General features: G+C 67.8%; 50 protein-coding genes and 2 riboswitches (2 of these 52 running past the window's edge). Of the genes, 28 read left to right on the forward strand and 22 right to left on the reverse strand.

From position 1 onward, the window contains the following. Positions 1-371: the 5' portion of a hypothetical protein gene (locus tag AC5P57_RS13145; protein ID WP_262235407.1), read on the reverse strand. It extends 163 nt beyond the left edge of the window; only the first 371 of its 534 coding nucleotides appear in the window; it begins with the start codon at positions 369-371; its stop codon lies beyond the left edge, outside the window. A gap of 126 nt (positions 372-497) precedes the next feature. On the opposite strand from AC5P57_RS13145, the gene AC5P57_RS13150 reads away from it, so the two are divergent. Both AC5P57_RS13150 and AC5P57_RS13155 read left to right on the forward strand, forming a co-directional pair. After that, complete coding sequence (locus tag AC5P57_RS13150; protein ID WP_099554439.1) at positions 498-1094, forward strand: NAD(P)H-dependent oxidoreductase; 597 nt, start codon at positions 498-500, stop codon at positions 1092-1094. A gap of 16 nt (positions 1095-1110) precedes the next feature. Continuing rightward, the gene (locus AC5P57_RS13155) at positions 1111-1704 is read left to right on the forward strand and encodes a TetR/AcrR family transcriptional regulator (protein WP_099554441.1); all 594 of its coding nucleotides are present in this window, start codon (positions 1111-1113) and stop codon (positions 1702-1704) included. A 6-nt stretch (positions 1705-1710) separates the two neighbouring features. Here AC5P57_RS13155 and AC5P57_RS13160 read toward each other — a convergent pair whose 3' ends face one another. After that, a complete protein-coding gene (locus AC5P57_RS13160) occupies positions 1711-2505 on the reverse strand; it encodes a D-alanyl-D-alanine carboxypeptidase family protein (RefSeq protein ID WP_262235406.1) in 795 nt (264 codons plus the stop codon). A gap of 121 nt (positions 2506-2626) precedes the next feature. Here AC5P57_RS13160 and AC5P57_RS13165 point away from each other — a divergent pair, with 121 nt between their 5' ends. Continuing rightward, entirely contained in the window at positions 2627-4174 is a 1548-nt protein-coding gene (locus tag AC5P57_RS13165; RefSeq protein ID WP_142806854.1) for an alkaline phosphatase, read from the forward strand. Here AC5P57_RS13165 and AC5P57_RS13170 read toward each other — a convergent pair. Then, positions 4171-4356, reverse strand: coding sequence for a hypothetical protein (locus AC5P57_RS13170; RefSeq protein ID WP_142806853.1), 186 nt, complete (start codon positions 4354-4356; stop codon positions 4171-4173). The genes AC5P57_RS13165 and AC5P57_RS13170 overlap by 4 nt on opposite strands. Before the next feature lie 98 nt (positions 4357-4454). On the opposite strand from AC5P57_RS13170, the gene AC5P57_RS13175 reads away from it, so the two are divergent. Continuing rightward, a complete protein-coding gene (locus tag AC5P57_RS13175) occupies positions 4455-5354 on the forward strand; it encodes a LysR substrate-binding domain-containing protein (protein WP_099554448.1) in 900 nt (299 codons plus the stop codon). A gap of 92 nt (positions 5355-5446) precedes the next feature. Here AC5P57_RS13175 and AC5P57_RS13180 read toward each other — a convergent pair whose 3' ends face one another. From AC5P57_RS13180 to AC5P57_RS13190, 3 genes are all read right to left on the reverse strand, one after another. Next, a complete protein-coding gene (locus tag AC5P57_RS13180; RefSeq protein ID WP_099554450.1) occupies positions 5447-6163 on the reverse strand; it encodes an ABC transporter substrate-binding protein in 717 nt (238 codons plus the stop codon). A gap of 62 nt (positions 6164-6225) precedes the next feature. Next, on the reverse strand, positions 6226-7749 hold the full coding sequence (locus AC5P57_RS13185) for a carotenoid oxygenase family protein (protein WP_099554453.1): 1524 nt from the start codon (positions 7747-7749) through the stop codon (positions 6226-6228). A 26-nt stretch (positions 7750-7775) separates the two neighbouring features. Then, entirely contained in the window at positions 7776-8198 is a 423-nt protein-coding gene (locus AC5P57_RS13190) for a DUF2141 domain-containing protein (RefSeq protein WP_099554456.1), read from the reverse strand. Between the two features lie 161 nt (positions 8199-8359). Between AC5P57_RS13190 and AC5P57_RS13195 the strand changes: the two genes are divergently transcribed. Genes AC5P57_RS13195 through AC5P57_RS13205 form a run of 3 tightly spaced genes read left to right on the forward strand, consistent with a single transcriptional unit; the run spans position 8360 to position 10489 of the window. Next, complete coding sequence (locus AC5P57_RS13195) at positions 8360-9460, forward strand: sensor histidine kinase (RefSeq protein ID WP_099554458.1); 1101 nt, start codon at positions 8360-8362, stop codon at positions 9458-9460. After that, complete coding sequence (locus AC5P57_RS13200) at positions 9457-10095, forward strand: response regulator transcription factor (protein ID WP_099554459.1); 639 nt, start codon at positions 9457-9459, stop codon at positions 10093-10095. The genes AC5P57_RS13195 and AC5P57_RS13200 overlap by 4 nt, the downstream gene beginning before the upstream one ends. 22 nt (positions 10096-10117) lie before the next feature. Further along, the gene (locus AC5P57_RS13205; protein WP_262235405.1) at positions 10118-10489 is read left to right on the forward strand and encodes a VOC family protein; all 372 of its coding nucleotides are present in this window, start codon (positions 10118-10120) and stop codon (positions 10487-10489) included. Between the two features lie 65 nt (positions 10490-10554). Here AC5P57_RS13205 and AC5P57_RS13210 read toward each other — a convergent pair whose 3' ends face one another. Next, on the reverse strand, positions 10555-11397 hold the full coding sequence (locus AC5P57_RS13210; RefSeq protein WP_262235404.1) for an arylamine N-acetyltransferase family protein: 843 nt from the start codon (positions 11395-11397) through the stop codon (positions 10555-10557). 203 nt (positions 11398-11600) lie between these two features. Here AC5P57_RS13210 and AC5P57_RS13215 point away from each other — a divergent pair, with 203 nt between their 5' ends. Then, a complete protein-coding gene (locus AC5P57_RS13215) occupies positions 11601-14138 on the forward strand; it encodes a methyl-accepting chemotaxis protein (RefSeq protein ID WP_262235403.1) in 2538 nt (845 codons plus the stop codon). Positions 14139-14215: 77 nt separating this feature from the next. Here the strand turns inward: AC5P57_RS13215 and AC5P57_RS13220 are convergent, their stop codons facing one another. From AC5P57_RS13220 to AC5P57_RS13240, 5 genes are all read right to left on the reverse strand, one after another. Further along, positions 14216-16738, reverse strand: coding sequence for a PepSY domain-containing protein (locus tag AC5P57_RS13220; protein ID WP_142806839.1), 2523 nt, complete (start codon positions 16736-16738; stop codon positions 14216-14218). A 637-nt stretch (positions 16739-17375) separates the two neighbouring features. After that, complete coding sequence (locus tag AC5P57_RS13225) at positions 17376-17939, reverse strand: TlpA family protein disulfide reductase (protein WP_099554472.1); 564 nt, start codon at positions 17937-17939, stop codon at positions 17376-17378. Next, positions 17936-20308 (reverse strand): protein-disulfide reductase DsbD domain-containing protein, encoded by a 2373-nt coding sequence (locus AC5P57_RS13230; RefSeq protein ID WP_262235402.1) that lies wholly within the window; start codon positions 20306-20308, stop codon positions 17936-17938. Before AC5P57_RS13230 ends, AC5P57_RS13225 begins: the two co-directional genes overlap by 4 nt. Beyond that, positions 20305-20643: a divalent-cation tolerance protein CutA gene (cutA, locus tag AC5P57_RS13235; protein ID WP_099554476.1), complete on the reverse strand. Its 339-nt coding sequence runs from the start codon at positions 20641-20643 to the stop codon at positions 20305-20307. The genes AC5P57_RS13230 and cutA overlap by 4 nt, the downstream gene beginning before the upstream one ends. A gap of 68 nt (positions 20644-20711) precedes the next feature. After that, complete coding sequence (locus AC5P57_RS13240) at positions 20712-22502, reverse strand: endonuclease (protein WP_262235401.1); 1791 nt, start codon at positions 22500-22502, stop codon at positions 20712-20714. 358 nt (positions 22503-22860) lie between these two features. On the opposite strand from AC5P57_RS13240, the gene AC5P57_RS13245 reads away from it, so the two are divergent. The 3 genes from AC5P57_RS13245 (at position 22861) to AC5P57_RS13255 (ending at position 25626) form a co-directional block, all read left to right on the forward strand. Next, complete coding sequence (locus AC5P57_RS13245) at positions 22861-23148, forward strand: co-chaperone GroES (protein ID WP_006396661.1); 288 nt, start codon at positions 22861-22863, stop codon at positions 23146-23148. An 83-nt stretch (positions 23149-23231) separates the two neighbouring features. Then, on the forward strand, positions 23232-24881 hold the full coding sequence (gene groL / locus AC5P57_RS13250; RefSeq protein ID WP_014038666.1) for a chaperonin GroEL: 1650 nt from the start codon (positions 23232-23234) through the stop codon (positions 24879-24881). Between the two features lie 133 nt (positions 24882-25014). Beyond that, positions 25015-25626 (forward strand): DUF6445 family protein, encoded by a 612-nt coding sequence (locus AC5P57_RS13255; protein WP_005411225.1) that lies wholly within the window; start codon positions 25015-25017, stop codon positions 25624-25626. Between the two features lie 61 nt (positions 25627-25687). Here the strand turns inward: AC5P57_RS13255 and AC5P57_RS13260 are convergent, their stop codons facing one another. Together AC5P57_RS13260 and AC5P57_RS13265 are read right to left on the reverse strand one after the other, a co-directional pair. Further along, on the reverse strand, positions 25688-26851 hold the full coding sequence (locus AC5P57_RS13260; protein WP_262235400.1) for a serine hydrolase domain-containing protein: 1164 nt from the start codon (positions 26849-26851) through the stop codon (positions 25688-25690). A 67-nt stretch (positions 26852-26918) separates the two neighbouring features. Continuing rightward, positions 26919-27848, reverse strand: coding sequence for a retropepsin-like aspartic protease (locus AC5P57_RS13265; protein ID WP_262235399.1), 930 nt, complete (start codon positions 27846-27848; stop codon positions 26919-26921). 106 nt (positions 27849-27954) lie between these two features. Here AC5P57_RS13265 and AC5P57_RS13270 point away from each other — a divergent pair, with 106 nt between their 5' ends. The 7 genes from AC5P57_RS13270 to AC5P57_RS13300 all read left to right on the forward strand — a co-directional run bounded on the left by AC5P57_RS13270 (position 27955) and on the right by AC5P57_RS13300 (position 33398). Then, positions 27955-28662, forward strand: a complete 708-nt coding sequence (locus tag AC5P57_RS13270; RefSeq protein WP_262235398.1) for a response regulator transcription factor — start codon at positions 27955-27957, stop codon at positions 28660-28662. A gap of 32 nt (positions 28663-28694) precedes the next feature. Beyond that, the gene (locus AC5P57_RS13275) at positions 28695-29993 is read left to right on the forward strand and encodes a sensor histidine kinase (RefSeq protein WP_262235397.1); all 1299 of its coding nucleotides are present in this window, start codon (positions 28695-28697) and stop codon (positions 29991-29993) included. A gap of 72 nt (positions 29994-30065) precedes the next feature. Then, on the forward strand, positions 30066-30560 hold the full coding sequence (locus AC5P57_RS13280) for a MarR family winged helix-turn-helix transcriptional regulator (protein ID WP_099554490.1): 495 nt from the start codon (positions 30066-30068) through the stop codon (positions 30558-30560). Next, the gene (locus AC5P57_RS13285; protein WP_099554492.1) at positions 30557-31297 is read left to right on the forward strand and encodes a DNA alkylation repair protein; all 741 of its coding nucleotides are present in this window, start codon (positions 30557-30559) and stop codon (positions 31295-31297) included. Before AC5P57_RS13280 ends, AC5P57_RS13285 begins: the two co-directional genes overlap by 4 nt. Positions 31298-31344: 47 nt before the next feature. Beyond that, on the forward strand, positions 31345-31683 hold the full coding sequence (locus AC5P57_RS13290; protein WP_099554494.1) for a DUF6616 family protein: 339 nt from the start codon (positions 31345-31347) through the stop codon (positions 31681-31683). An 88-nt stretch (positions 31684-31771) separates the two neighbouring features. Continuing rightward, positions 31772-32029, forward strand: coding sequence for a hypothetical protein (locus AC5P57_RS13295; RefSeq protein ID WP_005411217.1), 258 nt, complete (start codon positions 31772-31774; stop codon positions 32027-32029). A gap of 295 nt (positions 32030-32324) precedes the next feature. Continuing rightward, entirely contained in the window at positions 32325-33398 is a 1074-nt protein-coding gene (locus AC5P57_RS13300) for a 3-deoxy-7-phosphoheptulonate synthase (RefSeq protein WP_049436870.1), read from the forward strand. A 197-nt stretch (positions 33399-33595) separates the two neighbouring features. Here AC5P57_RS13300 and AC5P57_RS13305 read toward each other — a convergent pair whose 3' ends face one another. The 4 genes from AC5P57_RS13305 to AC5P57_RS13320 form a co-directional block, all read right to left on the reverse strand. Continuing rightward, entirely contained in the window at positions 33596-36655 is a 3060-nt protein-coding gene (locus AC5P57_RS13305; RefSeq protein WP_262235395.1) for an efflux RND transporter permease subunit, read from the reverse strand. Then, the gene (locus tag AC5P57_RS13310; RefSeq protein WP_262235394.1) at positions 36652-39729 is read right to left on the reverse strand and encodes a multidrug efflux RND transporter permease subunit; all 3078 of its coding nucleotides are present in this window, start codon (positions 39727-39729) and stop codon (positions 36652-36654) included. The genes AC5P57_RS13305 and AC5P57_RS13310 overlap by 4 nt, the downstream gene beginning before the upstream one ends. Further along, complete coding sequence (locus AC5P57_RS13315) at positions 39726-40892, reverse strand: MdtA/MuxA family multidrug efflux RND transporter periplasmic adaptor subunit (protein ID WP_099554502.1); 1167 nt, start codon at positions 40890-40892, stop codon at positions 39726-39728. Before AC5P57_RS13315 ends, AC5P57_RS13310 begins: the two co-directional genes overlap by 4 nt. Before the next feature lie 285 nt (positions 40893-41177). Continuing rightward, positions 41178-41795 (reverse strand): trimeric intracellular cation channel family protein, encoded by a 618-nt coding sequence (locus tag AC5P57_RS13320; RefSeq protein WP_099554504.1) that lies wholly within the window; start codon positions 41793-41795, stop codon positions 41178-41180. A gap of 84 nt (positions 41796-41879) precedes the next feature. After that, positions 41880-41983: riboswitch (glycine riboswitch) on the reverse strand. Positions 41984-41996: 13 nt separating this feature from the next. Next, positions 41997-42086: riboswitch (glycine riboswitch) on the reverse strand. A 40-nt stretch (positions 42087-42126) separates the two neighbouring features. Here AC5P57_RS13320 and AC5P57_RS13325 point away from each other — a divergent pair. From AC5P57_RS13325 to AC5P57_RS13340, 4 genes are all read left to right on the forward strand, one after another. Next, positions 42127-42402 (forward strand): GIY-YIG nuclease family protein, encoded by a 276-nt coding sequence (locus tag AC5P57_RS13325; RefSeq protein ID WP_262235393.1) that lies wholly within the window; start codon positions 42127-42129, stop codon positions 42400-42402. A gap of 142 nt (positions 42403-42544) precedes the next feature. Next, a complete protein-coding gene (locus AC5P57_RS13330) occupies positions 42545-42961 on the forward strand; it encodes a hypothetical protein (protein ID WP_495219604.1) in 417 nt (138 codons plus the stop codon). A gap of 68 nt (positions 42962-43029) precedes the next feature. After that, the gene (locus AC5P57_RS13335; protein ID WP_099554511.1) at positions 43030-43461 is read left to right on the forward strand and encodes a nuclear transport factor 2 family protein; all 432 of its coding nucleotides are present in this window, start codon (positions 43030-43032) and stop codon (positions 43459-43461) included. A 3-nt stretch (positions 43462-43464) separates the two neighbouring features. Next, the gene (locus tag AC5P57_RS13340; protein WP_142806825.1) at positions 43465-43902 is read left to right on the forward strand and encodes a hypothetical protein; all 438 of its coding nucleotides are present in this window, start codon (positions 43465-43467) and stop codon (positions 43900-43902) included. Here the strand turns inward: AC5P57_RS13340 and AC5P57_RS13345 are convergent. The 3 genes from AC5P57_RS13345 to AC5P57_RS13355 all read right to left on the reverse strand — a co-directional run bounded on the left by AC5P57_RS13345 (position 43894) and on the right by AC5P57_RS13355 (position 47669). Then, positions 43894-45534 carry an XVIPCD domain-containing protein gene (locus tag AC5P57_RS13345; RefSeq protein ID WP_262235392.1) on the reverse strand — a complete coding sequence of 547 codons (1641 nt, stop codon included), beginning with the start codon at positions 45532-45534 and terminating at the stop codon, positions 43894-43896. The two genes, AC5P57_RS13340 and AC5P57_RS13345, sit on opposite strands and share 9 nt — an antisense overlap. Further along, entirely contained in the window at positions 45531-46319 is a 789-nt protein-coding gene (locus AC5P57_RS13350) for a hypothetical protein (RefSeq protein WP_262235391.1), read from the reverse strand. Before AC5P57_RS13350 ends, AC5P57_RS13345 begins: the two co-directional genes overlap by 4 nt. 69 nt (positions 46320-46388) lie before the next feature. Beyond that, positions 46389-47669 (reverse strand): NAD(P)/FAD-dependent oxidoreductase, encoded by a 1281-nt coding sequence (locus AC5P57_RS13355; RefSeq protein ID WP_099554521.1) that lies wholly within the window; start codon positions 47667-47669, stop codon positions 46389-46391. Between the two features lie 123 nt (positions 47670-47792). Here AC5P57_RS13355 and AC5P57_RS13360 point away from each other — a divergent pair, with 123 nt between their 5' ends. Both AC5P57_RS13360 and AC5P57_RS13365 read left to right on the forward strand, forming a co-directional pair. Continuing rightward, positions 47793-48572 carry an NYN domain-containing protein gene (locus AC5P57_RS13360; RefSeq protein ID WP_099554524.1) on the forward strand — a complete coding sequence of 260 codons (780 nt, stop codon included), beginning with the start codon at positions 47793-47795 and terminating at the stop codon, positions 48570-48572. A 112-nt stretch (positions 48573-48684) separates the two neighbouring features. Beyond that, complete coding sequence (locus tag AC5P57_RS13365) at positions 48685-49305, forward strand: glutathione S-transferase family protein (RefSeq protein ID WP_099554526.1); 621 nt, start codon at positions 48685-48687, stop codon at positions 49303-49305. Between the two features lie 95 nt (positions 49306-49400). Here AC5P57_RS13365 and AC5P57_RS13370 read toward each other — a convergent pair whose 3' ends face one another. Beyond that, a complete protein-coding gene (locus tag AC5P57_RS13370) occupies positions 49401-51578 on the reverse strand; it encodes a primosomal protein N' (RefSeq protein WP_099554675.1) in 2178 nt (725 codons plus the stop codon). Between the two features lie 413 nt (positions 51579-51991). Here AC5P57_RS13370 and AC5P57_RS13375 point away from each other — a divergent pair, with 413 nt between their 5' ends. From AC5P57_RS13375 to sppA, 4 genes are all read left to right on the forward strand, one after another. Beyond that, positions 51992-52996 carry a hypothetical protein gene (locus AC5P57_RS13375; RefSeq protein WP_262235390.1) on the forward strand — a complete coding sequence of 335 codons (1005 nt, stop codon included), beginning with the start codon at positions 51992-51994 and terminating at the stop codon, positions 52994-52996. Then, on the forward strand, positions 52989-53573 hold the full coding sequence (locus AC5P57_RS13380) for a DUF3106 domain-containing protein (RefSeq protein WP_099554532.1): 585 nt from the start codon (positions 52989-52991) through the stop codon (positions 53571-53573). The genes AC5P57_RS13375 and AC5P57_RS13380 overlap by 8 nt, the downstream gene beginning before the upstream one ends. Before the next feature lie 236 nt (positions 53574-53809). Beyond that, on the forward strand, positions 53810-55174 hold the full coding sequence (locus AC5P57_RS13385; protein WP_099554534.1) for an MATE family efflux transporter: 1365 nt from the start codon (positions 53810-53812) through the stop codon (positions 55172-55174). A gap of 116 nt (positions 55175-55290) precedes the next feature. After that, positions 55291-55430, forward strand: partial view of a signal peptide peptidase SppA gene (sppA, locus tag AC5P57_RS13390; RefSeq protein ID WP_099554537.1) — the start only. 1783 nt of this gene lie beyond the right edge of the window; only the first 140 of its 1923 coding nucleotides appear in the window; the start codon lies at positions 55291-55293; the stop codon falls past the right edge of the window.

Genomic DNA, 55430 nt, shown 5'->3' on the forward strand with positions numbered 1-55430 from the left:
ATCGGCGCCTCGCGCACGCGCAGCAGCGACTGGCGGGGCACGAAGCAGACTTCTTCATCACCGGCTGCATAGGTGTGGCCCGGCACACCGGCCTCGTCGCTGATGATGGTGACCCCGGCCTTGCGCAGCTCTTTCAGGGTGTCGCGGGTCATCCGCGCATAGGCCTCATCGCCCCCGGCCAGGCGCTTCAGGCTGGGATGGGTGCGGGCGATGATCAGCTCGGCATCGCCGCGGGCGAATGCGCCCATCATCGCCTGCACGTCCTGGCGCAGGGCCGCCGACTCGTCGGCGCTGAGTACGCCGGCCAGCGCCGCCGGGGCCATCGTGGCCAGCAGCAGGAGCAACAGGGGAACAAGCAGGTATCGGCGCATCGTCGGGTATCTCACAGGCAACCTCGGCACTATACGGGGTGCGAAAACAGCGTCCCACCGGTGGTGCTGGTGTGCCGGACATTGATACTTACCATTGGTAGGTAATGAATTCTGGAGCGCCCCTGCATGCGTAGCCTCATCGTCACCGCCCATCCCGAACCCGGTTCGCTCACCCATGCCATCGCCCGGCGCATCGGCGAGGCCATCGCTGCGAGCGATGCCGGCAACACGGTGGCCCACGCCGACCTGATGGCCGAGGGTTTCGACCCGCGCTTCACCGCGCAGGACCAGGCGCTGTTCCGTGGCACCGGCGTGGTGCCGGCCGATGTGGCCGCCGAGCATGCACGGCTGGACGCCACCGACACGCTGGTGCTGGTCTATCCGCTGTACTGGTGGTCGTTCCCCGCGCTGCTGAAGGGATGGATCGATCGCGTGTTCACCCAGGGCTGGGCCTACCAGGATGGCGCCGATGGCAAGGTGCAGAAGAAGCTGCAGCGCCTGCGCGTGCACCTGGTCGGCGTCGGTGGTGCGGGCGCTGAGATGATCGAACGGCGCGGCTATGGTGCCGCAATGAAGACCCAGATCGACATGGGCATCTTCGACTACTGCGGTGCACGCATGCTGTCATCGCAACTGCTGCTCGACGCCGACAGTGGCGCTGCGCAGGCTCACCTGCAGACCGCGGTGGAAATCGGCCGTAAAATCGGTACTCCAATGGACTGATCGCCGTGTTCCGCCGATGCCTGCCAACGTCGCTCCCACGCGCCGCCGCCTGACCCGAGAGCAACGCGCCCGCCAGCTGCTGGAGGTGGCGTGGACGCTGGTCGGCGAGGAGGGCACCGATGCGTTGACGCTGGGGCGGCTGGCCGAAGCGGCGGGCGTGACCAAGCCGGTGGCCTACGACCACTTCGTGACCCGCAACGGCCTGCTGGCCGCGCTCTACGATGACTACGACGGACGGCAGACGGTGGTCTTCCACGAGCGTATCGGCCGCGCCAGGGCACAGCTGGCTGATCGTGCGGCCGCCATCGCCTCCGGTTACATCGACTGCATCCTCAGCCAGGGCAGTGAAGTGCAGGGCATCCTCGCCGCGCTGGTCGGCGCGCCGGAGCTGCATGAGGTGCGCCGGCGTTACCAGCAGGATTTCATCGACAACTGCGACGCCTGGCTGGGCACGTTCGCCGCAGACGGCTCGGTGCCGCTGGCGGGGCGTTGGGCGATTCTCGGTGCGGCCGAAGCCCTGTCCGAAGCCGTGGTTGCCGGGGCGCTGGACAAGCGCGACGCCGAAGCCGAACTGCAGCGCCTGATCGTGGCTACGGTCAAGCGCCGCTGATCGGCCTCAGGCGTCGATGGTGGTGCCGGCCAGCGCAGCGAAACCGTCAGCCAGCAACTCACGTACCCGTGCATCGCGTGCCTCGCGGCTTTCAGAACCCAGGGCCACGGTGATCAGCCGCACCGGCTGCGCACGCCCGGGTACCGGCCGGCACGCGGTCGCCGCCAGGCAGAAGCCTGCAGCCCGGGTATAGCCGGTCTTCAATCCATCCACGCCGTCATCGCCCAGCAGGGCGTTCTGGTTGTTGCGGCTGAAGCTGCCATGTTCGAACGCGCGCTGCCCGGTGATCGCCAGGATCTGCGGATGATCGTTCAACAGGCAGGCGGCCAGCACCGCCATGTCACGCGCACTGGACGCATGGTGCGGCGTGGTGATGCCGGAGACGCTGGCGAACCAGGTGCTGCGCAGGCCGAGCTGGCGTGCGTGTCGGTTCATGCGCTCCAGGAACGCAGTCTGCGATCCGTCCAGGTGGCGCGCGATCGCCAGCGCCGCGTCATTGCCGGAGACGATCATCAACCCTTCCAGCAGGCGCGCGAGCGTGACCGTTTCGCCGGGTACCAGGCCCATGCGCGTTTCATCGTCGGCGACCGCATGCACGTCGTCGCCGGCAATGGTGACTTCGTCGCCCCACGAGCGCCCGCGCTCCTCGACACATTCGTAAGCCGCGTAGGCGGTCATCAGCTTGGTCAGTGAGGCCGGTTGCCTGGTGATGTCCGCGTTGTGCTGGTGAATCACCGCAAAGGTTGCCGCATCGAGGGTGATGGACGACAGCGGTGCACGCGCAGGAGCAGGAGACGGCATGGAAGCGACGATGGCAGTGGGGACTCTGGAGGATAGTGCGCGGCGGCTGCACGAAGCTGAAATATTGCAACGATATAACGTACCGTCATTGGGGGCCGCCGATGGCCCGACGGGACATCCGATGACTGCACGCATTCCATGCCGCTGGCTCCACTCCTCGCTGCTGCTTGTGCTGGCCGGGCTTGGCGGCTGCCAGCCCGCTCTGCGCGCCGAGGCCGTTCCCTCCGGTCAAGTCCGTCCGTACAACGTGATCGTGATGATCAATGACGGCGCGGGTTGGGGTACCTGGGATGCCGCTGCCTACTGGCAGTACGGCAGCCGCGAAGGCGCCCCCTATGCGGATTTCCCGCAGCGCCTGGCGGTGACCACCTTCCCGCTGAACGCCAGCAGCCAGCCGACCGGCGACACCGCGCAGACGCTTGGCTACGACGCCGGCAAGGCATGGGATGCCGAGCCGGTGCCGGCGCAGGACCTCCCCTTCGTCGGCTACCAGTACCTGGCGGCGGTGGCGACCGACAGCGCGGCGGCAGGCACCGCGTTGTCCTCGGGCATCAAGACCTACAACAACGCCATCAACTTCAACAACGATGGCCAACCCGTGGAGTTCAACACGCTGCGCGCCAAGCGCCTGGGCATGGCCACCGGCGTGGTCACCTCGGTGCCGTTCGCGCACGCCACACCCGCCGCATTCGCGGCGCAGAACGTATCGCGCAACAACTACCACGCCATCGCCCACCAGATGCTGGCGCAGGGTCACATGGACCTGGTGATGGGCACCGGCGGCCCGGGCTACAGTGTCGACGGCCGCGCCTGCAACGAAGGCACGGACGCCGCCAAGGCAGAGGGCTGCGCGAATCCATGGGAGTGGGTGTCGCAGCAGGATTGGCAGCAGCTGGAAGCGGGCAGCACCATCGGCGGCAATCCGTCCGGGCCGTGGCGCCTGATCCGCAGCAAGGAAGCGTTCGCCGCGCTCGCGCAGGGACGGCTGCCGGCCGACAGGCCGCTGATCGGTGTACCGCGCGTGGCCAACACACTGCAGCAGGCGCGCCAGCTGCAGGTGCTGGGCAAGGATGCAGCCACGCCTTCGGGAGTGAGGAAGATCGACAGCGTGCCCGATCTGGCGACCATGACCCGCGGCGCGCTGCAGTTCCTGCAGCAGCGCTCGCCCAAGGGGCTGTTCCTGATGGTGGAAGGCGGCGCCACCGACTGGGCGGCGCATACCAGCGCCTGTGGCACCGAATGGCATTACGGCCAGTGCAGTGAGCAGCCGCAGTACGGCCGGCTGATCGAGGAAACCGTGGAGTTCAATGACGCGGTGGCGGCGGTGGTCGACTGGATCGAGCGCAACGGTGGCTGGGAGCGCAACCTGTTGATCGTCACCACCGACCACGACAACAGCATGCCGATGGGCCCGGATGCACAGAACGTCGCTTTCGCGCCGGTACGCAACAACGGCCGTGGCCACATGCCCGGGATCAGCTTCCGTCCCACCGGCAACCATTCCAATGCACTGGTGCCGTTGTGGGCCAAGGGCGCCGGCGCGGAGCTGCTTGGAAAGCGCGTGCGGGGTGTCGATGCTGGTTATCGCCAGCATGTGCGCTGGAACGACGGCAGCTACATCGACAACACCGACGTGGCTGCCGCGGTGCAGGAAGCGCTGCAGCGTTAGGGGCGCGCCGGCTGCTGGCCGGCAGCTGCAGGCTTCCCGGTCGGCGAGGTTGCCGGCCAGCGGCCGGCACTACCGGGAATGCTGCCGGGCGGCGGTGTCGGGGACGGGCTGGCCAGCTGACGTGCCAGCTCGGCGCTGGCCACGTGGCCCTGCAGGAACAACAAGCCGCCGAAGATGTTCATGAGCGTGCCTCCACTTGAGTGGATTGCACGATACGGGCAGCATGGACGGGCAAAAAGCGACATTTCCGCAAGCCTGACTTGAGAGGAATTCAAGCCTGATGTCCCGCCCACCGCTCCATGCCCTGCAGGGCTTCGTGGCCGCCGCCCGGCTCGGCAACCTGTCGCGCGCGGCGGCGTCGATGAACCTGACCGTCAGCGCGCTCAGCCACCAGATGCGGCAGCTGGAAGAACGGCTCGGGCAGCCACTGCTCATCCGCCAGCCGCGTGGTGTCACCCTCACCCTTGAGGGGCAGCGCCTGCTCGACCAGGTGGGGCCGCACCTGGATGCGATCAACGAAGCCTTCCAGCCCTATGCCGCACGCGCCGAGCACGTGCTGACGATCAGCGCGGTGCCGTCGATGGCGTCGGCGTGGCTGGTGCCGCGCCTGGGTCACTTCGTGGCTGAGCACCCACAGATCGAAATCAACCTGCAGTCGAGTGAACGCCTGATTGATTTCGAGCGGCAGCGCCAGTTCGACGCCGCGCTGCGTCTGGGCAGCGGGCAATGGCCGGGCCTGGTGGTGGAGCCGCTGTTCGACGAGTGGCTGGTGCCGATGGCGAGCCCGGCACTGATCGAACGCATGGGAGGCGTCGACCGTGTGCCGTTGACCCGGTGGCCGCTGCTGGGTGATCCGGACGGGGCATGGGGCGCCTGGTTCGCGTTGAGCGGGCAGAGCCCGCCGTCGCGCTTCGTGGCGGTGCTGGATGATTCGGAGGCGCACCATCGCGCGGCTCTGGATGGCGTGGGCGTGGCCCTCGGCCGGGTGACGCGGGCGCGGCTGCTGCTGGATTCCGGCCAGCTGGTCGCACTGTCCAGCCAGCGCCTGAAGACCGACTGGCCGCATTGGCTGGTGTACCCGCAGCGCTCGGCCCGCCATCGGGGCTTCCTCGCGTTCCGCGACTGGCTGCATGCTCAGGCCGCCGAACACGTACGGCACATGGCCGAAGCGAATCTGTAGCGTCGAGCCAAGCCCGGCCATCGCATCTGTAGAGTCGAGCCATGCTCGACTGCTCCTGCGAAAGAGCAGTCGAGCATGGCTCGACTCTACAGTTACTGCACCAGGGTGACCGCCTGCCCGGCACGCGCGAACGCTTCCTCCAGCAACGGGCCTGCCTTGATCGCTTCCACTTCCTCGAACAGCGCCTGCAGCCCCTCGGCGGGGCGTGAGGCTGGCGCCGCCACGGCCTGCTGGATCGCGGTGAAACGGTCGGCCAGCACGCGATGGCCGGGATGCGTCTGCGCCCAGGCCACCAGCGGCTGGCGTACGCCGGCGGCGGCATCCAGGCGCTGCTGATCGAACAGGGTGATGGCCGCTGCCGAGGTATCCGCCCGCTCGATCGTGGCGTTGCGCAGTTCACGGCTCAGGAACAGGTCATAGGCCGCGCCACGCCCCACCGCGATGCGCAGCCCCTCGCGGTCGAGGTCGGCCACCTGCTGCGCGGGGCTGTCCTCGCGCACCAGATAGGTGCCTTCGATCTCCACATACGGAGCACTGAAGGCGATGCGGTCGGCGCGTGCCGGATCGATGGCCAGGAAGGCCAGATCCCAGCTGTCTTCGCCTGCTGCGGCGACCACCGAGGCTGCGGCCTCGTGGCAGGTGAAGCGTGCCTGCACCCCCATCCGTTGCGCCAATGCGGTAGCCAGTTCCAGTGAGGGGCCGCGCGGTGAGCGCGCATCGCCCTGTGCCAGCACCGGGTTGCCCAGGTTGATCGCCACGCGCAGGAAACCGTGCGGTGCCAGCGTACTTCGATGGTCGGCCAGGGACATGCAGGACTCCACGGGGCAGGGGAGACCCAGCTTGCCAACAACGGTGTCCGCGTGGCGTGGAGTCAGCCGCGCGCGGCAAAGGTGCCGTGGAAGCCCAGTGGCACCGCATACGGCAGCCAGGCCTGTGCCAGCGGGCCGTCATCCACATGGCGTGCATCCAGCACGGCCAGGCCGCTGCGCTTGTTCACCGGGTCGAGCAGGGTGCCGATCAGCCAGCCGTCATCGGCGTTGCGGCTGCCAGGGCGCGGTACGAAGACGTGCTCCTCTGCCATGATGTCCGGCCCGTAGTGCCACAGCTGGCGACGCCCGCGCGCGATGTCGAACGCGGCCACGGCGTTGAAGTACGGCGCAGTGGCCGTGCCGTCGATGGTCGGCGCATACAGCCGTGCGCCACGTGTGTTCGTCGAGCGCGGGTCGAACAATGGGAACTCCACCGCGCTGATGCCCAACGTCTCCCAGCGGGCCTGTCCACGACGCAGGTCCAGATGCAGCTCGACCAGGCTGGCGCCACTGTTGGCCGCATGTGCGCCGTCACCGGCCATCGCTTCCTTCATCGGCGAGCGTGCTTCGTTGATGTCGTCATGGCGTACTGCGCGCAGCACGATGCTGCCATCGTGGGTGAACGCGTCGCCGAAGTGGTAGATCGCCGCGAACGAGGCCTCGAACCATTGCGCCTTGTCCGGCGCATCCTTGGCGACCACCGCGATGCGCGCGGGCCGCTGCGGTGCGAACTGCATGCGCTCGAAGAAGCTGCCGCCGGTACCGGTGAAATCGAATGGCATCATCACGAACACCAGGTGCTGGTCGGTCATCGCGAAGGCATGCAGGTAGCCATGCTCGGGTGTTTCGATCACATTGGCGCTGCGCAGCTGGCCGTCCGCACCGATGTGCCAGACCAGCAGGCCATGGCCCCCCATCAGGCTGATCGAGCCGAAGTTCCAGAGGCTGCCGTCGCGGTCGCGCAGCGGGTGCGCCGAGAACGGCAGCGCCGCCAGGTCCGGACGCCAGGTGACCGGGCCAAGCGTCTGCAGCGAATCGGGGTCCACTTCGAACGCCGAACCGGATTCGCACAGGGCGAACAGGCGGCCATTGATCATCGTCACCGAGGTGTTGGCCACGTTGGCATCATCGTTGTTGCGTACCGCCAGCGCACCGGGAACGCTGGTGCCGGCAGCCGGATACTGGAAGCGGCCGGCCTTCTGTTCACGGGTGAATTTCGGCGTGGCGACCATGCGCCCGTGATGGGTCAGGCTGCCATCACCATTGAAGCGCCAGCCATGCACCATGCCGTCGCCATCGAACCAGTGGTCGTAGCGGAAGCCATCGCGCTCGGCCCAGGCCGGGCCATTGCGGTACAGCGTTCCAGCGAGGCCGACCGGCAGCCGGCCCTGCAGCTGCACGGTGGCCGGGCCCAGGCTCTCGCTGGTAACGCTGCGCCAGCCGAGCAGCCACGGGTGCTCCTGCAGGCCCTGCGCGAAACGGGCCGGGTCACCGGCGAAGGCGGGCGCGCTGCGCAGTGCGGTGGCGCCCAGGGCCAGGCAGGCGCTGCTGCTGAGCAGGGTACGGAGGAAGCGGCGACGGTCCATGCTGGCCTCGGGTCTGGATGCGGGAATCAGCGCAGGGTGATGTCGATGGCGGTGCCAGCGGCCGGCACGTCGACGCGCGCCTCGTCGAAGGTCGGCTTGCGCATCACCTGTGGGTTGTTGCTGAAGCCGTAGCCTTCCACCGGCATGCCGACCAGGTTGGTGTCGAGCTTGCCGTTGTCGTTCTCGTCGTGGGTGAGCAGCACGGCGTAACTGCCGGCCGGCATGCCCTTGAACGTGAAGTGGGCGCTGTCGCCGTTAGGCGCCGCCTGCTGGGCCTGCACGGGCTTGGCCTTGCCGTCCCAGGCGGCAGCGCTGTCGACCAGCGCAACGCGCAGGGTGCCGGTCTGTACGCGGATGTCGTGCACGGTCACGGCCAGATCGGCGGCGTGGGCATTGCCGGCCAAGGCCAGGGCAGTCAGGGCGGTGCTGAGCAGGGCGGTGCGGATCATGGCGGTGGCTCCGGAAGTGGGTGGTGTGCTGCGGTGTGGAGCCAGTCTGCGCGGGGCGCGGTGCTGGGTTCAGGGCCAGTGGTCATCGATCCGACGTGCCAGAAGTCACTTTCTGCGCCGGACCCATTGCCGCCGGCGTGCGCGGCGGTCAGCATCTGGCCATGCCCAGCCTGTTCCGCCACCTGTTGCGTCCGCTCAGCCTCGCCGGGCTGGTTACCGTGCTGGTGGTGGGCCTGTCGTTCGGCGTGCACGGCGCCGGTGCCGGCCTCAGCCAGGCGTTGCTTGGCACGTTCCTGCTGCTGTTCGTGGTGCACGGATGGGCGGCAATGCCGACCCGCGTGCGTGCATTCGCTGCGGTGCTGCAGACCGTGCTGGCGATCGCGCTGGTTGCCCTGCAGCCGCGCACCGGTACTGCCCCGGTGCTGCTGGTGGTGCTGGTCGCGCAGCTGGCCGAGCATTGGCCACCGCGCTTCGTGCTGGGTATTGCACTGCTGGCCAACCTCGCCATGTATCTCGTGCTGCGCCACAGTGGTTTCACCCAGCCGTTGCTGGTGGTGCTGCTGTATGGCGGTTTCCAGGCATTTGCTGCACTGACCGCACACTACGCGCGCAGCACTGCGTTGGCCCGCGATGATCTGGCCCGCGTCAATGCCGATCTCCTGGCGACACGTGCACTGCTGGCCGACAGTGCACGCGACGCCGAGCGCCTGCGCCTGGCCCGCGAACTGCACGATGTAGCCGGGCACAAGCTCACCGCGATGCGCTTGAACCTGCGCGCCCTTGCGGCCGACCCTGTGCTGGCCGGGCGCGAAGGGTTGGTGCTGGCGGAACAGTTGTCCGGCGAGTTGCTGGCCGACATCCGCCAGGTGGTGCAATCAATGCGCGATGATCGCGGCCTCGATCTGGCTACTGCGCTGCACGCGCTGGCCGCGCCGTTCCCGCGTCCGAAGCTGCAGCTGCAGATCGGCCAGAGCGTGCGCGTGGTTGACCCGCTGATGGCAGAGACCGTGCTGCGGCTGGTGCAGGAAGCCCTGACCAACGCCGCCCGCCACGGCAATGCAGACACCGTGTGGCTGACGATCAGTGAAGAGGATTCCCAATTGCGTATCGATATCCGCGATGACGGCCAACGCGCCGAACGCATCCGTGAAGGCAATGGCATCGCCGGCATGCGCGAGCGCTTGGCGGCCGTACAGGGGCGTTTGGAGCTGGCGCGAACCGCGCAGGGCGGCATGCATCTGACCGCGCGGTTGCCGGCATGAGTGCCGCCATGATCCGGGTGGCGCTGGCCGATGACCAGGCGCTGGTCCGCGCCGGCCTGCGCGCGCTGCTGCAGGGGCTGGGCGTGGACGTGGTGCTGGAGGCCGAGGAGGGCCAGACGCTGCTGGACGCGTTGGCTGCCCAGCGCGTGGATGTGGTGCTCAGTGACATCCGCATGCCCGGAATGGACGGCATCGAGGCAGTGCGACAGCTGCGCGCACGCGGTGACGCAACGCCATGGCTGCTGCTGACCACCTTCGATGAAAGTGATCTGCTGCTGCGGGCCAGCGAGGCCGGCGCACAGGGCTTCCTGCTCAAGGATGCGGCACCCGCAGACCTGCGCGAAGCGATCGAGCGCGTCGCCGCGGGTGAAACCCTGCTGCTGCCGGTCAGCACCGAGCCGGTGCGCGCCCGCTACCGCTTCCACGATGAAGCGCCGCCCACCGATACCTTCGGGGAACGCGAGGTGGCGATCCTGCGCCTGTTGGCTGGGGGATACAGCAACAAGGAGATCGCGCGCAGCCTGTTCCTGGCCGAGGGCACGGTGAAGAACTACGTGTCCGCCATACTCGACAAGCTGGGCACCCGTGATCGCACCCGTGCGGTGCTGAAGGCGATTACCCTGCGCATCATCTGAGTGGACCGAGCAAGGAGTGCCAGTGAACCCGATCCTGCATGTGGAAATCCCGGCCAGTGACCTGGACCGTGCCATCGCGTTCTACCAGCATTGGCTGCAGGTGGTCATGGATGAGCCGATCCTGCTGCACGATTGCCGGATGGCGTACCTGCCGTTCTCCGATGAGGCCGAGGGTGCCAGCATGGCGCTGGTGCACGGCGCGGACTACCGGCCCTCCGAGCAGGGCGCGCGCATCTACATCGGCGTGGATGACCTGGATGCCAGCCTCGCGCGCGCGCTGCAGGCAGGTGCCGAACTGCGCTTCGGCCCGGCCGATGCCGGCGACTGGCGCGTGGCCGAGATCCGCGACAGCGAAGGCAACCGGATTGCGTTGCAGGCGCGCGCGTCCATGTAGAGTCGAGCCATGCTCGACTGCCGTGGATGATGCCGCCAATGCGTCAGCCGAGCATCGGCTCGACGCTACACGTGGGTCGCGGCGCGGGAGCGCTGCAGCCAGTCATTGATGGCCGGGTCCAGCCGCGGGTCGTCCGGCAGCTGCATGCCGAAGCGCTGCTGCAGCACGTCACGCACATCACCCACATCATGCAGCGGGCGCTTGTCCGGGGCCTGCCCGGGGCGGTACTCGGTGTAATTGCCGCTGCCGATGGTACGGCGCCAGTCCGGCCCGGTCAGCGATGCGCGCAGCTGGCCGGGGAAACTGGAATCGGGATGGGTGCACACGTACCAGTTGCCCACCACGTTGTCGATCGGTGCCGGCGCCTGCAGGTCGAACCGATACATCGCCCGCCAGCCATCGTTGGACTCGGCCGACAGCACGAAATCACCCTCGTCGGGCAGGCGCTGCAGCAGATAGCGTTCGTGCGGCGTGGCCTGCGGCTGCGGATCATGCAGGCGCAGCGGCACGGTCGGGGTCAGGCTGCCGAAACCGGCATCCACCAGCCAGTCATCGCCTTCCACCTGCACGCGTAGCAGCAGGTGGGTACGCGCGGTCAGTTCGCCGTCCTGTGCGGCCAGCAGCACACGTGCACTCAGTGGCTGCGCATCGAAGCCCAATGCCTGCAGCAGCGCCAGCAATCCGCCATTGAGTTCGAAGCAGTACCCGCCACGCCGGTCGTCAAGCAGCTTGCGTTGCACGCTGTCCAGGTCGATCGGCACCGCATCGCGCAGCAGGCAGCTGAGTGTCTCGAAGGGCAGCAGTGCGTTGTGGCGCTGCTGCAGCAGGGTCAGGCCGGCCAGAGTCCGCGGTGGCGGTGCTTCCAGCTGCAGGCGCTGCAGGTAGCGGGGGACATCGAGCGTCGTCATGGAGGCACCGGGCGGGGGAGGGGCGTCCACTGTGCTCCCCAAACCGGGGTTGAGGTCAAGCGCGGCGGCCGTGTCATGCCTCCGTCGCCTGCACCCGGTACAAAGGCCGCGTCCACCAGCAACGGGGGGACGCAGGCGAAGAAAGCTCTAAAGTTGTCCTGAAGCCGGCCGATACAGGTGTGTCCTTCCGCCTGGAGTCTGTCATGTCGGCCGTTGTTCCCCACCTCCGGTCCCTGCGCACGCGCCTTGCCACGTTGCGCTCGGCGTCCCCCGGCCTGCTGCTGTGGCTGCAGCCACACCGGCTCAGCGTGGCCAACAAGCTCAAGGCGACCCTGTGGGTCTGTGGCCTGGGCCTGGTGGCGATCGCCGCTGTCTACGCATGGACTGGCCATGCCAACGCCCTGGCTGCGCGCAGCCAGGCCAGCTACCAGCGCGGCAGCGATCTGGCTGCCAGCCTGTCCACGCGGGTGGCCGAAGCGCGTCGCCTGCAGACCCAGTATGCACGCAGTTTCGATGATGCCGACCGCGCGCAGCTGTTGGCCACGCAGAAGGCGTTGCAGACTGATCTGCAGGCGCTGCGCGCGACGCCGATGGATGCTGGCCGGCGCAAGGCCCTGCAGGCGCTGACCGAAGCTGCCGACGCGTTCTCGCAGGGTGTGGCCGCCCTGTTCGAACGGGTCGACGAGATGGGCCGTGGTGATGCCGGCCTCGCCGCGCAGCTGCAGCAGGCCGCTGACACCCTCCAGGCGCAGGTGGATGTGCAGCAGCGGCCCGCGCTGGCGCTGTCCCTGCAGAAGATGCGAAGGCAGGAGGCGCTGCTGCTGCTCGACGGTGATTCCACCCACGCCGACCGCGCCAGCGAGGAAAAGCTGCCGTTCGATCTCGCGCTGGCGGGCCTGCCCGCGGATGAGCAGGACACCCTGCGCACCGGTATGGAGGTGTATCAGGCCGCATTGCTGGGGTATACCGCTGCCCGCGTCGGCCTGGATGTGGAAGCGCAGTCGCTGCTGGATACCGCTGCGGGCGTAGCGCCGGCGCTGGCCGCATTCCAGCAGGCACAGGTGGCGGCGCTGGCCAGGGCGCAGGCGCGGCAGCAGGCCGGCGCGCGCACGATGAGCGTGCTGTTCGCACTGACCCTGCTGCTGGTGGCAGGCGTGCTGATCACCAGCCTGGTGCTGGTGCTGCGTGCGGTGCGCCAGCCGATCCAGGACACCCTGCGTTTCGCCAGCGATATCGCCGACGACCGCCTCGACACCACTCTGCGCGTCTACAACGCCAACGATGAGATCGGCCAGCTGGCCCAGCGCCTGGTCGACATGCAGCAGCGCCTGCGCGCGCGCATCGAGACCGAGCGTGCCGTGGCCCGCGGCAACACCCGCGTGCGCCAGGCACTGGACAGCGCGCAGACCGGGCTGATGGTGATCGATGCGGAAGGGCAGGTCGCCTACGCCAATCCGGCGCTGTTGGAGCAGCTTGAACTCCGGCTTGAAGATCTGGTGGGGAACGATGCGGTACGCCTGCATCCGGCACTGGCCAACCTGGCCGGCGTGCGCCAGCGCGAGGAGCGCGAGATCGGTCATGCCGGCGTCCGCTACCAGCTGATCGCCAATGCCATCACCGACGAAGGGCATTTCCTCGGCGTGGCAGTGGAGTGGCGCAGCCGCGCGCTGGAAACGCTGCTGGAAACCGAAGTGGCAGCACTGGTCGACGCCGCCGCACATGGCGACCTGCACGGTCGCATCGCGCTGGAGGGAAAGCAGGGCTTTGTGCGTACGTTGTCGACCAGCATCAATCGCCTGCTGGCCACGTTCGAGACCAACCTCGGCGATCTGCAGGCACTTCTGGCGGCGCTGGCCCGCGGCGACCTCAGCGTGCGCATGGAAGGTGAGCTGCAGGGCGTGTTCGCACGCATGCGCGACGATGCCAACGCCACCGTCGCGCAACTGGGCCGCATCGTCACCCGCATCCAGCAGGCGACGTCCAGCCTCGATACCGCTGTCGGTGAGATCGTTGCCGGTCACCATGATCTGTCGCAGCGCACCGAACAGCAGGCGGCCAACCTGGAAGAGACGGCAGCGTCGATGCACGAGCTGACCGACACCGTTGGCCGCAATGCCGATGCCGCGGGCCGTGCCGACGTGCTGGTCAAGGGCGCGGCAGCAGTGGCCCAGCGCGGTGGCGAGGCCGTTGGCCAGGTGGTCGCGACCATGCATGGCATCAGCGAGGCCTCGCGGCGGATCGGCGACATCACCCAGCTGATCGATGGCATCGCCTTCCAGACCAACATCCTCGCGCTGAATGCTGCGGTGGAAGCAGCGCGCGCGGGTGAGCAGGGTCGCAGCTTCGCTGTGGTGGCTGCGGAAGTGCGCCTGCTGGCACAACGCAGCGCGGAGGCGGCCAAGCAGATCAAGGGCCTGATCGAGGATTCGGTGGCGCGTGTAGGCCAGGGCAACCAGCAGGCCGAACAGGCCGGCACCACGATGGGCGAGATTGTCGGCAGCGTGCAGCAGCTTGCGGATCTGCTGACAGGTATCCGCAGCGCGTCGCAGGACCAGCATGCCGGCATCGCCCAGGTGAACCAGACCATCGTGCAGATGGAGGCCAGTACCCAGCGCAACGCCAGCCTGGTGGAAGAGGCTGGTGCCTCCACCGCGCAGATGCAGGCGCAGGTACACGCGCTGGCCGAAGCGGTGGGTGCGTTCCGGTTGCAGCCGGTGCCGCTGGCGCGCGCTGCGGCCTGATCCTGCTCCGGTAGTGCCGGCCGCTGGCCGGCACGCCCCTGGTCATGCCGGCCAGCGGCCGGCACTACCCTTGTGACTCAATACACGTCGCGGCGGTAGCGCCCGTTCTCCAGCAGCGTTTCCACAGCTTCATCGCCCAGCGCAGCGCGCAGCACGTGGTCCACGCCTTCGGCCATGCCCTGCAGCGAGCCGCAGACATGAATCACCGCGCCGCGCTGCATCCATCCGCGCAACGCGTCTGCGGCTGCATGCAGGCGATCCTGCACGTAACCACCTTCGCCATCGCGCGAGAACGCCAGGTCCACCCGCGCGAGATGGCCATCGGCCTGCCACGCTTCGATCTCATCGGCGAACAGGAAGTCGTGCGCGCGCTGGCGTTCGCCGAACAGCAGCCAGTGCCCGTGCTCACCTGCATGCGCGGCTTCGCGCAACAGGCTGCGCAGGCCCGCGATGCCGGTGCCGTTGCCGATCAATACCATGGGTGCACCGGTCACTCGATGGAAACCGGGATTGCGATGCACGCGGGAGGCGATGCTGGCGCCTATTGGCGCATGCAGTGACAGCCAGCCCGAGCCCAGGCCGGTGCGTCCGGCTTCGTCATGGACCAGCCGTACCACCAGTTCCACCACTTCATCATTCGTGGAGGAGGCGATGGAGTATTCGCGCCCGGGCAGCGTTGGCAATCCGGACAACCACAGGCAGGCATCCTGCACCGCCAGCGCGGCGTCGGCCTCGGGCAGCTCGCGTTCACTGGCCAGCGCCAGCAGGGTGCGTGGGTGACCGTCCACCAGCAGCGGCTGCAGCGGATCCAACCCCTGTGCTTTCAGCACCGCGCTGGCGTGCCGCGCGTTGTGCCGGGGCGCGATATGCAGGATGTCGCCCGCCTGCCACTGCACATCGGCCGGTGGCGCAAGACGGATGCGCCAGATGGCACCGCCCATGCTGCCCGGGTTGAGCCGGTCGCGGCCGAGCAGTCGCCATTCATGCATCCGCGTGGCCGCCGGCAGCACGCTGTCATCGGTGACGATGCCGGTCAGCGCGCCCAGCTGCAGCTGCCATTGGCGCAGGGCCGCTACCGAGGCGGCATCGACTTCGATGCGCTCGAACAGCGCACGCGCACCGTTGCTCAGCAGCCAGCCATCGAATTGGCGGCCAAAGCCGCAGTAATGCGGGTATTGGCGGTCACCGAGGGCGAGCAGGCCGAACTGCAGGCCCGACAGATCGGACGCTTGTGCCAGCAGCCGTCGCGCAGCGCCCCGCGCCGCATCCGGAGGTTCGCCATCGCCAAAGGTGCTCAGCACGAACAATGCCTGGGCAGTACGCGCGAGCTGCGTGGCATCGACCCGGGCCAATGGCAGTACCTGCACAGCATGGCCCGCGGCCTGCAGCTGCGCGGCAGCACGCCAGGCCAGCTGTTCGCCCAGCCCGCTCTGGCTGGCATGCACCACCAGCCACGGCGTGCCACCGCCATCGGCAGGCGTTGCTGGCAGCGACTGGCGCAGGCCACGCGCGGCGCGCTGACTACGGCGGCGGTCCAGGTAGAGCATCCAGCCGGTGATGAAGAACAGGCTCATGCCCAAACTGCTGAGCATCACCACGACACGCCCGGGCACGCCGAAGTAGCTGCCCGAGTGCAGCGCGAACACGCTGGTGGCCAGCTGCGCGCCGGCGCCCTGGCGCGCGTAGGGGCGGGCATCGAGCGTGGCACCCGTGCCCGGGTCGAGCTGCAGCAGATCATGCGCGCGGTCATGCTGGCCGCCGCGCTGCGACGGATCACCGGCCATCACGCGTACATTCAGTGCCTGCCCGGGCTTCTCCGGCAGGCGCAGGTCGATGTAGCCGGTGCGCACGCCGGGCAGTGCATACAGCGTGGCTTCGATGCGCTCCAGGTTCAGGGCGGTGTCGGTGGCGACCTTGTGCTTGGCGGCTGGTGCGACGCCCAACAGGGTGTTGGCGGCACTGCGATACCAGTCGAAGGACCACCACAGGCCGGTCAGTGCACTCATCAGGTAGATCAGCAGCACCCAGGTGCCGACCACCGAGTGCAGGCTCCACAGGAAGCCACGGCCGCTGCGTTTCCATTCCACCGCCAGCCAGCTGCGCCAGTGCCACCAGCGTCGCGGCCAGCGCAGATAGAGCCCGGACAGGGTGAAGAACAGCAGGGCGATGGCGCAGCTGCCGGTGATCCATTTGCCGCGCTCGCCGGCGGCGAGGTGGCGATGCAGGTCCTCGACGAAATCGAAGAACGCCTGCCCACGCAGGGCGCTGAATCGCTCGCCGCTGTACGGATCGAAGTAGACCCAGTGTTCCTTGCCGCCGGCGAAGCGTGCCACCGAGGGCCGCTGCCCGGTGGCATCCACGCGCAGGCGCTGCAGGGGGCGATCACTGCCGGCCTGCAGCAGCGGCACCAGTTCGCTGAGTTCAAGCGGAAGCTGGCCGTCGGCATGGTGCTTGGCGATCTCGGCGAAGCCGGGATTGGCCGCGCGCAGCAGTTCATCCTCGAAGGACAGCATGGCGCCGCTGAGGCCCATCACGGCCAGTACGGCACCGGCGGTGATGCCCAGCAGCCAGTGCAGTTGGAACAGGACGTTCTTGAACATCGAAGGAGGAGGGCCCGGAAGGCTGCCGCCCGCATCCTGCGCAACAGCAAATGAGAATTAGTCGCGGAATTCTCCGTGGCGCCCCGGCTGCGGTCAAGCAGGGGGTATCGGCCGGGCGGCGCCCGGCACCCGCGGTAGTGCCGGCCGCTGGCCGGCAACCTCAGAAGCAACAGCGTGCATTCCGTGGGATGGCGGGGTGGGACCGGTTGCGGGGGACGGCGCCAGTACGTCCCTGTAGCCTTGGCCGCGGCATCCATGCCGCGCACACCCCCGCAACCGGCCCCACCCCGCCTTCGACAGATTTCCGCGATCTGTAGATCCACGCCATGCGTGGATGCTCCTCGTTCAATTGCCGAAGTATTCGATTTCGATGGAGATTCATCCACGCATGGCGTGGATCTACCGTGTCGACCAAGGTCGACACCTACCAACAGCGCCTTGAACTTGTCGAAGGCGGGGCACTGTGGGCGTGCGGGGTGTGAGCCGCATGGATGCGGCGACCAAGCCCCCATGGATGGGTTCACGGCGGCCCCGCACGCCCACAGTGCCTCGCCATCTCACAGGAAGCCCGCTGTAGCTGTTGCTTCGGCTGTTGCTCTGGCCTGAAGCGGGTGCAGGGTGCAACCCTGCCGAACCCTCACTTCACCCAGCCGTCGATCTCGCCGTGGGCGAACGGCCCCAGCTTTGCCTTCACCAGCCGCCCCTGTGCATCGAACAGCACGCTGTAGGGCAGCAGGCCCTGTGTATTGCCCAGCTGCACGCTGGCATCGCGCGGTCCCGGGGTCTCGATCACGATCGGGTAATCCACCGGCACCCGTTGCAGGAAACCGCGCACGTCTTCCGGCGTATCCAGCGCCAGGCCCAGCACCTGCACGCCTGGGTCGCCCTGTGCTGCGGCAAAGCGCGCCAGTTCGGGCATTTCTTCAACGCAGGGCGCGCACCAGCTGGCCCAGACATTGATCAACAGCGGGCGACCGCCAGCGTGCTGGCGCAGGTCCAGCGGCCGGCCTTCAAGATCGGGCAGCGACAGCGCGGGCAGGCTGTCGCCGACCTGCAGGACGGGTGCCGCAGCCGCCACAGCAGGTGCCGCTGGCATGGCCTCAGGCGCAGCGGGCGCGGGAGCCAATCGATGCCCGGCCCACAGGCCAAGGCCGGCGGCCAGCACCGCTGTCCACAGCAGCGCTGGCCGTTGCCACTTCATCGTGCGGTGCGCAGCAGCGCTTCCTCCACCACTGCCTGGGTCAGCAGGGTCGGCAGCACGGTCGGCGGCGCGCCGGGGCCGTACACCACGTACAGCGGCACGCCGACGGCCTTGTGCTCTTCCAGGAACGTGGTGATCTGCGGATCGACGTTGGTGTAGTCACCGCGCATGTACACCGCGTTGGTGCGCTTGAGCAGTTCCTTGAACTCTGGCCGCGACAGCACGGCGCGCTCGTTGGCCTTGCAGCTCACGCACCAGTCGGCGGTCATGTTCACGAACACCACGCGGTTGTCGGCGCGCAGGCGGTCCAGCAGCTGCGGCGAGTACTCCACCACGTTGTCGCTGGCCGCCTGTGCGGCGCGTGCCGGCGGTGCCAGCTGGGTCACACCCCAGGCGGGAACCAGTGCACCGATTGCCAGCAGCACGCCGAGCAGGGTGACGGCGCGCGAGCCAGTCCAGCGGTTGCGTTCGAACAGCCACAGGCCGAAGGCGAACAGCAGCAGGCCACCCAGCACCAGCGCCATGCCGTCCACGCCACGCTGCTTGCCCAGCACCCACAGCAGCCACAGCGCGGTGGCATACATCGGGAAGGCCAGCACGTGCTTGAGCGTTTCCATCCATGGGCCCGGCTTGGGCAGGCGGCGCGCCAGCGCCGGCACGAAGCCGATCAGCAGGAACGGCAGCGCCAGGCCCAGGCCGAGGAACAGGAACACGGTCATCGCTTTCAGCGGCGGGGCAATGAACGCGTAGGCAATCGCGCCACCCATGAACGGGCCGACGCAGGCACTGCCGACCACGCAGGCCAGCGCACCGGTGAAGAAGTCACCGGCCGGGCCACTGCGGCTGGCCAGCGACTGGCCCAGGTTGCCGATGCCACCGCCGAGGGTGAATACGCCGGACAGGCTCAGGCCCACCGCGAACATGATGTAGGCCAGCGCCGCCACCACACCCGGGTGCTGCAGCTGGAAGCCGATGCCGACGGCGTTGCCGATCGCACGCAGGCCGACCATCAACGCACCGATCACCGCGAACGCGACCAGCACGCCCAGCGTGTACCAGAGGGCGTGGCTGCGCGCGCGCTGCGGGCTTTCGCCGCTCTGCGCCAGGCTCAGTACCTTCAGCGAGAGGATCGGCAGCACGCAGGGCATCAGGTTCAGTACCAGGCCACCGGCCAGGGCCAGCAGCAGCACCCACACGAATGACCTGTCCGGATTCGGCGTGGTCGCCGGCGGACGCGTCCGGAGCGCGTTGTCACCGCGCGCATCGGCAGCGAACTCATTACCGCTTCCGGCGCCTGCAACGGCCGGGGTGGCGGCATCCGTATTGGGCACCGTCGGCAGCAGGCGCAGGGGGGCGCCGTTGGCGCCTTCGCGTGGCGCTGCAGCCGACGGGCTGATCACCTCGTTGCGCGGCGGTGCCTGGTCGGTGCTGGCGCTGACCTTGCCGGCCGGGATCGACAGCTTCACCCGGCGGGTCATCGGCGGGTAGCAGATACCATCGGTCTGGCAGCCCTGGAAGGTCACCACCAGGGTACTGTCGACCGCGTCAGCGACGGAGCGGCGCAGCGGCAGCGGCACTTCCACCTGGTTGAAGTAGACCGAGACATCGCCGAAGTGTTCGTCGCGATGCGACTGCGCGGCAGGCCAGCGCAGCTTGTCGGCCAGCACCCCGGTACTGCCGTCCAGCTTCACCGAAGTGCGGTCGCGATACAGGTAGTAGCCCGGCGCCGGGCTGAAGCGCAGCAGCAGGGTGTTGCCGTCACTGGCGATGGCGTCGAAGCCGAACGCCTGTTCCGACGGCAGCGGCAGCGCCTGGCTGTTGCTGGCCGCACCCGGCAGGCGCAGGCCGCCGCTGTTGCCGGCACCGGCCAGCGGGTTGTTGAACGGGCTGGCGGCACCGGCACGCGGGGCCGGGGCGGTGGCCTGTGCACCGGCACCGGGCAGGGTGACCTGCACCACGCGCTTCTGCGGCGGGTAGCAGACACCGGCATCGGCGCAGCCCTGGTAGCGTACTTCCAGGCTGATGGTGCCCGCTGCATCGGTCGGCGTGCCGGGCAGGGTGGCCTGCAGGCGCTCGCGATAGGTTTCGACCTCGCCGAAGAAATCGTCGTGGTGCTTGTCGCCCTTGGGCATCTGCAGCGCGCCGGCATTGAAGGCCGGGTCGGCCTTGACGCTGGTGCGATGGCGATACAGGTAATAGCCGGGCGCGATCTTGAACTGCAGTTGCACCTGGCCACGTTCGGGGGCGGTGGCGGTCAGCGCGAACGCCTGGTCCACCGGCAGCAGGTCCTTCTCATCCAGCGCGAACGCTGGCAGCGAGAGCCACATCAGGGCGCACAAGGCGGCGCCACGCGCAAACAGAGTCTTCAATCAGTGTCCTCCCGGGTCTGTGCCCGGATCCAGTCCAGATACGCCGGCAGGCCGGCCCGGGTTTCGACCGCGATGCACTCCGGGAGTTCATACGGATGCAGTTCGACGATCCGGGCAATCGCGTGATCGACGCGGCTTGCGGTGGTCTTCACCAGCAGCTGCAGCTCGGCGTCGGTGGTCACCTCGCCCTGCCAGCGGTAGGTCGACTGCGCGCCATCGAGGCGGGTCACGCACGCGGCCAGGCGCTCTCCGACCAGCGCGTGCGCGATGCGCTCGGCACTGGCCCGGTCCGGGCAGGTGGTCAACAGCAGCAGGACGGGATCGACGGTCGACATGACCGTCGAGTATAGGGCCGCCGCCGGGTCAGGGCCCGGCGGCGGCGATGGACCGCTGCGTTGCGCGGTCAGTTGGCCAGCTGGCAGGTGGCCGGCTTGGCCGAGGTGAACAGGCCAGGGGTTGCCCACTCGGGGTGGTCGATGAACGGGTTGCGGTTGCCCTGGAAGCTGTAGATCACGTCATTGCGCGCACGCTCGGCATCATCCGGCGGATCGGACAGGTGCCAGTCGATCAGGGTCGACAGCAGGCCCATGTAGGCCGGCGAGCTGCTGGTCTTGACGATCCTGCTGCGGTCGTCGGTCAGCTCCAGGTCCGGCTCGGACTGGCCGGTGGCCGCATCCTTGCCGCCCTCGTAGCGGATGGCCATGTACATGACCGCACGCGCCATGTCGCCCTTGCGCTTGCCCCACACTTCGAACGTGCCGGTGTTGCCGTCCGGCGTGCGCACCCAGTTGGAATTGCCCGGATAGCCACCGCTGCCGCCGCCCTGGCCGTTGTTGGCCTCGGTGGCGCGCTCGCCGCAGTTGGCGTCGCACTTGGCGAACGGCTTGTTGCCACGGTCGGCGTTCCACTGTGCATCGGTCAGGTACAGCATGTGGGTGTCGGTGTACGGCGCGTACGGCAGGCCCTTGTCACCGGTGGTGCTGGCGAAGCCCAGCGAGTTCGGCCAGGTGTGTTCGCGGTTGTACTTCAGGCCACTGCCGCTGCCGGCGCGATCGGTCACCTTGGCGTAGCTGCGGTTGCGATACGCGTCGAGGATGCGGTTCGGGTTGTTCGGGTCCTCGTCGGCAATCTCCAGGATGGTCCAGGTGCTGGTGCCCGAGCCGCTGTACGGGTAGGCGGTGTGGCCCTTGATGGTGGCGTGCAGCGAGCAGCGCAGCTGGCTCGGGCTGGACGTGTTCACCTTCGAGTAGTAGCCGGCCGGCACGCCCGGATTGCCCGGGTCGGGATTGCCGCCGGTGCTGGCCACGGTGAAGGCGATGCGGCTGTCGGCGGCCGGGTGCGCGCCCTGCAGGTCGGTGATGCGCGCGGCGCGGATGTCGAAGCGGCAGGCCTCACCGGCCACCAGCGCGGTATTGGTGGACAGCTTCACGCTGCGCCCGCTGGCGGGGAAGGTCAGCGGCACGCTGCCGGAACTGCCGCAGCTCAGCGCGAAGGCGCCACTGGCCAGGTTCACCGTCTCGCTGAACACCACTTCCAGATCGGCCGCGGCCGGGAAGGTGCTGCTGCCCTGTGCCGGGGTGGTGGTGGACACCGACGGCGGCGTGTTCGGGCCCGGGGTGCCGCCACCACTGAAGGTCTGGCCGTTGTTGCAGCTGCCGAAGGTCTGCCTGGCCGACTCGGCCCAGGTGAAGTGGGCGTACTGGCTGCCGCTGCCGGTCAGCTGCAGCGAGGTGCCCGGCGCCGTGCTGTTGGTCTCGGCCACCGGAATGTTCTGGCTGGTCATGCCGGCGGCAGGGCCACCGGAGGCGGTGATGGCGCCCTCGTAGCTGAGGAACTGGACCACCTTGCCGCTGGCATCGACCAGGGCGATGCCATCGTTCGGGCCGTTCTGGAGGCCGTTGGTCGGGTAGCTGACCACGGCGATGCTGGCGCTGCCGCAGCCCGCGGCGGTACCGGCCGGGACCGGGTTGTTGGCGTAGACCGTGGCGGCCGAAGGATTGCTGCCGTTGTAGAGGTAAAGCCGATAGCCGGACAGGTCCTCTCCGGCGGTGGCGACGACCTCGATCGCTTCGCCGACGTCACCGGCGGCGGTGCTGTCGTCGTAATGCAGTTCGTTGATGAAGACCTCGGCCTGGGCCGGCGCGGCGGCCAGCGCCAGCAGGCAGGCGGCGGCAAGCGGGGACAGCAATCGCATCGACAACTCCTTGTGATTGGGAATGCGCGGCCGAGCCTAAGGCCGATCCAGTGACACTTTGTCGTAAATGAACGTCAGATATCTGACAGTGCGACGCGGATCACCAAAAGTCGAGGGCGCCGAGGACCGAATGGATGCGTTTCACCGGGCTGAACGTCTTCATGCAGGGACGCGCTGTGCGGGCCTGGCCGCACCGAAATTTTTTCCGGGGACGGCCTTGAAAGGCCCGGGGGCAGCTCCATCTCTGTCCTGCTCCCGATTCGTCGGGCTTTTTCGCGAGCGATGCTGGCAGTCACCTGGGGTGAGTGCTAACATCGCCAGACTTTTTCAGACCAATCAATAACTTAAGAGGTCTCTCATGAGCATCAAGCCGCTGCACGACCGCGTTGTGGTCAAGCCGATCGAAGCCGACGAAATCTCCGCCGGTGGCATCGTCATTCCGGATTCGGCCAAGGAAAAGTCCACCAAGGGTGAAGTCGTGGCCGTCGGCCCGGGCAAGCCGCTGGACAACGGCAGCGTGCGTGCGCCGTCGCTGAAGGTTGGCGACAAGGTCATCTACGGCCAGTACGCCGGCAGCTCGTACAAGAGCGAAGGCGTCGAGTACAAGGTCCTGCGCGAAGACGACGTGCTCGCCGTCATCGGCTGAGCCTCGGCGCGACCTGCTTCATCCCCTGATTCCAAACACCCAGCCGCCGGGCATGGCCCGGCGCTACCAATGAGGTAACTGCAATGGCTGCCAAGGATATTCGTTTCGGTGAAGACGCCCGTTCGCGCATGGTGCGCGGCGTCAACGTTCTCGCCAATGCCGTCAAGGCCACCCTGGGCCCGAAGGGCCGCAACGTCGTGCTGGAAAAGAGCTTCGGCGCCCCGACCATCACCAAGGACGGCGTCTCCGTCGCCAAGGAAATCGAACTGGCTGACAAGTTCGAGAACATGGGCGCACAGATGGTGAAGGAAGTCGCTTCGCGCACCAACGACGACGCCGGCGACGGCACCACCACCGCCACCGTGCTGGCCCAGGCCCTGATCCGCGAAGGCGCCAAGGCTGTTGCCGCCGGCATGAACCCGATGGATCTGAAGCGCGGTATCGACAAGGCCGTCGTGGCCGCCGTTGCCGAGCTGAAGACCATCTCCAAGCCGACCGCTGACGACAAGGCGATTGCCCAGGTCGGTACCATCTCGGCCAACTCGGACGAGTCGATCGGCCAGATCATCGCCGACGCGATGAAGGAAGTCGGCAAGGAAGGCGTGATCACCGTTGAAGAAGGCTCGGGCCTGGACAACGAGCTGGACGTGGTCAAGGGCATGCAGTTCGACCGCGGCTACCTGTCCCCGTACTTCATCAACAACCAGCAGTCGCAGACCGCTGACCTGGATGACCCGTTCATCCTGCTGCACGACAAGAAGATCTCCAACGTCCGTGACCTGCTGCCGGTGCTGGAAGGCGTCGCCAAGGCCGGCAAGCCGCTGCTGATCGTTGCCGAAGAAGTCGAAGGCGAAGCGCTGGCCACCCTGGTGGTCAACACCATCCGTGGCATCGTCAAGGTCGTGGCCGTCAAGGCTCCGGGCTTCGGCGACCGTCGCAAGGCGATGCTGGAAGACATGGCCGTGCTGACCGGTGGCACCGTGATCTCCGAAGAAGTTGGCCTGTCGCTGGAAAAGGCCACCATCAAGGACCTGGGCCGCGCCAAGAAGGTGCAGGTTTCCAAGGAAAACACCACCATCATCGATGGCGTGGGTGACAAGGCTGCCGTCGACGCACGCGTCGGCCAGATCAAGACCCAGATCCAGGACACCTCCTCCGATTACGACCGCGAGAAGCTGCAGGAACGCGTGGCCAAGCTGGCCGGCGGCGTTGCCGTGATCAAGGTCGGTGCTTCGACCGAAATCGAAATGAAGGAAAAGAAGGACCGCGTCGACGACGCCCTGCACGCGACCCGTGCAGCCGTTGAAGAAGGCGTGGTCCCGGGCGGCGGCGTTGCCCTGGTCCGTGCGGTCACCGCACTGGCCGGCCTGAAGGGTGCCAACGAAGACCAGAACCACGGCATCCAGATCGCCCTGCGCGCGATGGAAGCCCCGCTGCGCGAAATCGTTGCCAACGCCGGTGAAGAGCCGTCGGTCATCATCAACAAGGTCAAGGAAGGCACCGGCAGCTTCGGCTACAACGCCGCCACCGGCGAGTTCGGCGACATGCTGCAGTTCGGCATCCTGGACCCGACCAAGGTGACCCGTTCGGCCCTGCAGAACGCGGCCTCGATCGCTGGCCTGATGATCACCACCGAAGCCATGGTTGCCGAAGCTCCGAAGAAGGACGAGCCGGCCATGGGCGGCGCCGGTGGCATGGGCGGCATGGGTGGCATGGGCGGCATGGACTTCTAAGGTCCACGCCCGCGTCGGACGTTGCCGGCCCTGGTCGGCGCGTCTTCCCGATGCAAAGAAGAACCCCGCCGCGAGGCGGGGTTTTTTGTTGCCCGGTTGCCGCCATGGCGCCGCGTCGCTACGCTCGGCGACCATGCCTACCTCGTTCATCGTCGTCGACGACTTCCTCTCTCCGGCCGATGCGCACGGCCTGCGCCAGGCCGGCCTGGGCCTGACCTACCCGGCGCAGGAGGGCGCGTTCCCCGGCCGCAATTCGCTCGAACGGCTGGAGCTGGACGGCCTGTCCGAGGCCGCATCGCGGCTGGTCAACGAACCCCTGCGGCCGGTCAATCCGCTGCAGTCGCACGGCAAGTTCCGGCTGACCCTGGCCAGCGATGTCGGTCGCGCCAAGGTGCACACCGATCATTCGCACTGGTCCGGCATCCTCTACCTCAGCGCTCCGGAGCACTGCGAAGGCGGTACCGAGTTCTTCCGCCACCGCCGCACCAATACCGAGCGCATGGCGTTGAACGCCCACGAGCTGGCTGCGCTGGGCTACGCCAATGGCGGCGACATGCATCGCGACATCATCGAGCGCGACAGCGTCGACGACAGCCAGTGGGAGATGACCATGCGCATCCCGATGCGCTTCAACCGCCTGGTGCTGCTGCGCCCGTGGTTCTGGCATACCGCTGGCCCGGCCTTCGGCGACCGGCCGGAGAATGGGCGGCTGGTCTACCTGATGTTCTTCGAGCAGGCGCGTTGAGGAATGCCATCCACGCATGGCGTGGATCTACCGAGGTAGCCGCGCAGGCGCCATTGCCCCCTCAATCGACGAATGCCTTCGCCGCGCCGTACTCCCACTGCCACGGCACGCCGGTGTCGCCCAGCACGAAGGCCACCAGCGCCGGGAAGGTCGCTTCGGCGCGCACATCGTTGCCCAGGATCACCACGCAGCGCTGCTGCCGCTCCACGCACACCAGCGTGTTGCCCACCGCATCATCGTGGCCGCCCTTGTAGAAGCCCGCGCCTTGCGGGCCACGGAACGTCACCACGCCCAGGCCCGCCGCCAGGTCCTTGCGCTGCTGCGCCTTCGGCAGCTCCGGCTGCAGGGTAGGGAACTGGCTGGCGGTGGTGATCGCCAGCTGCGGCCGCACCAGCTCCTTGCGCATCGCCGCTGACAGCCCATCGCCGCGCACGTAGCCAGCGGCGAAACGGGCCATGTCGGCGATGGTGGTATCCATCGAACCGGCCGCACGCACGCGGCTGCGCTCATCGTGCGGCTCGGCGGTGCCCTCCACGGTCCAGCCGTCTGCCAGGTTGGTGGCGAAGTCCTCGCGCCACATCATGCTGGTGCGGGTCATGCCGAAGCGGTCGAACACCCGCTGCTGCATCAACGTGCCCACATCCTCGCCCAGCCGCCCGCGTTCGATCACGAACTGCAGCAGGATCAACCCTTCGCCGGAATAGCCGTAGCGGCTGCCCGGATCGAAGTGGAACTTCAGCCGGCCGTCCGGTTCGAGGAACCCGAAGTTGGCAAAGCCACTGGCGTGGTTGAGCAGCAGGCGAGGGGTGAGCTGGCGCCAGCGTGCATCATCGGCCAGCACGCTGTAGTCGGCGTACTTCTTCGTTTCGGGCGGATAGTCCGGCAGCGGCTTGTCCAGGGCGGTAGCGATGCTGGCATCGAGATCGATACGCGCGTCCTGCGCCAGCTGTGCGACCAGGTGGCCGAAGGCCATCTTGGTCAGTGACGCAGCGTACATCACGGTGTCGGTGCGCAGCGGCTCGCCTGCGGCGTTGCGTTCACCGTAGGCGGCCACATGCACCACCTTGCCGTCATCGATCACCGCCAGCGCCATCCCGCGCGCATGGGCCGCCTGCATCAGCCGCTGTGCTTCGGCATCGATGCGAGTGGGCGAGGGCACGGGTGGCGGCGCGGCCAGCACCGCCAGCGGGAGCAGCGTCAGCAACATCAGGGTGGCACGGCACATGCGTGGAACTCCTGGTGGGGCGCACGGCGATGCTACGCCAGGCTGCCGCTGGCGTCATTGCCAGATGTCAGCTGGCCTGCGGCCGGCGCAGGCAGATCCGGGCCGCGCCGGCACCGATGTCCACCTGGCCGCCGCGCATTGCATCGGCACCGAGGATCAGCGCCGGCCGGGCCTCCAGTCCGATCGCCTTGAACACCGGCAGTTCGCTGATGCGGACCTCCATCGACGGGTGCTGCCAGCCGCTGCCGGTCATGCCGGCCAGGGTGTACAGCCAGGTCGCCTGCTTTCCGCCGCCCAGGCCTTCGGTGCCCTTCTCACGCACCCGCACCCGTGCGTCGCTGCCGTCCGTGCGCAGCCCCAGTGCGCGGGCCGCTTCGGCGTTGAGGACGGTCTGTGCGGCACCGGTGTCGACCACGGCGATGGCGTCCACAGCGGGCGCGCCCAGTGCAAGCGTGATGAAGCCGAACTGCCGCAGGCCGTCAGTACGGCCGGGCAGCGCATTGGGCTGGCAACCCGGTCCTTCCAGGTTCAATCCGCCGGGTGTCCACAGCGCCAGTTGATTGCGGCCGAAGTCCCAACGGGTGTCCCAGCGCCCGGTCAGATCGTTGCCGATCAAGCCGTCAATGGCCGGATCATCGTCCTTCGGCAACGACGACAGATCGACCTTCATGGCTTGGGCCTGCAGCTGCCAACTGCCCAGCTGCCAGGACGTGCTGCGCATGCGCTGCAGCCGTGCGGAAGCTGCACTCGCCCCCTGGGCCTGTGATACCTCTGCATCCGCATCCTCCAGGCCATAGCGCCGCACGACGCGGTCATCGACCAGGGTTGCGCCTGCAGCGCTGTCGACCACGAAGCGCAGCGGTTCGGCACGCCCGTCCAGCGACACGGCCACGGCCGGATGACCGCCCTGCATCCACATCGGCAGGATGTGTTCGGGGGCATCGGACGCCAGCGCAGGCAGCGGGGCAGCAAGCAGGAGGAATGGGATGAGGCGCAAGGCAAGTCTCCGCAGTGATCATGGGTGACCATTGGCGCGCAGCGGCGTATCGCGGGAATATCGGCGTTGATACCGTCCTGATACAGACCTGCCTGATACTGCCCGCATGCCTACTCCCGCCCGTGTCATCGTTGTCGATGACGACGCCAGCATCCGTGATGCCATCGCCGATTGCCTGTTGCTGCATGGCTACCAGGTGCGGGTGGCCGCGGACGCGACGGCGCTGGACGTGCTGCTGCAGGTCGATCGCCCGGACGTGATCATCCTCGACTGGATGATGCCCGGTGAGGATGGCCTGTCGGTGTGCCGCCGGCTGCAGGCACGGGCCATTCCGATCCTGATGCTGTCGGCGATGGGCAGCGCACCGGACAGGGTGATCGGCCTGGAGATGGGCGCGGACGATTACCTGGCCAAGCCGTTCGACCCGCGCGAGCTGCTGGCGCGGGTACGCGCGCTGCTGCGCCGGCAGGACAAGCTGCGCACGCAGATAGCCAGTGAACTGCGCTTTTCTGGTTGGCGGTTGCTGCCGGAACAACGTCGCCTGCTGGCACCGGATGGGAATGAGCTGGTGCTCAGCCGTGGTGAATTCAGCCTGTTGCTGGCGCTGGCCGAACGCCCCGGGCGAGTGCTGGGGCGCGAGCAGCTGCTGCAGCTGAGCCGTGGCGAGCCCAGTGACAGCGTCGACCGCGCGGTCGACCTGGCGATCAGCCGGCTGCGCCGCAAGCTCGGGCAGGCATCACCCGGTGCGGAAGCCCTGGTGCAGACATCGCGTGGCGAAGGCTATCGCTTCGACGCTGAGGTACAGGTGTTGTGAGCAGCCGGTGGCCGACTGCGCGTTGGATCGCAATGCTGGCCCTGGCCAGCCTGCTGCTGGCGACACTGGTCAGCGTAGCCGTGGTTGGCTGGATGCCTCGGCCCGCGCCGCCGCCGATGCGCTTGGACCAGGCCGTGCAGGTGCTGCGAGGGGAGCAGGCGGCAGCGCCACTGGGCCTGCATCTGGCGATGCAGGATTCGCCGCCACAGGGCAGTGCCAGCGACTGGCTCACGCAACTGGCTGCGATGCAGATGGGCGTGCCGGCGGAAAAGGTACGCCTGGTCTGGAGCGGACAGCGCAAGGCGCCCGATGTGCAGGTCATCGAAGGCGGTGCGGTGCTCGATGCCACGGCGCGGGCCGGTGTATTGAAGGCGCAGGCTGCGGTACTGACCGCCATGCAATGGCCGCCGTTTGAACTGGGCGTACGCCAGGCCGATGGCCGCTGGCGGGTGGTCGGTAGCGACCACAGTGATCTGGCGACCTGGCGCCGCCAGGTGGTGCTCGCCCTGCTGGGCGGTGCAGTCCTGCTGGCGCCGCTGGCGGCGTGGGCCTCGATCCGCCTGGGACGCCCGCTGCGGCGCTTGGCCGAGGCCGGCGCACGGGTTGACCTGCAGGCCGATACGCCGCTGCCGGACGACGGCCCACGCGAAGTACAGATGCTGGCTTCCGCGATCAGCACCGGGCGCGAGCGCCTGCGCGAACAGGCCCAGGACATGACGCGCATGCTGGCCGCGGTAGCGCACGACCTGCGCACGCCGTTGACCGGCCTGCGCCTGCGCGCCGAATTCGCACCTGCGCCACAGGCGGCGCGGATGGTGGCGGACATCGAACGCATGGATACGATGATCGAGCAGGTGCTCGATTACGCACGCGGCGAACTGCAACCACTGCAGTTGCGACCGCTGGACCTGGCCGCGTTGCTGGAGGAATGCGTGCACAGTGCCCTGCTGCGCGGCGTCTCGATCTCCATCGAGGGCCCGGACACACTGCCGTGGCGGGGCGACGGGCTCCTGCTGCGGCGGGCAATCGACAACCTCATCGACAACGCAGACCGCTACGCCGGTGCCGTAGACCTGCACGCCGCCATGGCAGGCAATCGCATGCAGCTGGATGTGATGGACCGCGGCCCAGGCATCGCCGAGGACGACCGTGAACGCCTGCTGCAACCTTTCCAGCGCAGCGAGAGCTCGCGCAGCCGCGCCACGGGTGGGACCGGCCTGGGCCTGGCGGTGGCGGCCAACGTCGCACGACGGCATGGGGGCGAGCTTCTGCTGCTGCAGCGTGATGGCGGCGGACTGATCGCACGCCTGCTGCTGGGGCCGGTTTCCTGAAATCACCTGGACAGTGGCGTAATGCCTATTTTTTGAAATATGATTAGGCGCCTAATCATATTGGATGGAGCCATGCTGGAAGCCAAGCACAGTGCCCTGCTGGATGAGGCGCAACGACGCGGCCATACCGGTGTCGCGCAGCTGCGCCTGTGCTTCCAGCTGCTGTCGCTGTCATCGGCCATCGATCGCGACTGCGCCACGCGCCTGGCGCCGCACGGGCTCAGTGAAGGGCGTTTCATCGTGCTTTTCCTGCTGCACGGTGCCGGTGGCACGCTGCCACCGCATGAATTGGCCGAGCGTGCAGGTGTCACCCGCGCCACGGTCAGTGGCCTGATCGATGGCCTGCAGCGCGAAGGGCTGCTGCAGCGACGCAGTGACGCCGAAGACGGCAGGCGCCTTCAGATCGTGCTGACCACACAGGGGAGGCGCCTGGCCGAGACGCTGTTCAACCAGCACACGCAATGGATAGGGGGCTTGTTCAGCGGATTGGGCGCAGAAGAACAGCAGCAGTTGTCACAGCTGCTGCACAAGGTCTGGCAGCACACCGATACAGGTCGTGGGGCATGAGCAGGATCCTGACGGCTGAGCGATTGAATGCGCTCAACACTGGCAGCGTCGCCGCCAGCCATCTGGCCGAATGCCTGGCGGTGGATTTTGGTGCGCTGCTGCAGGCGGTGGTACCCGCAGTTGAACATGACGCGCTGCACCGTATGCGCGATGCTGAAGGCAAGGGCATCACCCAACGCATGGCCCTGGCTGCCCGGTTGCTGCGCGAAAGCGGGCAGGGCGATCCTGCGCAATGGCAGGATCATGCGTCCGATACCGTGCGCGGCTGGGCCTGCTATCTGATCGGCAGCAATGCCCGCGCAACGTTGGCAGGGAAGCTGCAGCAGATGCGCGCGCTGGCCGATGACCCACACTTCGGTGTGCGCGAATGGGCGTGGCTGGCGCTACGCACGGACATCGTTGCCGCGCCGATGCAGGCGCTTGAGTACCTGCAACCGTGGACACAGGAAGCATCGCCGTACCTGCGCCGCTTCGCCTGCGAGGCGCTGCGCCCGCGCGGCGTCTGGGCCACGCATATCGCGCTGTTCAAGCGGCACCCGGAACATGCATTGCCGCTGCTGGAAGCACTGGCCAACGACCCGGAGCGCTACGTGCAGGACTCCGTGGGCAACTGGCTCAACGACGCCGGCAAGACCCGGCCGCACTGGTTGCGCGATCTGTGCGCGCGCTGGCAGCGCGAACACGATGGCGGCGCCAACGCCTACATCCGCAAGCGCGCACTGCGCTCGCTCCGGTAGTGCCGGCCGCTGGCCGGCAAGCCCCGAACCCTCAAGGAAGAACCACCATGTCGCACACCTTCATCGAGCTCTATACCGCCACGCCTGCCTGGACGACACTCCCGCCCGAGCAGCGGAATGCCTTCTTTGCCCGGATCGGAGCTGGCATGCAGCAGTTCGATCCAGCCCACATCACACCGCTGGCGATGGGCCGCATTGCCACGGGCGTACAGCACGGCAGCGATGAGCAGTTCTATGCGGTCTGGCGCTGTGCAAGCCGCGCGGATGCCGATGCGCTGGTGGCCGGCATTGCCGCCACCGGTTGGCATCAGTACTTCACCACCACCAACGCCCTGGGCGTGGACGAGGGGATGGTCCAGCACCTGGCCGATCTGGCTGCCTTGTAGCGGCACCCCGGACGCGCATGGCACATGCGCCTGTCACCCAGACGCGGTAAACAGGACATTGCCATGTCCATCCGCAGGGAAGTCGATCATGCAGAGCACGCTCCAGGTCACGCTGTTCGGCCCTCTTGGCGACAGCCCGGCGTTGCAGTTGCCGGGTCTGGAGGGGCCGTCAGTGGCCATCCAGGAATCGGCCCTGCGGCGGTTGGTTTCCGACCTCTACACCGCGCGTTCCCTGCTCAACCCCGAGCAGCTGGACGAGGCCCGGCAGGAACTGGACCGCGTGCTGGAGCGCTGGGCCGACATCCACGAGGGCCTGCTGCTGGACGTGGAAGTGCATGGCAAATGAGCGATTTGGCGTGGCTGCCGCCGCGTAGACGACGCAGGCAGGCGCATCGCTGAACCGCGCCCCCAGTTGCGGATGAAACATTTTGCACTGCGCAAAAGCTGTGCTATCAATAGAACCCATGAACGCAGCCCCCACCAGCTTTTACTGGTATTACTTTCCGAAGCCACTGGCGGAGGAAGGACTGCGCTCACCCTGAAGAAAGCTTCAGACGCATTCCCGAAAGCCGCCAGCGAACCTGGCGGCTTTTTTCATGCCGCCACGCTGGGGACCCCCAACGTTCCGGAGACCTCCCCCAATGCCCCCGCACACCGACGACCTGCGTATCCGCACCATCGAACCGCTGACACCGCCTGCCCAGCTGCTGGCGATGCTGCCCTGTGACGATGAAGCGTCCGACACCGTCAGCGCCTCGCGCGCGGCCCTGCACCAGATCCTGCACGGCCGTGACGACCGCCTGGCAGTGGTGGTGGGCCCGTGCTCGATCCACGACCCGAAGGCCGCCATCGAGTACGCCCAGCGCCTGAAGCCGCTGCGCGATGCGCTGGCCGGCGAACTGGAAATCGTCATGCGCGTGTACTTCGAGAAGCCGCGCACCACGGTGGGCTGGAAGGGCCTGATCAACGATCCGGACCTGGACGGCAGCTTCAAGATCGACAAGGGCCTGCGCATCGCCCGTGGCCTGCTGCGCGACATCAACAAGCTCGGCCTGCCGGCCGGTGTCGAGTTCCTCGACGTGATCTCGCCGCAGTACATCGCCGACCTGGTGGCGTGGGGTGCGATCGGTGCACGCACCACCGAAAGCCAGGTGCATCGCGAGCTGGCCTCGGGGCTGTCGTGCCCGGTCGGCTTCAAGAACGGCACCGATGGCAACGTGAAGATTGCCGCTGACGCAGTGGGCGCTGCGTCCAATCCGCATCACTTCCTGTCGGTCACCAAGCAGGGCGGCACCGCCATCGTGTCGACCACCGGCAACCCGGATTGCCATGTGATCCTGCGCGGCGGCAAGCAGCCGAACTACGACGCAGGCAGTGTTGCCGAGGCCTGCCAGGTGCTGGCCAAGGCCAAGCTGCCAGCGCGCCTGATGATCGACGCCAGCCACGCCAACAGCCTGAAGAACCCGGAGAACCAGCCGAAGGTGATCGACGACATCGCCGTTCAGCTGGAAGACGGCGAACAGCGCATCGTTGGCGTGATGATCGAGAGCCATCTGGTCGGTGGCCGCCAGGAACTGGTGGAAGGCCAGCCGCTGGTCTACGGGCAGAGCATCACCGATGGCTGCATCGACTGGGACACCACCGTGACTGTGCTGGAGCGACTGGCCGCGGCCGTGCGCGCCCGTCGCGACGTGAAGGTGTCCGAAGCCGCTTGAGTGCGGCACGTGTGTGGATGGCGGCCAGCGCCTGCGGGGGTGCGGCCGCGATCGGGGTCGGTCGGAGTTGGAGGCCGATCCGTCCGCACCGGCGATGCGCCTGGCGCTGCGTATGTGCGACAGCGCCAGGTACATCGCCGGGGTGGTGACGCGGCTCTCCGGTAGATCCACGCCATGCGTGGATGGCGCTGACCCGTTCACCGTCTCGTGCGCAAGCTTGCCAGCGCCAGGTACATCGCCGGGGTCGTATACAGCGTCAGCCACTGGCTGACCAGCAACCCGCCCACAATGGCGATACCCAGCGGTTGCCGGAGTTCCCAGCCCTCGCCGTTGGCCAGCATCAGCGGCAGCGTGCCAAGCAGTGCCGCCAGCGAGGTCATCAGGATCGGCCGCAGGCGCAACCGCGCGGCTTCCATTACTGAATCCTGCGCGCTCAGCCCGCGCCGCTCGCCGGCCAGCGCGAAGTCCACCAGCAGGATGGTGTTCTTCATCACCACGCCCACCAGCAGGAACAAGCCGAGCAGGGCGATCAGGTTCAACTCGTTGCCAAACACCCACAACGCCAGCAGCGCGCCGACACCGGCCGAGGGCAGGGTGGACAGGATCACCAGCGGCTGCAGGAAGCTCTCGTAGAGGATGCCCAGCACCAGGTAGACCGCCAGCGTGGCGCCCAGCACCAGCCATAGCTGGCGCGCGCGCAGCTGATCCAGGCCGCCGGCCTCACCGGACAGCTTGCCCTGCACCGAACGTGGCAGCATCAGTTTCGACATCGCACCATCGATCGCCTGCGTGGCCTGTTCCAGCCCCACGCCAGGTGCCAGCGCGAACTCGATCCAGATCGAGGCGAACTGTTCGCTGTGATACACCCGGTCCGGTGCCATGCCATAGCGCCAGCTGGCGATGCTCGACAGCGGAATGCGCTGGCCGTTGCCGTCGATCACCTGCAGCTGCGCCAGCGTGCCGGGGTGCTGGGTGTGCTTCGGGTCCAGCTCCATCACCACGCGGTACTGGTTGAGGCTGTCGTACAGCGTGGCCACCTGGCGCTGGCTGAAGGAGTTGTTGAGCATGCTGGCGACGGTGCGCAGGTCCACGCCATGCCGCGCGGCCGCCTCGCGATCGATGTCCAGCACCACCTGGCGCATGCCTGCTTCGCCCTGTGCTTCCACGTCCACCAGTTCGGGCAGGCCACGCAGGGCGGCAGCCACCTTCGGTGCCCATTCGCGCAGGGGCGTGGTATCGGCTGAAAGCAACTGGAACTCGTACTTGCCGCTGCTGCCGGCGCCTTCCAGGCGGATGTCCTGGTCCACCCACAGATAGAGATTGCCGCCGGGCAGCTTGGGCAGCCGCGCGCGCAGGCGGTCGATCACCTGCTGGCTGGAGACTTTGCGCTCGGCCAGCGGCTTCATCTTGATCATGATGAAGGCGTTGTTCACGCCGTTGCTGCCGCCGATGTAGCCGATGATGTCCTCGATGGCCGGGTCGGACAGCAGCAGTTTCCTGTACGCGTCGATCTTCGGCTGCATGGCCTGGAATGACAGGCCGTCGTCACCGCGGGCGAAACCACGCAGCTGTGCAGTGTCCTGCTTGGGCACGATGCCCTTGGGCACCTGCTGGAACAGCCAGGCGTTGAGCGCGATGACCGCAACGAAGGCCAGCAACGGCCAGCGCAACCGGCGCAGGCTGGCCTGCAGGGTGCGCAGGTAAGCGCCGCGCACACGTTCGAACAGCGCATTGCTGCCGCGCTGCCAGCGTGATGGCTGCTGCCCGGCATCGATAAACAATCGCGCGCACAGCATCGGTACCAGGCTCAACGCGACCAGCACGGAGACCGCCATCGCCGCTACCAGGGTCAGCGAGAATTCGCGGAACAGGCGTTCGACGAAGTCATCCAGGAACAGGATGGAGACGAACACCACGGCCAGTGCAATGTTCATCGACAGAAGCGTGGCACCGACTTCCGACGCACCCCGTACCGCAGCCTGCCAGCGGTCCGCCCCGAGTTCGCGATGGCGGGCGATGTTCTCCAGCACCACGATGGCATCGTCCACCACCAGCACGGCGGCCACGATCAGGGCCATCAGCGAGAGCGTGTTGAGCGAGAATCCCATCAGCGCGATCAGCGCCAGCGTACCGAACAGCACCACCGGTATCGCCACGCTGGGCACCAGCGCCGCACGCCAGTGGCCGAGGAAGCCCAGCACCACCAGCACCACCAGTACGATGGCCAGAACCAGCGTCATCTCCGCTTCCTGCAGCGTGGCGCGGATCACCGGCGAGCGGTCCATCACCAGGCGCATGTCAACGCTGGAGGGCAGCAGTGCATGCAACTGTGGCAGCTGCGCCTGGATGGCATCGACGGTGGCGATGATGTTGGCATTGGGCTGGCGGCTGACGATCAGCAGCACGGCGGGGCGGTCGTTGTGGAAGCCGCTGGCGTAGCGGTCCTCCACGCCATCGGCGACGGCGGCGACATCGCCCAGTCGCAGCGTGCGGTCGTCGCTGACCTTCAACGCCAGTTCGCGGTACTGGGTGGCTTGGCGCAGCTGCAGCGGTGCCTCCAGCTGCCATTGCTGGCGCGCGTCCCCCACCGCGCCCAGCGGGCGCACCGCATTGGCACGTGCGATGGCCCGCGCCACGTCCTCCAGTGCCAATCCAGCATGGTTCAGCGCGTTTGGATCCAATGACACGCGTACCGCCGGCAGTGCGCTGCCACCGACCTGGACTTCGCCCACGCCCGGTACCTGCGACAGTTTCTGCGCCAGCACGGTGGAGGCCAGGTCGTACAGCTGCCCGGGCGACAAGGTGTCCGAGGTCAGTGCCAATGCCAGGATCGGTGCCTGCGAAGGGTTCACCTTGCGGTACTGCGGCATGCCCGGCATGCCACTGGGCAGCTGCCCACGTGCAAGGTTGATGGCGGCCTGCACTTCACGTGCGGCTTCATCGATATCGCGGCCGAGCACGAACTTCAGTTCGATCTGGGTCTGGCCCTGGGTGCTGGCCGAGTCGATGCGTGAGATGCCGGGCAGGCTGCCCAGTGCACGCTCCAGCGGCGTGGCCACGGTGGCCGCCATCGACTCGGGCGAGGCACCGGGCAGGCTGGCACTGACTTCAATGGCGGGGTAATCGACCTGCGGCAACGGCGCCACCGGCAACAACCGCAATGCCAGCAGGCCAGCCAACACCAGTGCCACGGCCAGCAGGATCGTGGCCACCGGCCGCTGCACGCAGGCCTGCGCCAGGCGCTCCACAGGGGTCACGCGCTGGCCTCTTCAGCGACGGTGGTTGCTGCCGCGTGGCCGCGCTGCAGGCGGTCGAAGGCGAGGTAGATCACCGGCGTGGTGAACAGGGTCAGTACCTGGCTGACCAGCAACCCGCCCACCATCACCCAGCCCAACGGTTGCCGCAGTTCGGCACCGGAACCACTGGCCAGCATCAGCGGCACGGCACCGAACAGCGCGGCCAGCGTGGTCATCAGGATCGGCCGGAAGCGCAGCAGTGCCGCCTGGTGGATTGCTTCGCGCGGGGTCATGCCGCGCGTGCGCTGCGCGTCCAGTGCGAAGTCGATCATCATGATCGCGTTCTTCTTCACCAGGCCGATCAGCAGCACGATGCCGATCACCGCGATCAGGTCCAGGCTGCGTCCGCTCACCCACAACGCGGCCAGCGCGCCGACCGTTGCCGAAGGCAGGGTGGAGAGGATGGTGACCGGATGGATGAAGCTCTCGTAGAGCACGCCCAGCACGATGTACATCACCACCACTGCAGCCAGGATCAGCCACAGTGTGGACGACAGCGAACTGCTGAACGCCGCCGCCGCACCCTGCAGGCGCAGTTCGATGCTGTCGGGCAGGGCGATCTGCGTGCGCGCCGCTTCCACGGCAGCGGTGGCTTCGCCCAGCGAGGCGCCCGGTGCCAGGTTGAACGACAGCGTGGCCGCCGGGAACTGGCCGACATGGTTGCGCAGCAGGGCCGCCGGCCCCAGTTCCACCCGCGCCACCGCGCCCAGCGGCACGGTCTGCCCGTCGCTGTTGCGCACGCGCAGGCCGCTGATGGCATCGGGCCCGGGTTGGAGCGACGGATCGGCTTCCAGCACCACGCGGTACTGGCTGGCCTGGGTGAAGATGGTGGAGATCTGACGCTGCCCGTAGGCGTCGTACAGCGCGTCGGCCACCGCTTCGACGCTTACGCCCAGACGCGCCGCGGCATCACGGTCGATGTTCACCCGTGCCTGCCGTCCCTGCATCTGCAGATCGCTGGCGACATCACGCAGCGCCGGTTGTTGGCGCAGCGCCTGCAGCAGCTCCGGGGTCCAGCGCTCCAGTGCTTCAAGATCCGGCGTGGTCAGGGTGAACTGGTACTGGTTGCGGCTGATGCGGTCTTCGATGCCCAGCTCCTGCACCGGCTGCAGGTACAGGGTGATGCCGGGAATCTTCGATACGCGCTGCTGCAGCCGTTCCATCACCACGGCGGCGCCATCGCGGTCGCCATGTGGCTTCAGCTCGATCAGCAGGCGTCCGGTATTGAGCGTGGCGTTGTTGCCGTCCACGCCGATGTACGAGGACACGCTGGCCACCGCCGGGTCCGCTTCGATGGTGGCGGCCAGCGCCTGCTGGCGCTCGCGCATGGCCTGGAACGAGATGGCCTGCGGCGCTTCGCTGATGCCTTGCACCAGGCCGGCATCCTGCACCGGGAAGAAGCCCTTGGGCACGGCGATGTACAGCGCCACGGTCAGTGCGAGGGTGGCAACGGTGGCCAGCAGCATCAGCGGCTGGCGCTGCAGCACCCAGCGCAGTTGTCGGTCGTAGAGGGCGATGATGCGGTCGAACACATCGGGCGCATGCGCGGTCTTCGCGTGCGGCTTCAGGAACCGCGCGCACAGCATCGGCGTCAGCGTCAGCGAGACCAGCAGCGAGATGCCGATGGCTACCGCCAGTGTCACCGCGAATTCATGGAACAGCGCGCCCACCAGGTCGGCCATGAACAGCAGCGGGATCAGCACCGCGATCAGTGAAACGGTCAGCGACACCAGGGTGAAGCCGATCTCGGCCGCCCCCTTCAGCGCGGCTTCGCGCGGGCTTTCACCTTCTTCCAGATGGCGGGCAATGTTCTCCAGCATCACGATGGCGTCGTCCACCACGAAGCCGGTAGCGATGGTCAGCGCCATCAGCGTGAGGTTGTTGAGTGAATAGCCGGCCAGCAGCATCACTGCGAAGGTACCGATCAGCGACAGCGGTACCGCGACGCTGGGAATGAGTGTGGCCGGCAGGTTGCGCAGGAATACCCACGTGACCAACACCACCAGGCCGATGGCCAGCACCAGTTCCTTCTGCACGCCGCGCACCGACGCGCGGATCGATTCGGTGCGGTCGCTCAGCACGTTCATCTGCACGCCGGCCGGCAGCGTGGCCTGCAGTTGTGGCAGCAACGCGCGCACCTGCTCGACCACGGCGATCACGTTGGCGCCGGGCTGGCGCTGGATGTTCACCAGCACTGCCGGCATGGTGCCGCTCCAGGCGGCCAACTGGCGGTTCTCGGCGCCATCGGTGATGGTGGCCACGTCGCCCAGCCGCAGCGGCGCACCGTCGCGCCAGGCCAGTACCAGGGCACGGTACTCATCCACGCTGCGCATCTGGTCGTTGGCATCGAGCATCACCGCGCGGATCGGGCCATCGAAACTGCCTTTGGGCAGATTGACGTTGGCGGCGGCGATGGCGGTGCGGATGTGGTCCATGCCCAGGCCGTTGGCGGCCAGTGCCGCCGGATTGACCTGGATACGCACGGCAGGGCGCTGGCCACCGGCCAGGCTGACCAGGCCGACACCGGGCAGCTGCGCCAGGCGCTGCGCGATGCGCGTATCCACCAGGTCATGCACCTGCGGCAGCGACAGGCCCTGCGAGGTCACCGCCAGGGTCAGGATCGGCGTATCGGCCGGATTGACCTTGCGGTAGACCGGCGGCACGGGCAGGTCGCCGGGCAGGAAGCTACCGGCGGCGTTGATCGCGGCCTGCACGTCCTGTTCGGCTACGCCCAGCGGGACGTCCAGTCCGAACTGCAGGGTGATCACCGACGCACCGCCGGAACTGGTCGACGACAACTGCTTCAGGCCGGGAATCTGCCCGAGCTGGCGCTCCAGCGGCGCAGTGATCGTGCGTGTGGTCAGTTCCGGGCTGGCACCCGGGTACAGCGTGGTGATCTGGATGATCGGGTAGTCGACCTGTGGCAGTGCAGCCACCGGCAGCAGGCGATAGGCCAGCACGCCGGACAGCAGCAGCGCCACCATCAGCAGCGTGGTGGCGACAGGCCTGAGGATGAACGGACGCGAGAGGTTCATGCGCCGGCCTTGGTCGCGGCCTCCCCGGCGATGATCTCCACCGCCGTGCCGTCTTCCAGTCCGTCGATGCCTTCGATCACCACCTGGTCACCTGCGGCCAAGCCCGAACGCACGGCCACGCGGCCGTCATCGGCCGGGCCGAGCACTACCACGCGCCGCTGCGCCGTGTTGTCCTTGCCGACGACATGCACGTAGTTGCCCTGGCTGCCGAACTGTACGGCGGCATCGGGAATCAGCAGGGCGGGCTGCTCGCCCAGCTGCAGGCGTACGTTGACGAACTGGTTGGGGAACAGCGCCAGATCGTGGTTGTCGAAGTGCGCACGCAGCTTCAGCGTGCCGGTGGTGGTATCGATGCGGTTGTCGAGGCTGGACAGCGAGCCGCGCGCCAGCTGCCGGCGTTCTTCGCGGTCCCAGGTTTCCACCGCCAGCGACGGTTGCGCCTGCACGGCATCGAGCAGTGCAGGCAGCTCGGGTTCGGGCACGGTGAACAGCACGCTGATCGGTGCAGTCTGCGCCAGCGTCACCAGGCCTTCGGCATCGCTGGCGCGTACCAGGTTGCCCACGTCCAACCGCCGCAGCCCGACGCGGCCACTGACCGGCGCGGTGATGCGGGTGTACTGCAGCTGCAGGCGTGCTTCATCAACAGACGCCTGGTCGCTGAGCCGGCGGCCCTGCAGCTGGCGCACCTTGCTCTGCTGGTCGCTCAGTTCCTGCCCGGACACGTAGTTCTGCTTCTGCAGTTCGCGGTAGCGCTGCAGCTGCCGTTCGGCGTTTTCCAGCTCGGCCAGGTTCTGCTGCTGGGTGCCCTGGGCCTGCGCCAGCTTCACTTCATACGGGCGTGGGTCGATCTGCGCCAGCAGGTCGCCGGCGTTCACCTGCTGCCCTTCCTGGAAGTGCAGGCGCAGCAGTTCGCCATCCACGCGGCTGCGCACCACCACGCTGTGCAGCGGGGTGACCGTACCCACCGCCTTCAGGCGCAGCACCAGCGGCTCGGCACTGGCGCGCGCCACGCGTACCGGCACCGTCTTGCCCGGTGCATCGTCGCGGCTGCCGGCGTCGTTCCGGGGCCACAGCCACCACGCCAGAACGGCGACGAGGGCAAGGGCCAGCACCGCCCACAACGAGCGGGCACGGCGGAAGCGGGAATTTTCGGCGACAGACATGGGGCATCCTGCGCCCTGCGCGCGCAGGGACATGCGGGCCCGTCGGCGCGTTCACGGGCACCACGGGCAGCGGGGAGGGAGTGTCTGGCGGGGCCGCGGGCGCGGCGTGGCTGGATGCCGTCGCGCGTGCGACGGGGTGCCAATGGTAGCGGTTTACGCGAACCGTCGCCGCGTGACCTTGGTCATGCAACGCAATCGGTGGTGCCGGCCGCTGGCCGGCAACCTGCTGGAATCTGCGGGCGTATGCAGTGTTGCCGGCCAGCGGCCGGCACCACCGTCAAACCATCAATGCACTTCGTCGTGATAGACGAACTTCGGCATTTCCCAGCGGTAGTGGATCGCCAGCAGGCGCAGGGCGAAGCCGCCGCCGAGGCAGCACAGGATCGCGGTGGCGTCGGCCACGCCCCAGTGCAGCAGCAACAGGTACGCCGCGCCGGTCAGCAGCGCGATGATCGCGTACAGCTCCTTCTGGAAGATCAGCGGTACTTCGTTGCAGAGGATGTCGCGGAGCACGCCACCGAACGCACCGGTCAGCATGCCGGCAATCAGTACGATGGGTGTGGCATGGCCGGCCTCGCGTGCGATCGAGCAGCCGATCAGGGTGAAGGCGATCAGGCCCAGCCCGTCCAGCACCAGGAAGGTGCGGCGGAAGTGGTGCATCCAGCGCGCCACCCAGGTAGCGATCAGCGCCGCGCACACGGTGAAGCCCAGGTACTCGGGATGCTTCACCCAGCCCAGCGGGTAGTGGCCGAGCAGGATGTCGCGCAGCGAACCACCACCAAGGGCGGTGACGCAGGCGATCATGACCACGCCGAAAAGGTCCATGCGGCGGCGGCCGGCGGACAGCGCGCCGGTCATGGCTTCAGCGGAAATGGCGATCAGGTAGATGATGGACAGCAGCATGGGGCAGGCTCCGGGCGCGGTGGGGCCGGCCATGCGCGACTACCGCCACTGCCTGCGCAATGACGGGATGACGATGACCGGTGCCGCTCCCGCTGTCCTTTTGCCTGAGAGTTCAGCGGCGTGGGCCGCGTGCCCCTTCGGCGGATCGTCCCGGGCATGCCCGGTGACCTCTCTCCAGCTCGGCGAGTCGAATGCATGGTTGGTGGGATTCCAGCCCACCGGCCTGAGCGATCATGGGAGCCTGCGCCTTCGGCGGGCGCCAGCGCGGCGCCTCTCTCCTGCATTCGGCCGCCAGTATATCCGCTGCAGTGCAGCACGGCATAATCCCGGCATGGCCCCGTCCCCCCGCCCGTGGTTCCTGTACCTGCTCGAATGCCGCGATGGCAGCTATTACGCAGGTATCAGCACCGACGTGGACGCACGCTTCGCCGCCCACCAGGCGGGCAAGGGCGCGCGCTACACACGGGCGCGGCCGCCACTGCGCGTGCTGGCCGTGCGCGAATACCCGGACCGTTCCGCCGCCTCGCGCGCCGAATGGCAACTCAAGCAGCAGCCGCGCGAACGCAAGCTGGCCTGGCTGCAGGCCCTGGACGCCGGACTTCTGTAGCCGAGCCCGCGCTCGGCTGCTGTTCCGTCTGCCCGTTGCAGGACCCGGGCATGGGCTCGGCTCTACGGTAGATCCACGCCATGCCTGGATGCGGCTTGCACGTGCCATGATCGCCACACCCATCGACACATGGATCCGTCCGATGAAGAACCGCGGGATACTGCTGTTGACTGCCTGCGTGGCCCTTCTGGCCTGCACCCAGGCACCGTCGCCACCGCCACTGCAGCATGGGCAGATCGGCACCGCCGCTGAGCTGGCCGCGTACGGCCCGAGCACACCCGAACCGATCCACCTGCGTCGTGACCGGGTCCCTCCCGATCTGGTCGATCTGATCCCGTTCGCGGAAAAGTGGGGGATCGGCGATGACATGCTTCGCAACGAAATGCAGGAGCGTGCCACTGACGCGGAAAAGCAGGCATTGGCGGATGCGCTGGCGGGGCGCCATGCGCGCATCACCGTCTGGTTGGACAGCTTCCCGCAGGGGCAGCCCATGTCTGAAGAAGCCGCTGCGTTCATGTACATGCAGCTGGGCGCCGACGAAATGCGCCTGATGCCGTAGATCCACGCCATGCCTGGATGCGGCTTGCACGTGCCATGATCGCCCAGCCCTCAGCGCCGGAGACCCGGATGTCCACGATCGCCCTGCTGTTCGCCCTTTCCGCAGCCACAAGCCCCGCCGCCGACCCGGCCACCATCGCGGCCATCGAAGCCACCTGCCATGACTACGTCGACGGCCAGCTGGAGGCGGACCCACAGCGCGTCGCCCGGTCCCTGCACCCGGACCTGGCCAAGCGCGCGGTCCTCGGTGATACACCCGATGAGCGCCTTGGACTGCGCCGGATGTCCAAGGAAGAACTGGTCTCACTGACGAAGCAGGGCGCGCTGAAGACCCCGAAGGAGCAATGGGACCGCCGCTGCACGGTACTGGATGTGACCGGCAACGCCGCCTCGGTGCGGCTGGAAACACCGTGGTTCGTCGACTACTTCCACATGGGGCGCTTCGAGCAGCGCTGGGTCATCGTCAACGCGTTGTGGTACCCGAAGCCGAAGGCGCAGTGACCGATGCGTGCGGCGGGCCGGGCGTGGATCGCGCTGTTTCTGCTGTTGACCTTCCTGGCCCTGCTGCCGGGCCTGCTGTATCTGCTGGGATTGGTCGCGGCCGAGGGCCGGCCGCAACCCGTCGATTCCGCGCGGAGCGGCGGCGCGTGTGGTGCTGCGACCTATGCCCACCACGTACCGATGGATCCATGGCGATTCACGGCGCGCCACGTGGGGGTGAATACGAAGGTGAACGTGCCGGATGTCGAGCTCGAAGCCTCCTGGATCGCACGCGTCCACCTCGGCCACCATCCACGCCACAGCATGCTGCGCTGGCACCTGAGCTCGGCAGCACTGACCATCTGGATCACCCGGCACTGGTCGTCACGGCAGATCGCCGGCACGGCGCGGGCCGAAGGGTACTGCCCGCCCCGACCGTTGCATGGGCGCGGATCAGACTGACCGGGCCTGCTGGGACAGGGTGCTCTGGTGATCCAGCTCCTCCTGCCGGGAGCGCGCATCGGACTGTCGGTGGGCGTCATTCATCGTCTGCAACTGCGCCAATGACGTGTCCACGGGGGTGGCAAATGCCTGCGCGGCCGGCATCTGTGCCCTGAGATGGGCCGGGTCGGACGGATCGCCCTGCACGACGAAGAGCGTTTCCGCCCTGCCATCCTGCGAAGGCGAGGCGCCCAGCACGACATGGTCGATGCGTGTCAGCCCGGCCTCGCGGGCCAGGCAGGTCGAGCTGGCTGCAAGGCGTTGCGCGTTTTCGCCGAAAGGCTGGGCCCGGCTGTCTTCCAGGCGCCGCACCGCCTCCTCGGCCTGTTGCAGCAGCGGGTCGGAAAGCGCGGCACGCCGTCGCTCCGGTTGTGCGGGTTCGACGTGCAGCAGCTGTTCGGGCATCCCGTTGCGCGGGGCGCGGTTGAGGTCGATGGAGCCGTCGGCATTCTGCTGGCGATGCAGTTCCGCACGCGGCACGGTGGACCACTGGCCATCGATGAAAGCGTGGCCGCGACCGTCCCGGTTCCAGATCACCAGATCATCGCCGGAGGCGTACAGGCCGGCGGTGGCCGGCGAGTTGCCGGCCGCCTGCGGGCGGCCCCAGGCATGTGAGCGCCCGTGTTGCAGGGCATCGAGGTAGGCCGGTGCCTCGGTGTTCTGCAGGAACAGGGTCTTGACCACTTCGTAGCGATGCAGGGCCTCGGGGTGTGCGCGATCGGCAGCCAGCGCCACCGGGCTGGCCAGCGGGTCGGCGGAGACACCGACGAACACATCGCGCATCGGATTGCCTGGCCCTGCGGCTCGCAACCGGTTGAAGACCTCGGTGCCCTTCAGGGCGTGCTCCACGCCGCTTTCCAGGTAGTCGGGCTGTTCCCTGCCGCGTACGACGCGGTTGGGAAGCATGCCGTCGATCCGTGTCTTGACGTCATCCACGCTGGCCAGATCGCCGCTGGCAATCGACCGCAGAACGCCAGGATAGCGGCTCAACCCTGCCTGGTTCTCCAGCTTCATCAGCATGGTGGCGAGCTTGGCCTGGTCATCCAGCGACGCATGCTGGTACAGGTCCGTGCCGCGCAGCTGCTGCATCGCGCCGCCAGGATCCCGGCGGCCATCGCCGTGGCGGAGCAGTCGGTCGACCTGGCTGACATCGTGTGCATGCACGAACGCAACGCCGTCGCTGGATGCAAGGAAGGTGTTCAGATGTCCGCGGACGGTCCCATCCAATGCGCGCCCATTCTGTGCCCTGATGCCGTCGCCATCGCGCTGCAGGTCGGAAACCGTCTGCTGCCGCTGGCGTGCATCAAGCTCCAGCGAGGGCTGCTGCGGGCGCGCCCAGCGCTGATAGGCGTCCACCAGCTGGGTCGCCACCTCCGGGTGCTGGCCCAGATCGGTCTGCAGCGTGCCGATGGAAAAACCACTGTTGCCCACCGGCGTCATGACATTGCCGCTGATGTTGCCGGCAAAGGACAGCTGGTAGGCCACGTTGCGGCCGGCGTTGCTGCCCTCGGACGCCACGCCGATGGCGAAGTAGGCCAGCGTGCGCAGCTGCGCATCGCTGAGCTGCGGACGATCCTGCGGTGCGGTGCTCATGGGCTGTTCTCCTTGCCGTTGGCGGTGCGTCCACACATCTTCAGCGCTTCGCGCACGGATGCGATGAGGCCGACGTACTCGTCCGCTGCAGCCGGTGACATCCCGTCTGCAAGTTCGTCATCGCTGCGCGCGGCGTCTTCGGCATAGGGCGACAGTGCGGCCTGGCAGGCCGCGTTGTTTCCCGCGTCATGCTGGGCCGAAGCGATCGCCAGCCTGATGTCGGCGATCGTGCTCAATGGAAGCGTATCCGCGCAGGATGCCTGGAGCGCTTCCAGCGTGCTGGCGGTGCCGGCGGCGGAATACGGCGCGGTCTTTGCAGCCGCCTGGCGCAACGCGGCGGCAACGTTGTCCGTCATGCAACGGTCGCTCACCGCAAGGTAGTGGCCCTTGAACCCACCGTTGCTGCCGCAGTAGGCGGCGCAGGCATCGGCCGTGCGCGTACCGACCTCGATGCCCTGGGCGGTAGGTTGCATCGTGAGCAGGCATTGCGCTGCGCCGGGTGCGGGATCCACCGCGACGGACTGCAGATCGTCGCCGAGCGTGCCCGCCAGGCTGCATCCGGCGCCGGAGGATTCAGTCTCCAGATGGAACTGCTGCGACGTGCTGCCAGGGCGTGCCTGCAGCAGCAGCTGTCCCCATCCTCGCTCGGTCGAGTAGGTACCGGGTGACAGGCGCGGAGAGGGCGCTGGCGAGGGGGCGGAGACTTCCGCCTGCGACTGCCCCGCAGGACAGCCCGAGAGCAGGGCGGCGGCGACTAGGGCGGGCAACCATTTCAGCAGATCCATGCGGCTTCATTCCATGAGCGACCGGCTTACGCTAGCAGCCCGTGCGTGAAGGCCACCGGGGCCCGGGACCTAGCGCCTCGGCCGCCGGTCGTCCTGGTCATCGCCGAAGATGATGCGCGCACTGCGCTGGTAGCTCCAGTACGCCACGGCCCAGTTCAGCAGTACCACGATGCGGTTGCGGAAACCGATCAGGAAGAACACGTGCGCAGCCAGCCAGAACCACCAGGCCAGGATGCCCGACAGCTGCAGTCTGCCCAGGTGCACGATGGCGGCCATGCGGCCGATGGTGGCCAGATTGCCGTAGTCGGCGTACTTGAACGGACCGGGTTCGGGCTTGCCGTGCAGGCGTGCGCGGATGACCTCGGCCACGTACTTGCCCATCTGCTTGGCCGCGGGCGCCACACCGGGTACCGGCTTGCCGTTGGCCTGATTCAGCGCGGCCAGGTCGCCGGCCACGAACAGCTCGGGATGACCGGGCAGGGTCAGGTCCGGTTGCACCTGCACGCGTCCGGCGCGGTCCAGCGGCACCTCCAGCGTGCGCGCCAGCGGTGAAGCGGCAACGCCGGCGGCCCAGACCACGGTGCGTGCCGGCACGAACTGATCGCCGAGCTTGAAACCCTGGCTGTCGATGTCGCTCACCGGGGTACCGGTCAGCACTTCCACGCCGAGCTTTTCCAGCTGCCGGCGCGCCTTCAACGAAAGTACTTCCGGGAACGAGGACAGCACGCGTGGGCCTGCTTCGACCAGCCGCACCTTGGCGCTGGCCGGGTCGATGTGGCGGAATTCATTGCGCAGCGTATGCCGCGCGATTTCGGCCAGGGTGCCGGCCAGTTCGACGCCGGTGGGTCCACCGCCAACGATGGCAAAGCTCAGCCACGCCGCTTTCTTTGCCGGGTCCGGTTCGGCCTCGGCACGTTCGAAGGCCAGCAGCAGCTTGCGGCGCAGCGCGATGGCATCGTCCAGCGTCTTCAGGCCGGGCGCATCATCGGCCCATTGGTCGTTGCCGAAGTAGGCGTGGGTGGCGCCGGTGGCCAGCAGCAGGCTGTCGTAGTCCAGCGTGCTGCCATCGGCCATGCGGATCTGCCGGGCCTGCTTGTCGATGGCCACCACTTCGCCCAGGCGGACTTCCACATTGCGCTGGTGGCCGAGGATGTGGCGCAGCGGTGCGGCGATATCCGGCGCGGACAGGCCCGCGGTGGCCACCTGGTACAACAGCGGCTGGAACAGATGATGGTTGCGGCGGTCGACCAGGGTGATGCGCATGCGCTCGCGGGCCAGGGCACGGGTGGCCCAGAGTCCGGCAAAACCGCCGCCGACAACGACCAGGTGGGGAACGCGCTCACGACTCATCGACTCACTCCAGTGGGGGCATTGGGGGAAGCGCCTGGCATCTTCTCACGGCGACCGCCTGTCACGTCAGCGCCCGCGTGGATCGGCGATACTCGGGTTCAGGCAACCGCCCGCGAGGAGTCCATGAGCGAACCGGAAAAGCGCATCGCCCTGTTGATCGACGCCGACAACGCGCCGGCCTCGAAGATCGACGAGGTCCTGGCCGAAGTCGCCCGCTACGGCGTGGCCAACGTGCGCCGCGCCTATGGCAACTGGAAAAGCCCGCGGTTGAAAGGCTGGGAAGCGGTGCTGCACGAATATGCGATCCGCCCGATCCAGCAGTTCGCCTACAGCAAGGGCAAGAATGCCTCGGACATGGCGATGGTGATCGATGCCATGGACCTGCTGTACGCGCGCAACCTCGATGGTTTCGCCATCGTGTCCAGCGATGCCGACTTCACCCCGATGGTGATGCGCCTGCTGACCGATGGCGTGAAGGTCTATGGCTTCGGCGAGAAGAAGACGCCGGAACCCTTCGTCAATGCGTGCTCGAAATTCACCTACCTGGAAGCGCTGGGCCAGACCCATGCCAGCGTGCCGGATACCGAACAGGCATCGAGCGAACAGGCATCGAGCGAGCCGGTGGCCAACGACGATGCGCGCCCGCGCAAGAGCGGTGCGGAAATGCGCAGCGACACGCGGCTGGTGAAGATGCTGCGCCGCGCGGTGTCCGCGGCCGAGGGCGAGGATGGCTGGTCGCACCTCGGCCCGGTCGGCAGCCAGATCGGCAACCAGGCGTCGTTCGACCCGCGCAACTACGGCTACGGCAAACTCAGCGATCTGCTGGCAGCGATCGGCCTGTTCGAGCTGAAGAAGGATGGCAAGTCCTCCTACGTGCGCGCGCTGCCAAAAAAGAACCGGTAGTGCCGGCCGCTGGCCGGCAGTGCCCGGGTGCCAGATCCAGCATCCGGCACGCACACACCCCACCTGATCAGGCGTATCGTTGCCGCTCGCATTGCCAGCAAGGAAAACCCGCATGTTGAAGATCTGGGGCCGTCGCAATTCCAGCAACGTCCGCAAGGTGTTGTGGTGTGCCGAGGAGATCGGCCTGCCGTACGAGTCCATCGAAGTCGGTGGCAGCCACGGCGGCACGCAGACGCCGGAATACCAGGCGATGAATCCCAACAGCCTGGTGCCGGTGATCGAAGACCACGGCCTGCCGTTGTGGGAGTCCAATGCCATCGTGCGCTACCTGAGCGCGCGCTATGCGCTGGGCACGCTGTACGCTGAAGACCCGATGGAACGCGCCCAGGCCGAGAAGTGGATGGACTGGAGCACCTCGCGGATGGCGCCGCTGTACAGCGACCTGGTCTGGGGCATCATGCGCACCGCGCCAGCCGACCGCGACGAATCGCGGATCAATGCCGCCATCGTGCGTGCCGGGGACTACCTTGCGATGGCTGATGCAACCCTGGCCAGGCAGCCGTGGCTGTCGGGCGATACGTTCGCGATGGGCGACATCCCGCTGGGCTCGCAGATCTACGCGTGGTTCGAACTGCCGATCCAGCGCCCGGAGCTGCCGCACCTGGCTGAATGGTACGCCCGCCTTCGCGAGCGCCCCGCCTACCAGCGCGGCGTGATGTCGCCTCTGACGTAGCGAAAGTGTTCGGGGTCAGAGCCCTTTTCTGCAAAAGGGATCCGACCCCGATAGCCAAAGGGTCGGATCCCACCCGACGGGTGGGCTCTGACCCCTCAGTACAGATCCGTCGGATCCACATCCAGCGACCAGCGCACCTTGCGTGCTTCCGGCAGCGCATACAGCTGCGGAACCAGCTGCGAAAGCACCCCATGCAGTGGTGGCCGCTGCACGGCAGACAGCAGCAGCTGGGTGCGTTGGTAACCGGCGCGCCGCGGCATCGGCGCCGGCATCGGCCCATAGGCTTCGACCACATTCTGTTCGCCCAGCAGTTGCCGCGCCGCCAGCAGGAACGCGTTGGCATGCTCTACCTGCTGCGCTTCGGCGCGCATCAGCGCCAGGTGTGCGAAGGGGGGGAATCCGGCAGCCTGGCGCTGGTTCAGTTCGGCCTGCGCGAACGGGTGGTAGCCGCCGCTCACCAGGGTTTCCAGCAGTGGGTGCCCCGGGTGATGGGTCTGCAGCCAGACCTCGCCGGGATCACGTGCGCGGCCCGCACGGCCCGCCACCTGGATCAGCTGCTGCGCCAGCTTCTCGCTGGCGCGGAAGTCAGCCGAGAACAGGCCCTCGTCGATGCCGACCACCACCACCAGGGTCAGCTTCGGCAGGTCGTGGCCCTTGGCCAGGATCTGCGTGCCGACCAGGATGCCGGGTTGGTCGCCCAGTTTCGCCAGTTGCTGTTCCAGCGCGTCACGTCGCGACGTGGTGCCGCGGTCGATGCGCACCACCGGGAAATCGGCGAAGGCGGCGGTGAGATGCTCTTCCAGGCGTTCGGTACCGATGCCCTGCGGTTGCAGCGCCAGGCTGCCGCAGGCCGGGCATGCCAGCGGCGCCGGTTGCCGCGCGCCGCAGTGATGGCACTGCAGGCGACGGCCGCCGCCGTGCACGGTCATGGGTGCATCGCAGCGGTTGCACGGTGCGGTCCAGCCGCAGTCGTGGCACAGCAGCACCGGCGCGTAGCCACGGCGGTTCTTGAACACCAGCACCTGCTGGCCACGCTGCAGGTGTTCGCCGATGCCGGCCAGCACATCGGCCGAGAGGCCGTCATGCAATGGCCGCTTGCGCACATCAAGGATGCGCACGCGCGGTGGCCGCGCATCACCGGCGCGCTGCTTCAGGCGCAGGTGGGTGTAGCGCCCGGCATAGGCGTTGTGCAGTGTTTCCAATGAAGGCGTAGCGCTGCCCAGCAGCACCGGGATGCCCAGCGCCTTGGCCCGCACCAGGGCGAAATCGCGGGCGTGGTAGCGGATGCCGTCCTGCTGCTTGTAGCTGCCGTCATGTTCCTCGTCGACGATCAGCAGGCCGGCCTGCGGCAACGGCGTGAACACCGCTGAGCGGGTGCCGACGATGACCCGCGCTTCGCCGCGGGAGGCCGCTGCCCAGACGCGCGCGCGCTCGTTGTCGTTCAATCCCGAATGCAGTGCATGCACGGCGATGCCGAGGCGGCCGCGGAAGCGTGCCAGGGTCTGCGGGGTCAGGCCGATTTCCGGCACCAGCACCAGCGCCTGCTTGCCTTGCGCCAGGCAGTGGATGATGGCCTGCAGGTAGACCTCGGTCTTGCCGCTGCCAGTTACGCCATCCAGCAGGAACGGCTGGAAACCTTCGGCGGCGTTGATCGACGCCACGGCCTCGGCCTGGTCCGGATTGAGGGTGGGGCCGGGCAGCGGCTGCGCGTGCTGCGGCGCCACGCTCAGCGCCACGCGCTCGGCCAGTTCCCGCTTGGCGAGGCTGCGCGCGGCGGTGCGCCAGTCGTCCATGCGTTCGCCCAGCACGTCTTCATCGACGATGGCGTCGGCCAGCAACTCGGCCAGCTGCCGGGGACGGCTGCCGGCGCGCAGTTTTTCGCGCTGGGCGCGGCCTTCGGCGGTCAGCTGCCACCCCCAGTGATGGGTGTCGGGCAGGGTGTCGCCATGGCGCAGCGGGCCCGGCAGGGCGGTGCTCAGCACCTCGCCCAGTGGTGCATGGGTGTAGCGCGCCAGCCACTGCAGGCTCTGCCAGAGCTCGCCCTGCAGCAGCGGTTGCGGGTCGCACCAGGCCAGGGCCTGGCGCAGTCCCTGGCCGTCATCGGTCTGGCCGTGGCCGACCACCACGCCGACCAGTTCGCGGTTGCCGAACGGCACCTTGAGGCGACAGCCGACCGCGACCGTGGGGCCATCGCCCTCCGGCGACAGGTAGTCGAACAGGCGTGGCAGCGGGACGGGCAGGGCGACCTGCAGGGTCGGAATGGGTGAAAGCATCGGGCCAGTGTAACGGGCCATGCGCGCGCGAATGGCAGGGGGCAGAGGCGGCCGGGGAGCCCCCGTTGAATCATAAATGTCACCTAAATATCGGTGTCCATTGGAGATTCAGTCTTATCCACATGTTCTGTGGATAACGTTGTGCGTTACCGGTCGACGGGAACGCAGGAAGCCGATGGCGACGAGCTCACGCTTGGGTTGGTCAAAAAATCGCCACACTTCAAAGTCATTCAAAATCAACAGCTTGAGTGTGAAACATTGCTGAAACAGAGTGAATTCAGCTGGATGCCGCAGTTTTCCCCGAGGCGGGCGTGGTGCTGTGCACAACCTGCAGCACGAAGTGCCTTTACGCGCAAGTCCTACGGGTGCCGATGGGCTGCCGCTATCATGCCGGCAGACCTTTGGAGTGACCGATGACGGCTGTGCCCGCCCCTGTTTCCTCGACCGCGGCCGGCGCGCTGTCGGCGTTCCTGCGCGGCGTCGAGCGCCGCGCCCTGGTGGTGGCTGAGCTGCAGTGCGGCGATGCCGCGCGTGCCGAGCAGACCCTGGTGGCGGTGATGCGCGCCTTTGCCGCAGTCGCCAGCGACCTGCCGATGGCGCAGTGGCCGACCCGCTTCTGGACCCTGCTGGGCCAGCGCCAGGCGTTGCGCGAGCCGGTGGGCGGCCAGTGGCTGCCGCCGTTGGCTGCGCTGGGCGAGATGGGGCCGCTGCCGCGCTTGGCACTCCTGCTGCGGGTGGGCGGCAGTCTGGACGAGGGCATCGCCATGCGCGTGCTCGACCAGGACGAAGCGGGCTACCAGCACCTGCTGGCTGATGCCTGCCCCCGCGATGCACACGGCCAGCCCGATGCGTCGGCCTGGCGCCAGCTGGCCGAACAGGTGCAACTGCGCATCCGCGACCTGCCGGCCAAGCGTCTGCAGCAGCTGCAGCAGCCGGCTGCACCAGCGGCCAGCAATGAAGCTCCCTCGACCAGTTGGCGCGCACCGCAGCGCGATGATCGTGCAGCCGCCCACGGCAAGCGGCGGCGCCCCAACGCCAGGCCGCGCTGGCGCGGTCCAGTGATCCTGCTGGTGACGGTGGCGGTGCTGTTGGCCGCGGCGCTGGGCTGGCGCTACTGGCAAGGGCATTCATCCGGTAGCGATGCTCCACTGCCGGAAGGTGTCGTGGGTGAAGCCGGCCTGGTCACGGTGGAAGCTCTTCCGCCGAGCAAGGTCAACGCCACGCCGGATGCGGCCCCGGCCCAGGCCTCCGACGACGCCACGATGCTGGCCGACCGCGACTATCCGCTGGTGGCCGATGCCGATCTGTATGCCTGGACCGCCGCCGGCGGCCCGTTGCCGGTGGATGAATCGCAATCAAGGCCGAGCCGGCCGGAGCCAGCCAGCGCTACGCTGGAAACGGCTGCCGCCGATGAATAAGACCCTGTTCGCCAGCCTGCTGCTGGCCCTGCCGTTGTCGCTGTCCGCCGCGCCGCAGACCTTGAACGTGCCGTTGCCGCCGGCGGTGCCGGCCACGTCATCTGCCGCGCCAGCCCCGGCCGCCGCACCTGCTGCGCCCGCATCGTTTGCCGAGCTCGATGCTCCGCAGCAGCGTCAGCGCCGTGCCGACTACGCAGCCTGGCGCGCCCTGCCGGAGAGCGAGCGGGAGCGCATCCGGCAGGCTGCGGCGCGGTTCAACGCGCTGCCGGCGGACCAGCAGCAGCGTCTGCGCCAGCAGTTCCAGGCGCAGGACCAGGCGTTCCGTGAAGGCTGGCGGCTGGGCCCGCAGCTGGGACTGGAGTTCCCCAAGCTGCACGGCCTGTTCGGCTTCGTGCCACCGGAACAGCGCGAAGCCGCGCTGGCCGTGCTGCGCCAGCTCAGCCCGGCGCAGCTGGCCCAGCTGACCCTGGTCGCGCAGCGCACGCCACCGCAGGAACGCGACAAGGTGCGTGGTGCGTTCCTCGCCGTGCCCGCCGCCGAGCGCGACACCTGGCTCAAGCGCCAGGCCGGCCAGTAAACAAAGGGGACGGAGGGGATTAAGTCGTGTTCGGCACAGTCGGGCTTGAAACGACTTAATCCCCTCCGTCCCCTTTTTCTGTTCGTAACGCGATCGCAACGCGTGATGCCGGGGCCTGCCGGAACCCAGCATTCACGCCATGTCATGGGAATGCGCGCGCTGCGCGCGTAAGATGACCGCCCGCAACCCGGTGCCTGTGCCCTTCGCGCGCAACCGTAGTTCGCGTCAAGCACCTTATGTCTACTGCAACCTCCACGCCGCGCTTCAGCAAGGAAGTCGGCGCCACCGGTCTGCTCGCCCTGCCGCTTGTGCTCGGGCATGTGTCCACCGGTCTGATCTCCTTCGTTGACAACGTGATTGCCGGCCACCATGCCACCGCGACCCTGGCCGCGGTGACCATCGGCACGGCGCTGCTGTGGCTGCCGATGCTGATCCCGATCGGTACCCTGATCTCGCTTACCGCCTCGGTGTCGCAGCTGCATGGCGCCGGCCGCGAGCGCGAGATCGGCCCGCTGTTCCGCCAGGCACTGTGGCTGGCATTGGGCCTGGGCCTGATCATGTTCACCTTCCTCACGGTGGTGCCGCCGCTGCTGCCGGCCTTCGGCATCGCGCCGGACATCGTGCCGGGTGCCACCGCGTTCCTGCATGCGGTGCGCTGGGGTGGCCCGGCGCTGACCCTGTACTTCTGCATGCGCTACCTCAGTGAAGGCATGCATTGGACGCTGCCGACCATGCTGCTCGGCTTCGGCGGCCTGCTGGTGCTGGCGCCGATGGGCTACGTGCTGGCCAACGGCAAGCTGGGCTTCCCGGAAATGGGTGCCGAGGGCCTGGGCATCGCCTCGGCGGTGATGATGTGGCTGCAGGCGATCGCCTTCGCCACCTACCTGTGGTTCACCAAGCGCTTCGCCCACCTGCAGCTGTTCTCGCACTTCGAAGGACCGCGCTGGTCGGCGATCTGGGATCTGCTGCGCACCGGCCTGCCGATCGGCATCACCGTGCTGATGGAGGGCGGCCTGTTCATCGTCACCGCGCTGCTGATCGGCCGCCTCGGTGCCAATGAAGCGGCCGCGCACCAGATCGCGATCAATGTCGCGCAGCTGTGCTTCATGATTCCGATGGGCGTGGCCGAGGCCACCACCGTGCGCGTCGGCCATGCGGTCGGCCGTGGCGATGGCTTCGGCGTACGGCGTGCGGCCTGGGCCGGCTACGCGATCATCATGGGCACGCAGACGTTGTCGGCGGCAGTACTGCTGTTCGGCCACGATGCCATCGTCGGTGTCTACACCAACGACCTGGCGGTGGCCGGCCTGGCCTCGACGCTGCTGCTGTACGCGGCCACCTTCCAGTTCCCGGATGGCATCCAGGTACTGTCGGCCGGCGCACTGCGCGGCCTGAAGGACACCCGCGTGCCGATGTTCATCGCCATGTTCGCGTACTGGGGCCTGGGCATGCCGCTCGGCGCCGGGCTCGGCCTGGGCCTGGGCATGGGCCCGCAGGGCATGTGGATCGGCCTGATCGTTGGCCTGACCGCCGCCGCCATCCTGATGGGCTGGCGCCTGCGCCGCAGCAGCCTGCGCATCGGCCAGTCCGTACTGTCCTGATCCGCCCCACCCGCCGCGATGACCCGTGGCGGGCGATCCCCTGACTTGTGTCCGATGCCGCATCACGCGGCACCGGCTATGCTGGTACCACGGCAAGAAGCCATCCGGAGCGTTCCATGAATCAACCCGTGCCCCCGCTGCCCCCGGCGCGTCGCAACCCCGTCGCCAGTTTCTTCATCGGGCTGTGGGACGTCATGAACTTCACCCGCCGGTTGATCCTCAACCTGGTGTTCTTCGGCCTGCTGTTCCTGCTGCT

This window comes from Stenotrophomonas sp. YJH_SMC_79 (assembly GCF_059367995.1).

What these genes read in the sequence shown, in the direction of transcription:
- AC5P57_RS13150 (WP_099554439.1), top strand. Translation starts at nt 498, where the DNA reads ATGCGTAGCCTCATCGTCACCGCCCATCCCGAACCCGGTTCGCTCACC.
- AC5P57_RS13155 (WP_099554441.1), top strand. Translation starts at nt 1,111, where the DNA reads ATGCCTGCCAACGTCGCTCCCACGCGCCGCCGCCTGACCCGAGAGCAA.
- AC5P57_RS13160 (WP_262235406.1), bottom strand. Translation starts at nt 2,505, where the DNA reads ATGCCGTCTCCTGCTCCTGCGCGTGCACCGCTGTCGTCCATCACCCTC.
- AC5P57_RS13165 (WP_142806854.1), top strand. Translation starts at nt 2,627, where the DNA reads ATGACTGCACGCATTCCATGCCGCTGGCTCCACTCCTCGCTGCTGCTT.
- AC5P57_RS13170 (WP_142806853.1), bottom strand. Translation starts at nt 4,356, where the DNA reads ATGAACATCTTCGGCGGCTTGTTGTTCCTGCAGGGCCACGTGGCCAGC.
- AC5P57_RS13175 (WP_099554448.1), top strand. Translation starts at nt 4,455, where the DNA reads ATGTCCCGCCCACCGCTCCATGCCCTGCAGGGCTTCGTGGCCGCCGCC.
- AC5P57_RS13180 (WP_099554450.1), bottom strand. Translation starts at nt 6,163, where the DNA reads ATGTCCCTGGCCGACCATCGAAGTACGCTGGCACCGCACGGTTTCCTG.
- AC5P57_RS13185 (WP_099554453.1), bottom strand. Translation starts at nt 7,749, where the DNA reads ATGGACCGTCGCCGCTTCCTCCGTACCCTGCTCAGCAGCAGCGCCTGC.
- AC5P57_RS13190 (WP_099554456.1), bottom strand. Translation starts at nt 8,198, where the DNA reads ATGATCCGCACCGCCCTGCTCAGCACCGCCCTGACTGCCCTGGCCTTG.
- AC5P57_RS13195 (WP_099554458.1), top strand. Translation starts at nt 8,360, where the DNA reads ATGCCCAGCCTGTTCCGCCACCTGTTGCGTCCGCTCAGCCTCGCCGGG.
- AC5P57_RS13200 (WP_099554459.1), top strand. Translation starts at nt 9,457, where the DNA reads ATGAGTGCCGCCATGATCCGGGTGGCGCTGGCCGATGACCAGGCGCTG.
- AC5P57_RS13210 (WP_262235404.1), bottom strand. Translation starts at nt 11,397, where the DNA reads ATGACGACGCTCGATGTCCCCCGCTACCTGCAGCGCCTGCAGCTGGAA.
- AC5P57_RS13215 (WP_262235403.1), top strand. Translation starts at nt 11,601, where the DNA reads ATGTCGGCCGTTGTTCCCCACCTCCGGTCCCTGCGCACGCGCCTTGCC.
- AC5P57_RS13220 (WP_142806839.1), bottom strand. Translation starts at nt 16,738, where the DNA reads ATGTTCAAGAACGTCCTGTTCCAACTGCACTGGCTGCTGGGCATCACC.
- AC5P57_RS13225 (WP_099554472.1), bottom strand. Translation starts at nt 17,939, where the DNA reads ATGAAGTGGCAACGGCCAGCGCTGCTGTGGACAGCGGTGCTGGCCGCC.
- cutA (WP_099554476.1), bottom strand. Translation starts at nt 20,643, where the DNA reads ATGTCGACCGTCGATCCCGTCCTGCTGCTGTTGACCACCTGCCCGGAC.
- AC5P57_RS13240 (WP_262235401.1), bottom strand. Translation starts at nt 22,502, where the DNA reads ATGCGATTGCTGTCCCCGCTTGCCGCCGCCTGCCTGCTGGCGCTGGCC.
- AC5P57_RS13245 (WP_006396661.1), top strand. Translation starts at nt 22,861, where the DNA reads ATGAGCATCAAGCCGCTGCACGACCGCGTTGTGGTCAAGCCGATCGAA.
- groL (WP_014038666.1), top strand. Translation starts at nt 23,232, where the DNA reads ATGGCTGCCAAGGATATTCGTTTCGGTGAAGACGCCCGTTCGCGCATG.
- AC5P57_RS13255 (WP_005411225.1), top strand. Translation starts at nt 25,015, where the DNA reads ATGCCTACCTCGTTCATCGTCGTCGACGACTTCCTCTCTCCGGCCGAT.
- AC5P57_RS13260 (WP_262235400.1), bottom strand. Translation starts at nt 26,851, where the DNA reads ATGTGCCGTGCCACCCTGATGTTGCTGACGCTGCTCCCGCTGGCGGTG.
- AC5P57_RS13270 (WP_262235398.1), top strand. Translation starts at nt 27,955, where the DNA reads ATGCCTACTCCCGCCCGTGTCATCGTTGTCGATGACGACGCCAGCATC.
- AC5P57_RS13275 (WP_262235397.1), top strand. Translation starts at nt 28,695, where the DNA reads ATGCTGGCCCTGGCCAGCCTGCTGCTGGCGACACTGGTCAGCGTAGCC.
- AC5P57_RS13280 (WP_099554490.1), top strand. Translation starts at nt 30,066, where the DNA reads ATGCTGGAAGCCAAGCACAGTGCCCTGCTGGATGAGGCGCAACGACGC.
- AC5P57_RS13285 (WP_099554492.1), top strand. Translation starts at nt 30,557, where the DNA reads ATGAGCAGGATCCTGACGGCTGAGCGATTGAATGCGCTCAACACTGGC.
- AC5P57_RS13290 (WP_099554494.1), top strand. Translation starts at nt 31,345, where the DNA reads ATGTCGCACACCTTCATCGAGCTCTATACCGCCACGCCTGCCTGGACG.
- AC5P57_RS13295 (WP_005411217.1), top strand. Translation starts at nt 31,772, where the DNA reads ATGCAGAGCACGCTCCAGGTCACGCTGTTCGGCCCTCTTGGCGACAGC.
- AC5P57_RS13300 (WP_049436870.1), top strand. Translation starts at nt 32,325, where the DNA reads ATGCCCCCGCACACCGACGACCTGCGTATCCGCACCATCGAACCGCTG.
- AC5P57_RS13310 (WP_262235394.1), bottom strand. Translation starts at nt 39,729, where the DNA reads ATGAACCTCTCGCGTCCGTTCATCCTCAGGCCTGTCGCCACCACGCTG.
- AC5P57_RS13315 (WP_099554502.1), bottom strand. Translation starts at nt 40,892, where the DNA reads ATGTCTGTCGCCGAAAATTCCCGCTTCCGCCGTGCCCGCTCGTTGTGG.
- AC5P57_RS13320 (WP_099554504.1), bottom strand. Translation starts at nt 41,795, where the DNA reads ATGCTGCTGTCCATCATCTACCTGATCGCCATTTCCGCTGAAGCCATG.
- AC5P57_RS13325 (WP_262235393.1), top strand. Translation starts at nt 42,127, where the DNA reads ATGGCCCCGTCCCCCCGCCCGTGGTTCCTGTACCTGCTCGAATGCCGC.
- AC5P57_RS13330 (WP_495219604.1), top strand. Translation starts at nt 42,545, where the DNA reads ATGAAGAACCGCGGGATACTGCTGTTGACTGCCTGCGTGGCCCTTCTG.
- AC5P57_RS13335 (WP_099554511.1), top strand. Translation starts at nt 43,030, where the DNA reads ATGTCCACGATCGCCCTGCTGTTCGCCCTTTCCGCAGCCACAAGCCCC.
- AC5P57_RS13340 (WP_142806825.1), top strand. Translation starts at nt 43,465, where the DNA reads ATGCGTGCGGCGGGCCGGGCGTGGATCGCGCTGTTTCTGCTGTTGACC.
- AC5P57_RS13345 (WP_262235392.1), bottom strand. Translation starts at nt 45,534, where the DNA reads ATGAGCACCGCACCGCAGGATCGTCCGCAGCTCAGCGATGCGCAGCTG.
- AC5P57_RS13350 (WP_262235391.1), bottom strand. Translation starts at nt 46,319, where the DNA reads ATGGATCTGCTGAAATGGTTGCCCGCCCTAGTCGCCGCCGCCCTGCTC.
- AC5P57_RS13355 (WP_099554521.1), bottom strand. Translation starts at nt 47,669, where the DNA reads ATGAGTCGTGAGCGCGTTCCCCACCTGGTCGTTGTCGGCGGCGGTTTT.
- AC5P57_RS13360 (WP_099554524.1), top strand. Translation starts at nt 47,793, where the DNA reads ATGAGCGAACCGGAAAAGCGCATCGCCCTGTTGATCGACGCCGACAAC.
- AC5P57_RS13365 (WP_099554526.1), top strand. Translation starts at nt 48,685, where the DNA reads ATGTTGAAGATCTGGGGCCGTCGCAATTCCAGCAACGTCCGCAAGGTG.
- AC5P57_RS13370 (WP_099554675.1), bottom strand. Translation starts at nt 51,578, where the DNA reads ATGCTTTCACCCATTCCGACCCTGCAGGTCGCCCTGCCCGTCCCGCTG.
- AC5P57_RS13375 (WP_262235390.1), top strand. Translation starts at nt 51,992, where the DNA reads ATGACGGCTGTGCCCGCCCCTGTTTCCTCGACCGCGGCCGGCGCGCTG.
- AC5P57_RS13380 (WP_099554532.1), top strand. Translation starts at nt 52,989, where the DNA reads ATGAATAAGACCCTGTTCGCCAGCCTGCTGCTGGCCCTGCCGTTGTCG.
- AC5P57_RS13385 (WP_099554534.1), top strand. Translation starts at nt 53,810, where the DNA reads ATGTCTACTGCAACCTCCACGCCGCGCTTCAGCAAGGAAGTCGGCGCC.